The sequence below is a fragment of the Streptomyces naganishii JCM 4654 genome (genome assembly GCF_014650575.1).
In the GTDB taxonomy this organism is placed as follows: Bacteria; Actinomycetota; Actinomycetes; order Streptomycetales; family Streptomycetaceae; genus Streptomyces; species Streptomyces naganishii.
On record NZ_BMVF01000014.1, the window covers coordinates 114,411 to 171,462 of the forward strand.

General features: G+C 73.4%; 47 protein-coding genes and 4 pseudogenes (2 of these 51 only partly in view). 29 read left to right on the forward strand and 22 right to left on the reverse strand.

The genetic code is table 11. The annotated features are described in order from the left end of the window. The 4 genes in view from IE217_RS24315 to IE217_RS24330 are tightly spaced (at most 3 nt apart) and all read left to right on the forward strand, a layout consistent with a single transcriptional unit that may run on beyond the window. On the forward strand, positions 1 to 1,138 hold the 3' portion of the coding sequence (locus IE217_RS24315) for a thiamine pyrophosphate-binding protein (protein WP_190180054.1). It extends 662 nt beyond the left edge of the window; only the last 1,138 of its 1,800 coding nucleotides appear in the window; its start codon lies beyond the left edge, outside the window; it ends in the stop codon at positions 1,136 to 1,138. Then, the gene (locus IE217_RS24320) at positions 1,107 to 1,763 is read left to right on the forward strand and encodes an SRPBCC family protein (protein WP_190180055.1); all 657 of its coding nucleotides are present in this window, start codon (positions 1,107 to 1,109) and stop codon (positions 1,761 to 1,763) included. Before IE217_RS24315 ends, IE217_RS24320 begins: the two co-directional genes overlap by 32 nt. Continuing rightward, the gene (locus tag IE217_RS24325; protein ID WP_190180056.1) at positions 1,760 to 2,779 is read left to right on the forward strand and encodes a 3-oxoacyl-ACP synthase III family protein; all 1,020 of its coding nucleotides are present in this window, start codon (positions 1,760 to 1,762) and stop codon (positions 2,777 to 2,779) included. Before IE217_RS24320 ends, IE217_RS24325 begins: the two co-directional genes overlap by 4 nt. A gap of 3 nt (positions 2,780 to 2,782) precedes the next feature. Then, positions 2,783 to 3,889 (forward strand): histidinol-phosphate transaminase, encoded by a 1,107-nt coding sequence (locus IE217_RS24330; RefSeq protein ID WP_190180057.1) that lies wholly within the window; start codon positions 2,783 to 2,785, stop codon positions 3,887 to 3,889. On the opposite strand, the gene IE217_RS24335 is transcribed toward IE217_RS24330, so the two are convergent. Continuing rightward, positions 3,877 to 6,225 carry an MFS transporter gene (locus IE217_RS24335; protein WP_190180058.1) on the reverse strand — a complete coding sequence of 783 codons (2,349 nt, stop codon included), beginning with the start codon at positions 6,223 to 6,225 and terminating at the stop codon, positions 3,877 to 3,879. The two genes, IE217_RS24330 and IE217_RS24335, sit on opposite strands and share 13 nt — an antisense overlap. Then, the gene (locus IE217_RS24340; protein WP_308432764.1) at positions 6,222 to 6,719 is read right to left on the reverse strand and encodes a MarR family winged helix-turn-helix transcriptional regulator; all 498 of its coding nucleotides are present in this window, start codon (positions 6,717 to 6,719) and stop codon (positions 6,222 to 6,224) included. Before IE217_RS24340 ends, IE217_RS24335 begins: the two co-directional genes overlap by 4 nt. Positions 6,720 to 6,829: 110 nt before the next feature. On the opposite strand from IE217_RS24340, the gene IE217_RS24345 reads away from it, so the two are divergent. Then, the gene (locus IE217_RS24345; protein WP_190180059.1) at positions 6,830 to 7,363 is read left to right on the forward strand and encodes a GNAT family N-acetyltransferase; all 534 of its coding nucleotides are present in this window, start codon (positions 6,830 to 6,832) and stop codon (positions 7,361 to 7,363) included. 83 nt (positions 7,364 to 7,446) lie between these two features. Here the strand turns inward: IE217_RS24345 and IE217_RS24350 are convergent, their stop codons facing one another. Next, entirely contained in the window at positions 7,447 to 8,595 is a 1,149-nt protein-coding gene (locus tag IE217_RS24350; protein ID WP_190180131.1) for a PP2C family protein-serine/threonine phosphatase, read from the reverse strand. Between the two features lie 185 nt (positions 8,596 to 8,780). On the opposite strand from IE217_RS24350, the gene IE217_RS24355 reads away from it, so the two are divergent. Further along, a complete protein-coding gene (locus IE217_RS24355) occupies positions 8,781 to 10,259 on the forward strand; it encodes a glutamate-cysteine ligase family protein (RefSeq protein ID WP_190180060.1) in 1,479 nt (492 codons plus the stop codon). A 6-nt stretch (positions 10,260 to 10,265) separates the two neighbouring features. On the opposite strand, the gene IE217_RS24360 is transcribed toward IE217_RS24355, so the two are convergent. The 4 genes from IE217_RS24360 to IE217_RS24375 all read right to left on the reverse strand — a co-directional run bounded on the left by IE217_RS24360 (position 10,266) and on the right by IE217_RS24375 (position 17,311). Next, entirely contained in the window at positions 10,266 to 10,958 is a 693-nt protein-coding gene (locus IE217_RS24360; RefSeq protein ID WP_190180061.1) for an adenosylcobinamide amidohydrolase, read from the reverse strand. A gap of 201 nt (positions 10,959 to 11,159) precedes the next feature. Beyond that, the gene (locus tag IE217_RS24365) at positions 11,160 to 14,333 is read right to left on the reverse strand and encodes an FAD-binding and (Fe-S)-binding domain-containing protein (protein ID WP_190180062.1); all 3,174 of its coding nucleotides are present in this window, start codon (positions 14,331 to 14,333) and stop codon (positions 11,160 to 11,162) included. Positions 14,334 to 14,360: 27 nt separating this feature from the next. Continuing rightward, entirely contained in the window at positions 14,361 to 15,515 is a 1,155-nt protein-coding gene (locus IE217_RS24370; protein WP_190180063.1) for an enolase C-terminal domain-like protein, read from the reverse strand. Continuing rightward, complete coding sequence (locus tag IE217_RS24375) at positions 15,515 to 17,311, reverse strand: thiamine pyrophosphate-requiring protein (protein ID WP_190180064.1); 1,797 nt, start codon at positions 17,309 to 17,311, stop codon at positions 15,515 to 15,517. Before IE217_RS24375 ends, IE217_RS24370 begins: the two co-directional genes overlap by 1 nt. 748 nt (positions 17,312 to 18,059) lie before the next feature. Between IE217_RS24375 and hpnR the strand changes: the two genes are divergently transcribed. The 4 genes from hpnR to IE217_RS24395 all read left to right on the forward strand — a co-directional run bounded on the left by hpnR (position 18,060) and on the right by IE217_RS24395 (position 22,293). After that, positions 18,060 to 19,583: a hopanoid C-3 methylase HpnR gene (hpnR, locus tag IE217_RS24380; RefSeq protein WP_190180065.1), complete on the forward strand. Its 1,524-nt coding sequence runs from the start codon at positions 18,060 to 18,062 to the stop codon at positions 19,581 to 19,583. A 16-nt stretch (positions 19,584 to 19,599) separates the two neighbouring features. After that, entirely contained in the window at positions 19,600 to 21,318 is a 1,719-nt protein-coding gene (gene ctaD / locus IE217_RS24385; protein ID WP_190180066.1) for an aa3-type cytochrome oxidase subunit I, read from the forward strand. Further along, positions 21,315 to 21,707, forward strand: coding sequence for an aa3-type cytochrome oxidase subunit IV (ctaF, locus tag IE217_RS24390; protein WP_190180067.1), 393 nt, complete (start codon positions 21,315 to 21,317; stop codon positions 21,705 to 21,707). Before ctaD ends, ctaF begins: the two co-directional genes overlap by 4 nt. Positions 21,708 to 21,825: 118 nt before the next feature. Then, complete coding sequence (locus tag IE217_RS24395; protein WP_190180068.1) at positions 21,826 to 22,293, forward strand: SPW repeat protein; 468 nt, start codon at positions 21,826 to 21,828, stop codon at positions 22,291 to 22,293. 229 nt (positions 22,294 to 22,522) lie between these two features. On the opposite strand, the gene qcrB is transcribed toward IE217_RS24395, so the two are convergent. Further along, positions 22,523 to 24,169, reverse strand: coding sequence for a cytochrome bc1 complex cytochrome b subunit (gene qcrB, locus IE217_RS24400; RefSeq protein WP_190180069.1), 1,647 nt, complete (start codon positions 24,167 to 24,169; stop codon positions 22,523 to 22,525). Between the two features lie 246 nt (positions 24,170 to 24,415). Here qcrB and IE217_RS24405 point away from each other — a divergent pair, with 246 nt between their 5' ends. From IE217_RS24405 to IE217_RS24425, 5 genes and pseudogenes are all read left to right on the forward strand, one after another. Continuing rightward, on the forward strand, positions 24,416 to 24,976 hold the full coding sequence (locus IE217_RS24405; RefSeq protein WP_229865572.1) for a hemerythrin domain-containing protein: 561 nt from the start codon (positions 24,416 to 24,418) through the stop codon (positions 24,974 to 24,976). Positions 24,977 to 25,164: 188 nt separating this feature from the next. After that, a pseudogene (locus IE217_RS35455) lies at positions 25,165 to 25,467 on the forward strand (sensory rhodopsin transducer); the annotation flags it as partial. Between the two features lie 244 nt (positions 25,468 to 25,711). Further along, positions 25,712 to 26,548, forward strand: coding sequence for a YhjD/YihY/BrkB family envelope integrity protein (locus IE217_RS24415; RefSeq protein WP_229865574.1), 837 nt, complete (start codon positions 25,712 to 25,714; stop codon positions 26,546 to 26,548). 90 nt (positions 26,549 to 26,638) lie between these two features. After that, entirely contained in the window at positions 26,639 to 27,322 is a 684-nt protein-coding gene (locus IE217_RS24420; protein ID WP_190180071.1) for a PepSY domain-containing protein, read from the forward strand. Positions 27,323 to 27,467: 145 nt separating this feature from the next. Beyond that, positions 27,468 to 28,394: a DMT family transporter gene (locus IE217_RS24425; protein ID WP_190180072.1), complete on the forward strand. Its 927-nt coding sequence runs from the start codon at positions 27,468 to 27,470 to the stop codon at positions 28,392 to 28,394. Positions 28,395 to 28,428: 34 nt separating this feature from the next. On the opposite strand, the pseudogene IE217_RS24430 reads toward IE217_RS24425, so the two are convergent. The 3 genes and pseudogenes from IE217_RS24430 to IE217_RS24440 all read right to left on the reverse strand — a co-directional run. Next, positions 28,429 to 28,734 (reverse strand): annotated as a pseudogene (locus tag IE217_RS24430) (TlpA family protein disulfide reductase); the annotation flags it as partial. A gap of 12 nt (positions 28,735 to 28,746) precedes the next feature. Further along, positions 28,747 to 29,832 carry a PQQ-binding-like beta-propeller repeat protein gene (locus tag IE217_RS24435; protein WP_190180073.1) on the reverse strand — a complete coding sequence of 362 codons (1,086 nt, stop codon included), beginning with the start codon at positions 29,830 to 29,832 and terminating at the stop codon, positions 28,747 to 28,749. A gap of 85 nt (positions 29,833 to 29,917) precedes the next feature. Next, on the reverse strand, positions 29,918 to 30,328 hold the full coding sequence (locus IE217_RS24440; RefSeq protein WP_190180074.1) for a hypothetical protein: 411 nt from the start codon (positions 30,326 to 30,328) through the stop codon (positions 29,918 to 29,920). Between the two features lie 296 nt (positions 30,329 to 30,624). Here IE217_RS24440 and IE217_RS24445 point away from each other — a divergent pair, with 296 nt between their 5' ends. After that, positions 30,625 to 31,533, forward strand: a complete 909-nt coding sequence (locus IE217_RS24445; RefSeq protein WP_190180075.1) for a LysR substrate-binding domain-containing protein — start codon at positions 30,625 to 30,627, stop codon at positions 31,531 to 31,533. A gap of 65 nt (positions 31,534 to 31,598) precedes the next feature. Here the strand turns inward: IE217_RS24445 and IE217_RS24450 are convergent. From IE217_RS24450 to IE217_RS24460, 3 genes and pseudogenes are all read right to left on the reverse strand, one after another. Further along, a pseudogene (locus IE217_RS24450) lies at positions 31,599 to 32,788 on the reverse strand (acyl-CoA dehydrogenase family protein). 41 nt (positions 32,789 to 32,829) lie between these two features. After that, positions 32,830 to 34,050: a CaiB/BaiF CoA transferase family protein gene (locus IE217_RS24455; protein ID WP_190180076.1), complete on the reverse strand. Its 1,221-nt coding sequence runs from the start codon at positions 34,048 to 34,050 to the stop codon at positions 32,830 to 32,832. Between the two features lie 125 nt (positions 34,051 to 34,175). Continuing rightward, positions 34,176 to 34,988, reverse strand: coding sequence for a helix-turn-helix transcriptional regulator (locus IE217_RS24460; RefSeq protein WP_190180077.1), 813 nt, complete (start codon positions 34,986 to 34,988; stop codon positions 34,176 to 34,178). Positions 34,989 to 35,729: 741 nt separating this feature from the next. Here IE217_RS24460 and IE217_RS24465 point away from each other — a divergent pair. Both IE217_RS24465 and IE217_RS24470 read left to right on the forward strand, forming a co-directional pair. After that, positions 35,730 to 37,076 (forward strand): magnesium transporter MgtE N-terminal domain-containing protein, encoded by a 1,347-nt coding sequence (locus tag IE217_RS24465; RefSeq protein WP_190180078.1) that lies wholly within the window; start codon positions 35,730 to 35,732, stop codon positions 37,074 to 37,076. Next, a complete protein-coding gene (locus IE217_RS24470) occupies positions 37,073 to 38,404 on the forward strand; it encodes an NRAMP family divalent metal transporter (RefSeq protein ID WP_229865575.1) in 1,332 nt (443 codons plus the stop codon). Before IE217_RS24465 ends, IE217_RS24470 begins: the two co-directional genes overlap by 4 nt. Before the next feature lie 113 nt (positions 38,405 to 38,517). Here the strand turns inward: IE217_RS24470 and IE217_RS24475 are convergent, their stop codons facing one another. After that, positions 38,518 to 40,356, reverse strand: a complete 1,839-nt coding sequence (locus tag IE217_RS24475; protein WP_190180079.1) for a bifunctional metallophosphatase/5'-nucleotidase — start codon at positions 40,354 to 40,356, stop codon at positions 38,518 to 38,520. 290 nt (positions 40,357 to 40,646) lie between these two features. Continuing rightward, complete coding sequence (locus IE217_RS24480; protein ID WP_190180080.1) at positions 40,647 to 41,036, reverse strand: hypothetical protein; 390 nt, start codon at positions 41,034 to 41,036, stop codon at positions 40,647 to 40,649. Between the two features lie 231 nt (positions 41,037 to 41,267). Here IE217_RS24480 and IE217_RS24485 point away from each other — a divergent pair, with 231 nt between their 5' ends. After that, positions 41,268 to 41,624, forward strand: coding sequence for a PRC-barrel domain-containing protein (locus IE217_RS24485; RefSeq protein WP_190180081.1), 357 nt, complete (start codon positions 41,268 to 41,270; stop codon positions 41,622 to 41,624). A gap of 174 nt (positions 41,625 to 41,798) precedes the next feature. On the opposite strand, the gene IE217_RS24490 is transcribed toward IE217_RS24485, so the two are convergent. Further along, on the reverse strand, positions 41,799 to 41,960 hold the full coding sequence (locus IE217_RS24490; RefSeq protein WP_190180082.1) for a hypothetical protein: 162 nt from the start codon (positions 41,958 to 41,960) through the stop codon (positions 41,799 to 41,801). A gap of 372 nt (positions 41,961 to 42,332) precedes the next feature. On the opposite strand from IE217_RS24490, the gene IE217_RS24495 reads away from it, so the two are divergent. From IE217_RS24495 to IE217_RS35460, 3 genes and pseudogenes are all read left to right on the forward strand, one after another. Further along, positions 42,333 to 43,220 carry a serine hydrolase gene (locus IE217_RS24495; protein WP_190180135.1) on the forward strand — a complete coding sequence of 296 codons (888 nt, stop codon included), beginning with the start codon at positions 42,333 to 42,335 and terminating at the stop codon, positions 43,218 to 43,220. A 117-nt stretch (positions 43,221 to 43,337) separates the two neighbouring features. Continuing rightward, positions 43,338 to 44,201 carry an FG-GAP-like repeat-containing protein gene (locus tag IE217_RS24500; protein ID WP_190180083.1) on the forward strand — a complete coding sequence of 288 codons (864 nt, stop codon included), beginning with the start codon at positions 43,338 to 43,340 and terminating at the stop codon, positions 44,199 to 44,201. 105 nt (positions 44,202 to 44,306) lie between these two features. Next, positions 44,307 to 44,444, forward strand: a pseudogene (locus IE217_RS35460) (FG-GAP-like repeat-containing protein); the annotation flags it as partial. Between the two features lie 180 nt (positions 44,445 to 44,624). Here IE217_RS35460 and snpA read toward each other — a convergent pair. Next, positions 44,625 to 45,323 (reverse strand): snapalysin, encoded by a 699-nt coding sequence (gene snpA, locus IE217_RS24505; RefSeq protein WP_190180084.1) that lies wholly within the window; start codon positions 45,321 to 45,323, stop codon positions 44,625 to 44,627. 186 nt (positions 45,324 to 45,509) lie between these two features. Between snpA and IE217_RS24510 the strand changes: the two genes are divergently transcribed. From IE217_RS24510 to IE217_RS24535, 6 genes are all read left to right on the forward strand, one after another. Continuing rightward, positions 45,510 to 46,487: a LysR family transcriptional regulator gene (locus tag IE217_RS24510; protein WP_190180085.1), complete on the forward strand. Its 978-nt coding sequence runs from the start codon at positions 45,510 to 45,512 to the stop codon at positions 46,485 to 46,487. A gap of 126 nt (positions 46,488 to 46,613) precedes the next feature. Continuing rightward, positions 46,614 to 47,435 (forward strand): maleylpyruvate isomerase family mycothiol-dependent enzyme, encoded by an 822-nt coding sequence (locus tag IE217_RS24515; protein ID WP_190180086.1) that lies wholly within the window; start codon positions 46,614 to 46,616, stop codon positions 47,433 to 47,435. Between the two features lie 92 nt (positions 47,436 to 47,527). Next, positions 47,528 to 47,743 (forward strand): hypothetical protein, encoded by a 216-nt coding sequence (locus IE217_RS24520; RefSeq protein WP_190180087.1) that lies wholly within the window; start codon positions 47,528 to 47,530, stop codon positions 47,741 to 47,743. Positions 47,744 to 47,912: 169 nt separating this feature from the next. Continuing rightward, positions 47,913 to 49,340, forward strand: a complete 1,428-nt coding sequence (locus tag IE217_RS24525) for an amino acid permease (protein ID WP_190180088.1) — start codon at positions 47,913 to 47,915, stop codon at positions 49,338 to 49,340. A gap of 128 nt (positions 49,341 to 49,468) precedes the next feature. Further along, on the forward strand, positions 49,469 to 51,700 hold the full coding sequence (locus tag IE217_RS24530; protein ID WP_190180089.1) for an ArnT family glycosyltransferase: 2,232 nt from the start codon (positions 49,469 to 49,471) through the stop codon (positions 51,698 to 51,700). Positions 51,701 to 51,851: 151 nt separating this feature from the next. After that, entirely contained in the window at positions 51,852 to 52,781 is a 930-nt protein-coding gene (locus IE217_RS24535) for an SGNH/GDSL hydrolase family protein (RefSeq protein WP_190180090.1), read from the forward strand. Between the two features lie 74 nt (positions 52,782 to 52,855). Here IE217_RS24535 and IE217_RS24540 read toward each other — a convergent pair whose 3' ends face one another. Genes IE217_RS24540 through IE217_RS24555 form a run of 4 tightly spaced genes read right to left on the reverse strand, consistent with a single transcriptional unit; the run spans position 52,856 to position 56,615 of the window. Further along, entirely contained in the window at positions 52,856 to 53,524 is a 669-nt protein-coding gene (locus IE217_RS24540; RefSeq protein WP_190180091.1) for a response regulator, read from the reverse strand. Further along, the gene (locus IE217_RS24545) at positions 53,521 to 54,822 is read right to left on the reverse strand and encodes a sensor histidine kinase (RefSeq protein WP_190180092.1); all 1,302 of its coding nucleotides are present in this window, start codon (positions 54,820 to 54,822) and stop codon (positions 53,521 to 53,523) included. Before IE217_RS24545 ends, IE217_RS24540 begins: the two co-directional genes overlap by 4 nt. Before the next feature lie 18 nt (positions 54,823 to 54,840). Next, a complete protein-coding gene (locus IE217_RS24550) occupies positions 54,841 to 55,683 on the reverse strand; it encodes an ABC transporter permease (RefSeq protein ID WP_190180093.1) in 843 nt (280 codons plus the stop codon). After that, on the reverse strand, positions 55,680 to 56,615 hold the full coding sequence (locus IE217_RS24555) for an ABC transporter ATP-binding protein (protein WP_190180094.1): 936 nt from the start codon (positions 56,613 to 56,615) through the stop codon (positions 55,680 to 55,682). Before IE217_RS24555 ends, IE217_RS24550 begins: the two co-directional genes overlap by 4 nt. Before the next feature lie 227 nt (positions 56,616 to 56,842). On the opposite strand from IE217_RS24555, the gene IE217_RS24560 reads away from it, so the two are divergent. Beyond that, positions 56,843 to 57,052, forward strand: the 5' end (the start) of a protein-coding gene (locus IE217_RS24560; RefSeq protein WP_229865576.1) for an alpha/beta fold hydrolase. 495 nt of this gene lie beyond the right edge of the window; 210 of the gene's 705 nt are visible here — the first part of the coding sequence; its start codon is at positions 56,843 to 56,845; its stop codon lies beyond the right edge, outside the window.

A 57,052-nucleotide genomic window follows, 5' to 3' on the forward strand; every position in this document is an offset into this window, starting at 1 on the left:
GCTCGACGGTGCCGCGCTCCGCGCCGTGCTGGACGTGCTGCGCCGGAGCTCCGGGCGCGTGCTGGTGATCGCCGGCGCGGAGGTCGCCGCCGCGGACGCCCGCGCCGAACTGGCCGAGCTGGCAGGGCGGCTGGGCGCCTGGGTGGCCGTGACCCCGGACGCCAAGGACGTGTTCGACAACCACGATCCCAGGTTCGCGGGCGTGGCCGGGGTGATGGGCCACGCCAACGTCGAGGACTGCCTGCGGCGGGCCGAGGTGTGCCTGCTCGCCGGCACCCGGCTGCCGACGCTGGCGAGTGGCGGTCTCGACGAGGCGCTGGCCGGCACGGACGTCGTCTGCCTCGGACCCGAACCGCCGTTCGTCGCGGCCACCACGCTGCTGGGCGGCCTGAAGCAGGCACTGCGGGCGGTCACCGGCCTCCTCCCGGCCGGCCCGCGCCCCTGCCCGCCGCACACCGGCCCGCTCCCCACTCCCCCGGCGGACCCCGCGCCGCGGGTCCGGGGACGTACGATCCCGTACGCCGAGGCGGTCGCCGCCGTCGAGGCGGCGCTGCCCGACGACGCGCACGTCTTCGTGGACGCCGGCAACGCGGGCGCCAGCGCGATCCACCTCCTGCCGGCCCCCCGCCGCGGCCGTTTCGTCGTGGCGGTCGGCATGGGCGGCATGGGCTACACCTTCGGCGCCGGCATCGGCGCCGCCCTCGCCACCGGACGGCGCACCTACGTCCTCGCCGGCGACGGCTCCTTCTTCATGCACGGGATGGAAGTGCACACCGCCGTGGAGCACTGCGCTCCCGTGACGTTCGTCGTCTTCAACAACAACGCCCACGCCATGTGCTCCCTGCGCGAGGAGCTCTTCCAGGGCGCCGGGCGCGGCGACGACCTGTTCGCCCGCACCGACCTCGCCGCCGGGGTGGCCGCCGCGTTCCCCTCCCTGCGCGCCACGGGCGCCGCGGACGCGGGCGAGCTGCGCGAGGCGCTGCTGCGCGGCGACGCGGGCGGCGGTCCGGCGTTCGTCGCGCTGGACTGCGACCCGTACGAGACACCCCCGTTCCTTCCCTTCCGCCCCTTGGCGACCCGTCCGTCCGAGAGCAAGGAGAGTTCGTATGAGCGAGCAGCCGTCGTCCGCACTGGCTGACATCCCCGGTCTGCTGAGGATCGAGGACCCCGGCAGGGAGGCGCTGACCGCCCACTGCGTGGAGCTGACCCACGCCGTCTACCCGCACGACCAGGTCTACGGGCGGTACTGCACGATCCACGAGCACATCGACTGCCCGCCGGAACAGGTCTACGACTACCTGCGCCAGGGCCACCACCTGGAGGAGTGGACGTGCAGCCTGCGGGACTTCGCGCCGTCCGGCACCCCGGGGCTGTGGGTGGGACGCGACCGGCTCGAGGACGACACCGAGATCTACTGCCGGGTGAGCGCCAACCCCGAGGCCATGACCGTGGACTACCACTGCTCCTGGGACCAGGGCGAGAAGCTGTGGATGATCTACCTGATGCGGGTCGTGCCCGCGTCCCTCGTCCTCGACCGGCCCGGCTCCGTCGTCACCTGGACCAACTGCCGTCACCCGTACTACGACGACAACCCGCACCCCGGCCTCGCGCCGCGCCCCGACCGGCCCTGGGTCGGCGACTACTGGGACCTGTTCTACGCCGGCCACACGGTGGAGATGAACAACCTCAAGGCGATCCTGGAACACCGGCACCGCAACGGCCTGCCCATCGGCGTCCCGCCGGCTCGGGCGGTGACGCGGTGACCACGGTCAGCCTCACCGACGTCGCGAGCTACCTCCCCGGCGAGCCCGTCCCCGCCGAGTTCTACACCGGCTACCCGGGCGCCGAGGACAAACTGCGCGACAGCCCCATGTTCAAGGTGCCGCCCGCGCGCCATCACGTGGCGCCCGACGAGAGCAACGCGGACATGATCGAACGGGCGGTGCAGCCGCTCGTCGAGCGGCACGGCCGGGACGCCGTCCGGGGCGTGGACGTGCTGCTGGTGCACAGTCAGCTGCCGGACCTGCCGTTCGTCGGCGCCGGCACCGAGGTGGCCCGCCGGCTCGGCGCGAACCCGGAGTGGCTGGTCGACGTGGCCAACGCCGGCTGCGCCTCCTTCGTGTACATGCTGAAGCTGGCCCGGCAGATCCTCACCACCACCGACGCGCGGACGGCGCTGATCTGCAACGCGCAGAGCGCCGCCGGCCAGTGGTTCACCCAGTCCGAGGTGCGCCGGCTCGCGCAGGCGGCGATCCCCGGCGACGGCTGCGGTGTGGGGTACGTGACCACCTCGGCAAAGTCACCGGTCCTGGACCTGGAGACCCGGCACCTCGGCCAGTACGCCGGTGACATGACCGTGGCGGTCGACGACGGCCGCAAGTACTGGGAGCCGGGCACCTCCCAGCTGCGCATCGGGTTCACCGACGCCAGCGTGGCCAAGGTGCTGGCCCGCGGGAACCGGCTGGTCCCCGAGGTGGTCTCGGCGGTGTGCGAACGGCTCGGCGTGCCACCCGGCGACATCGGCGCGCTCGTCACCAACCAGCCCAACCGCACGTTCCTGCGCAACTGGCGCGAGGCTCTGCAACTGCCCGCCGAGCGCCACCCGGACACCTTCGACCGGTGCGGGAACCTGTTCGGCGCGGCCATCCCCGTCACCCTGGACCACGCTGTCCGCTCGGGGCAGGTGGCGGACGGGGACCTGGTGGTGCTGGCGGGGTTCGCGCACGCGGGCGACTTCGCCGGCGCGGCCGCCGTCCGCTGGCACGGCGGGCGGGGATGAGCGATGGAGACACCCGCACGGCCCGTGGACACGCCCGTACCGCCGGTGGAGACACCCGTGCTGCACCGGCTGGCGCTGAACGAGAGTCCGTACCCGCCGCTGCGGTCGGTGCGCGGGGCGATGCGCCGCGCCGCCGCCCGGGCCCACCGCTACCCGCAGTTCTACCCGGACGACCTCACCGAGGCGGTCGCCGCCTGGTGCGGGGTGGGCCCGGAGCAGGTCGCAGTGGGCAGCGGTTCGGTGGGCGTGGCCCTGCAGTTGCTGCGGGCGGCCGCCGGGCCCGGCGACACGGTGGTCCACGCCTGGCGCACCTTCGACGCCTATCCCCTGCTGGCCCGCATGACCGGCGCCCGCTCCGTGCCCGTACCCCTGACGGCGGACGGGCACCAGGACCTCGACGGCCTGCTCGCGGCGATCGACCAGCGCACGCGCGTGGTGGTGCTGTGCAGCCCGCACAACCCCACCGGGAGCCTGGTCCCGCCCGGCGCGCTGCGGGAGTTCCTGCACCGGGTCCCCCGGCACGTCATCGTGGTGCTCGACGAGGCCTACGTCGAGTTCGCGCGCGGCGTGCGACTGCCCGACGTGATCGCCCTGTCGGCCGCCCATCCCAACCTGCTGGTGCTGCGGACCTTCTCCAAGGCGTACGGCCTGGCCGCCCTGCGCGTGGGCTACGGGCTCGGCGGCGCGGAACTGGTGGCGCGGATCCGCGAGCAGCAACTGCCCTTCGGGGTCAACGCGGTGGCGACGGCGGCGGTCCGGGCCTCGCTGCGGGCCGGTGACGAACTGCGGGCGCGCGTGGAAAGGATCGTCGCCGAGCGCGACCGGCTGCGGGACGAACTCGCCGGGCTGGGCTGGCGGGTGGGCGCGGGACACGCCAACTCCGTATGGCTGGCGGCGCCCGATCCCGTCGACCGGGCCGCCGCCGCGCTGGCCGCGGCCGGAGTGCAGGCACGGCACTACCCCGGTGAGGGCGTACGGCTGACGGTGGGCGGCCGGGCGGCGAACGACGCCGTGCTCGCCGCCCTGTCACACGGCGCCGCCCTGTCACACGCCGGTGACCGTGGGCACGCCGGTGACCGTGGGCACGCCGGTGACCGTCAGCTCGTGTGACCGAGGTCCAGGTCCGCCCGGTGCGCCGCTCCGTCGCCGAGGGTCACGTCGGTGGTCACCGGCGGGTGGCCCGCGGCCACGACCGTGTAGGCGCCCGGCGCCAGGTCCCGGACGGTGTAGACGCCGTCCGGGCCGGTCCGGGCGCGGGCGACCACGTCACCGCGGTCGTCCAGCAGCGTGACGTGGACGCCGGGGAGGGGGCGGCCGGTGCGCTCGTGACGTACGGTGCCGCGCACCGCCCCGTTCGCGGCCGGGCCCGTACCGTTCCCACCCGCCAGGGTGATGTCCGGGAGGACCGGTCCGGGGCCCGTGGTGAAGCGCACGGCCTGGGGCGCGTGTCCCTGCGCCGACACGACCAGGGTGTACGTGCCGGGTCCCGGCCCGGGCCCGGTGAGCGCGTAGCCGCCGTCCTCGTCCGACCGGGCGAGGGCGCGCTGGTGGCCGTGACCGTCGACGAGGGTGAGGACGGCGTGCGCGACCGGCCGCCCGGCCCCGTCGACCACGCGGCCGCGCACCCCGTCGGGCGGCGCCGCGGAAGGCTCTGCCGGAGGCGGTGCGGGAGTGGTGCCGGGCGGTGCGCCGGGTGACGCCGTCGCGGCCGGCACACCGGTGCGTCCGCGGATCAGTGAGGCCGCGGCAGCGGCGAGGGACATCGCGATGGCCAGGGAGAACACCACGACGAGCCCGTGGTGGAACGGCTGCGAGATCAGGTGCGGGAAGAACTCGCGGCCGGTCAGATGGGCGGCGGCGCCCGGCGAGAGGTGGTGGAGGATGGCCGGGCCGAGCAGGTGCTGGATCGGGTTGTACCCGAGGAAGGCGGCGAACAGGACGCCGACCGGCGGCAGCCCGGCGACGGTGCGGGCGGCGTCCGCGGGCACGCCCTGGGCGGTCAGTCCGGAGCTGAGCGTGTGCGGGAGGCTGCCGGAGAGCCCGGCCACCATGAGCGAGAAGAAGACGCCCATGGACAGCACCATGCCGGCGTTCTGGAACGTGGCCCGCATGCCGGAGGCCGCGCCCCGGGCGTCGGCGGGCACGCTGGACATGATGATCGAGGTGTTCGGCGCCGCGAACAGGCCGCCGCCGAGGCCGTTGAGGAAGATCAGGGCGGCGAACGTCCAGTAGTCGAAGTCGCTGGACAGCACGAGCAGTCCGGCGAAGGACGCGGCCATCACGACGAAGCCGGAGGCGGCGAACAGCCGCGCCCCGAACTTGTCGGACAGCGCCCCGGATATGGGTCCGGCGAGCAGGAACCCGGTGGTCAGCGGGAGCATGTAGATACCGGCCCACAGCGGGGTGTCCGCGTAGTCGTAGCCGTGCAGCGGGAGCCAGATGCCCTGGAGCCAGATGATGAGCATGAACTGCAGCCCGCCGCGCGCCACCGCGCCCAGGAGCGTGGCCGCGTTGCCGCCGGCGAAGGCGGCGTTGCGGAACAGGCGCAGCGGGAACATCGGCTCGGGGACCTTCATCTCCACCACGCAGAAGGCGGCCAGCAGCGCCACACCGCCGGCGAGCCCCGCGATCACCCACGGGTTGGTCCAGCCCATGGTGTGGCCGCCGTAGGGCTGGATGCCGTAGGTGATGGCGGCGAGCAGCGCGGTCAGTCCGGCGGCGAAGGTGACGTTGCCCCACCAGTCCATCCGCCCGGGCCTGCGCACCCCCGTCTCGTGCAGCGACTTGTACGCCCACAGGGTGCCGACGAGGCCGATGGGCACGTTGACCCAGAACACGGAGCGCCAGTTCCAGGTGACGAGCACTCCGCCCAGCACCAGGCCGAGGAAGGAACCGGCGATGCCCGCCACCATGTTGACGCCGAGTGCCATGCCGCGCTGCCGGGCGGGGAAGGCGTCGGTGAGGATGGCGGCCGAGTTGGCCATGAGCATCGATCCGCCGACGGCCTGCACGATGCGCCAGCCGATCAGCCACAGGGCCCCGCTCGCGCCGTGGAAGGGGTCGAGGGACAGCACGACCGAGGTGAGCGTGAAGATGAGGAAGCCGGCGTTGTAGATCCGGACCCGGCCCTTCATGTCGCCGAGCCGGCCGAGCGCCACCACCAGAACCGCGGTGACGAGCATGTAGCCCATCAGCATCCACAGCAGGTAGCTGACGTTGGCGGGCCGGAGCGGGTCGAGGCGGATGCCGGTGAAGATGCCCGGCAGCGAGATCAGGACGATGGAGCTGTTGATGGTGGCGAGCAGCATGCCCACCGTGGTGTTGGTCAGCGCCACCCACTTGTAGCGGGGGTGGTCGACGCCCATCCACGACCGGTGCCCGGAGGCGTCCGGTCCGTTGCCGGCGGTCGCGGCGGGGCCCGTGCGGCCGGTCTGCCCGGTGGTCATCGCCTGCTCCCGGTGTGGTGCTGTGCGGGCAGCGGGCGCGGCCGTACGCCGTCGTCCTCGAGCATGCGCCGTACGAGCGGCAGCGCGGTGCGCGCCGCCGCGCCGAGGGTCCGCTGCTCCTCGTCGGACAGGGTGGCCAGCAGGCCGGCGAGGCGGACGTCGCGTGCCCTGCGGCGCTCGGCGAGCACGTCCCGGCCGGCGTCGGTGATGGCGACCAGGGTGACCCGGCCGTCGGCGGGGTCCCCGATCCTCTCGGCCAGGCCCTGGGCCTCCAGTCGCTGCACCAGCTGGGTCATCGACGGCTGGGCGACGCCCTCGGCGGTGGCGAGCGCGGTGAGGCGGGCGGGGCCCTCGCGTTCGAGACGGGCCAGGGTGGCGGCGGTCGTGAAGCTCATCCCGCGCCGGTCCGTCAGGGCCCTGACCACGGCGGAGGCCACTTCGGCCAGTGCGTGGGCGGTGCCCTGCGCGCCGTCGGCGCTGTTCGACTGATCCACCTTTCCTTCGTATCACGCGCCTATATAGGTCGCCTATCAAATCCGGGTAAGGACGCTCGCGGACCGCGAACGCCTTGACTATGACAGTGGTCATGACGGAGGCTCGGCCTATGACAGCTGTCATGAAGGGGCCACGGGTGATGCCCGTCACCGGCACGGACACCGGACAGGCCCCGGCCACGGTGCGGCCGGCCGGACCAGGCGATCTGGGCGAGCTGGGCCGCATGGTCGGGCGCTGCTCCGCCGCCGCCGTCCGGGACCGTACGCACGGCGGCACCCGGCACGCCGACCTGCTGGACGGGATCCGCTCCACCCTGCTCGGCGGCTCGGGCACGGTCCTCCTCGCCGCCGAGGGCCGCCGGGCGGTGGGCTGCCTGGAACTGCTGCGCCCCTCCCCGGGCGCACCCGTGGCCGAGATGGCGCTGCTCGTGGAGGACGCCCGGCAGGGCACGGGCATCGGCACGCGGCTGGTCGCGGCCGTGCCCGCCTGGGCCCGTGCCGCGGGGGTCCGGGACGTCCACTTCTCCGTGGAGGCCGGCAACGGCCGGGCCCGGCGGCTCCTGCGGCGCCTGGACGCCGGACGGCTACGGGCCCGATGGGAGCAGGGCGTCGTGGAGGGCACCTGGCACGTCGGCGGCCTGTGAGACGGCGGGGCCTTACCGTCCCACCGCCGGGTCGCATCGGGCGCGCCCCCTCACCGCGAGGCGCCCCTCACCGAGGCGCCCCCTCAACGCTGGGCGCCTCCCGGCCCGTGGACCAGGCGCCCGGTGTGCAGCCCGCGCCGGTGCCGGTGCTGATGGGGCTCCGGCGCACGGGAGAGGGCGATGAGCGCGGCGTCGTCGTTGAGTCGCCCTCCGACATGGGCGAGCAGGTCGCGGCGGATGTGGTGCAGGAGTTCCTCGGGGCTCGACCCGGCCCACTGGGCGGCGCGCTCCGCGAAGGGGAAGAACCCCCCGCCCGCGTCGCGCGCCTCGATGACGCCGTCGGTGTAGAGCAGCAGGGTGTCTCCGGGCTCGAAGGAGAACACGTCGAGGGTGTAGTCGGCGGGCTGCGGCCCCTGGATGCCGAGCGGGGCGGCCGGGTGCACGGGGATGGTGACCGCGCTGGAGGGGCGCAGCAGCAGGGGCGGGGGGTGGCCGCAGCTGAGGATCCGCGTGATGTTGTCGTCGTCCGGGATCTCCACGAGGAGCACGGTGGCGAACCGCTCCCCGGGGTCGTCGGGCGACTCCAGGTGCGGGAGGTTGCGGGCGACGCTCTCTTCGAGGGAGACGGCCAGTTCCGGCAGGGTGGCGTGCCGGTGGGCGGCCTCTCGGAAGGCCCCGATGATCAGCGCGGCCTCGCCGATGGCCGCGAGTCCCTTGCCGCGCACGTCCCCGATCATGACGCGTACGCCGGTGCCGGTGGCGGTCGCGGCGTACAGGTCGCCGCCGATCTGCGCCTCGTCCTCCGCCGCCAGGTACAGGCAGGCGATGGTCAGGGGGCCGATCTGCTCCGGCAGCGGCCACAGCAGCACGTGCTGCGCGGCCTCGGCGACGGCGCGCACCTGGTCCAGCTGGCGCCGGCGCCGCTCACGCACCACGCAGTAGAAGACAGCCAGCGCCGACAGCACCGCCAGGGCGAGCACCTGCACCACCACGTTGCGGGAGAGCAGCACGCCGAAGTGCCATCCGATGTACGCCTGCGCGCCCACGGCCAGCAGGCCGACCAGCCCGGTCAGCCAGGGCCCGGCGAACGAGACGGTGATCGCGGGCGCCACGACCAGCAGCGGACCGAGGTGGATGTCGGCCGGGACCAGCTGGTCCACCACCGTGATCACCACGATCAAGGCCACCGGGATGGCCAGCAGCGCGTGACTCGACTGCCACGGCTGGCGCATCCCGGCCAGGCTGCTTCTGACCTCCACGCCTTCCACTCTGCCCCCTGCCCACGCGACGTGCCAGAAACAGGGCCGGGTGGCGTACGCCCCCGCCTCGGCGCCGCGCCGTCCCGCCTGGTCGGGGTGGGCCGGTGGTGCGACGCTTGAGTGGTCAGGTGTGCCGAGGAGGGGAACCGGGAGGGCCGATGGGACGGGACGTCCCGGCGCTGGTCTTCACCCGTGAGGACCGCCGCCGGTACCGCATCAAGATGCAGGAGTGCCTGGACGCGTTGGCGCAGATGCTGCGCGAGTCGCGGTTCGAGTCGGAGCGGCCCCAGGTGGGGCTGGAGATCGAGCTGAACCTGGTCGACGACGACGCCGAGCCGGTCATGCGCAACGTCGACGTACTGGATGCGATCGCGGACCCGGCCTGGTCGACCGAACTGGGCCGGTTCAACCTGGAGATCAACATTCCGCCCCGGCGGCTGACCGCGGGCGGCCCCGACGCCTGGGAGTCGGAGATCCGCGATGCGCTGAACCACGCCGAGCAGCGCGCCGGCTCGGTCGGCGCGCACATGGTCGTCGTCGGCATCCTGCCCACGCTGCGGCAGGAGGACGTGCACGGGGGCACCCTGTCGGAGAACCCTCGCTACCGCCTGCTCAACGACCAGGTGTTCGCGGCCCGCGGCGAGGACCTGCACATCGAGGTGGACGGCGTGGACCGGCTGCGGACCTACGCGGACACCATCACGCCGGAGGCGGCGTGCACCAGCACCCAGTTCCACCTCCAGGTCTCGCCCGAGGAGTTCGCCGGGTACTGGAACGCGGCGCGAGCGATCGCCGGGATCCAGGTCGCCCTGGCGGCCAACTCGCCGTTCCTGTTCGGCAAGGAGCTGTGGCACGAGACGCGCATCCCGCTGTTCGAGCAGGCCACCGACACCCGCCCGCAGGAGATCAAGGTGCAGGGGGTGCGGCCCCGGGTGTGGTTCGGGGAGCGGTGGATCAACAGCGTCTTCGACCTCTTCGAGGAGAACCTGCGCTACTTCCCTGCCCTGCTCCCGCTGTGCGACGAGCAGGACCCGGGCGAGACGCTGGACCGCGGGGACGTGCCCGAGCTGGGCGAGCTGACCCTGCACAACGGCACCATCTACCGCTGGAACCGCCCGGTCTACGCCATCGCGCACGACAAGCCGCACCTGCGGGTGGAGAACCGCGTGCTGCCCGCCGGTCCCACCGTCGCCGACACGCTCGCCAACGGCGCCTTCTACTACGGGCTCACCCGGGCGCTGGTGGAGGAGGACCGGCCGGTGTGGTCGCGGATGTCCTTCTCGGCCGCCGAGGAGAACCTGCACACGGCGGCACGGCAGGGCATCGAGGCACGCCTGTACTGGCCCGGCATGGGCGAGGTCCCGGTGACCGAACTGGTGCTGCGGCGGCTGCTGCCGCTGGCGCACCGGGGCCTGGAGCACTCCGGCATGGACGACGCCTGGCGGGAGCCGCTGCTCGGCGTCATCGAGCAGCGGTGCGTCACCGCGCGCAACGGAGCCGTGTGGCAGAAGGAGATGTTCCACCACATCGACTCGGCCACCCACAGCGGGCGGCACGAGGCGCTGCGGCGCATGACGCGGCAGTACATGGACTACATGCACCTCAACGCGCCGGTGCACACCTGGCCCGTCGACTGAGCGGCCTCACGCCGGGCCGGCGCACCGGGCCGCGGCGCGGTGCACGGCGCTGTGGACCGCGCGGGCGAGCCGGGCGCCCCACAGGGACCTGGGCCCGGCGAAGGCGTGCACCTCCTCGCCCGCGCGCGGGGTGCGGGCGGCGACGCACACGGCGTCGGTGGGGGTGCCGGAGCAGTCGTAGCCGGCGTCCAGCAGCGCCTGCACCTTGGCCTCGGTGGCGGTGGTCACGGCGTTCACCAGGGCCGCGTCCGTCAGCGCCACGGGCAGCGCGGCGACGATGTTGATCGTGCCGGGCGCGGGCGGCCGGTCGCCGCCCTCCCCGGGCACGGCGGCCCAGCCGCGGACCCCGAGGCCGGCCGTGGCCACGGCCTCCGCGCCGCCGTCGCCGGCGTGCGCGTACCCGTCCACGTCGGCCGCGGTCATCAGCCCCACGCCGGCTCCCCGTACGCCCGCCTCGCGGGCCAGTGCGGCCAGGTGCGCGTCGGGGTCGGTGCGCCGGTAGCCGTGCGAGACCTGGGCGTTGAGGACCCAGGACCGCTCGCCGACGCCGCCGCCGAGGACGGCGCTGCTGATCATCCGCCACCCTGGTCCGGCCGGCCACAGCAGGGCGTGCAGCCGCTCGCCGTCCTCGGTGCGGGTCAGGCGCCGCACCGTCAGGACACGGGTGGCGGTGCGGGGCGGCGGGACGACGGAGGTCACCGGTGGGGCTCCTTGCGTGGCGGGCGTACCGGCCGATCGTAGAACCAGCCGTACGCCCGCCCGCCGCCCGGGACCCGCCGCCCCGTTCACCCACCGCCCGGAAAACCGCCACCCGGGACCGCCGTCCCGCTCGCCCGCCGTCCAGGTCCGCGCCCGCCGTCCGGACCGCCCCGGCCGCCGGGGCGCGCTCGTCGCCCCCGCTCAGCGGCAGTGGTCCGTCGTGCGGCGCACCGCCCGGTAGCCGAGCGCGGTCAGGGACGCGGCCACGGCGGCGGCCGCCGAGGCCCGCAGGGCGCGTTCGCGCAGGGGCGGGCGCGGCCGGGGCGTCGCGGCGCGCTCGGGGAGGTCGGCGGTGCTGCGCACGCCCTGTTCCCGGGCGAGTTTCATCAGTTCGGCCGCGTGCAGGGCCCTGCGTCCGGTGCCGGCGTGCTCGATCTGCGTCTTGCAGGAGAACCCGTCGGCGACCACCGCGCGGTCCGGGCCGGCCTCGCGGACGGCGGGCAGCAGGGCCTGTTCGCCGCAGTCCATGGAGATGCCGTACTTGCCCGACTCGAAGCCCCAGGATCCGGCGAGGCCGCAGCAGCCGCCCTTGAGGTTGTCCACTTCCAGGCCCATGTTCTCCAGCAGTCGCTGATCGGGGTCCATGCCGCCGGTGGCGCGCTGGTGGCAGTGGCCCCACAGCAGGGCCTTGCCCTCGAGCCGGGGCGGCTGGATGCCGAAGGTCTGGAAGAACTCCGCGAAGTGGTAGGCGTTGCGGGTCAGCCGCCTGGCGTCGTCGTCGTGGGGCAGCAGCTTCGGCAGTTCGTCCTTGAAGACGGCCAGGCAGCTGGGTTCCATGCCGACGATCGGGGTGCCCGAGCGGATGTGGGGGCGCAGGGTGTCCAGCACGTGGTGCAGATAGCGTTCGGCGGTGTCCAGGAAGCCGTAGTCGTACAGGGGGCGGCCGCAGCAGATGTGCCCCCCGGGCATGACGACCTGCCAGCCGGCCGCCTCGATCGCCTCGACGCAGGCGACGCCGACGCCGGTGTGGAAGTGGTTGTTGAAGGTGTCGGGGAACAGTACGACGGGCCGGCCGCCGGGGTTGGCGGTGCCGCCGCGCCGGGCGAACCACTCCTGGAGCGTCATCGGCGCGAACCGGGGCAGCGGGCGGCGGCGGTCGATGCCGGCCGCCCACTTGGCCAGGTGGGACAGGCCCGGCGTCTGGGTGGCGAGGTTGACCAGGCCGGGCATGCGTGAGGCGATGCGGGCGGCCTGGTCGATGAAGCCGAAGGCGTAGGCGTGGCGAGGGCGCCTGCGGCTGGGCGACTTGTAGTGGTGGTAGAGGAACTCCGCCTTGTAGGTGGGCATGTCGACGCTGACCGGGCAGTCGCTGGTGCAGCCCTTGCAGGCCAGGCAGAGGTCGAGGGCGTCCTTGACCTCCTCGGACTGCCAGCCGTCGGTGATGACGTCGCCCTTGAGCATCTCGTACAGCAGCCGCGCCCGGCCCCGGGTGGAGTGCTTCTCCTCCCGGGTCACCTGGTAGCTGGGGCACATGGTGTTGTCGGCGCGCGGGACACGGCACTTGCCGACGCCCACGCAGCGCACGGTGGCGTGCGCGAAGTCGCCGCCGTCCTCCTGGTAGGCGAACTTCACCGGGGGGCGGGGCGGGTTGTAGTCGGTGCCGAGCTTGAGGTTCTCGTCCATCCGGTAGGCGTCGACGACCTTGCCCGGGTTCATCTTCCACTGGGGGTCCCAGATGGCCTTGAACTCGCGCATGGCCTGGAGCAGTTCGGGCCCGTACTGCTTCACCAGGAGCTCCGCGCGCTGCTGCCCGTCGCCGTGCTCGCCGGAGATCGAGCCGCCCATCGAGGCGACCAGGTCGCCGGCGTCCTCCATGAACGCCCGATAGGTGGCGATGCCTTCGGCGGTGCGCAGGTCGAAGCTGAGCCGGCAGTGGATGCAGCCCTGGCCGAAGTGGCCGTACATGGCGCCGGTGATGCCGTGCCGTGCCATGACGTCGCGCAGCTTGCGCACGTACTCGCCGATCCGGTCGGGCGGGACGGCGGAGTCCTCCCAGCCGGGCCAGTGGTCCTGGCCGTCGGGCGGGAACGCGGTCGAGCCGAGGCCGCTCTCGCGGATGGCCCACAGGTGCTCGCTGGTGCCGCCCTCCTGCTCGCTCTTGGCCATCCGGATGCGGTCGGGGGCGTAGCCCTTCTCGCCGGTCAGCCACGCGCGGAAGCGGTCGGCCTGGGCGACGGACTCCTCGGCGCTGTCGGCTCCGAACTGGACGACGAGCCAGCCGCCGCCCTGGGGGTGCGGCAGCTCCTTGATGTCCTCGACGTTCATGTTCTTGAGCTGCTGGTCCTGGATGAGCTGGTGGTCCAGGCCCTCCAGGCCGATGGGCCGGAACTTCTCGATGATCTCCGTGCAGTGCTCGGCGGCCGCGGCCAGGTCCTCGTACTCCACGACCACGGTGGTGCGCTCGAGCAGGGCCGGGGTGAGCATGAGGACGGCCCGCAGGGCGGTGGCGCAGGTGCTCTCGGTGCCGACCAGGGCGCGGGCGACGTTGAAGCCGCGCTCGGGCAGGAGTTCGTCGAGGTTGTAGCCGGAGACCCGGCGTGGCACCTCCTCCACCGAGTGGAAGCCGGCCCGGATGGCGTCGGCGTACTTGTCGCGCAGGTCGCGCAGTGCGGCGTAGATCTCGCCCTTGCGGCCGCCCGCGGCGATGATGTCGTCGAGCCGCTCCTCCTCGTTCACGCCGACCCAGAAGCGGGCGCCGTCGTAGGTGACGACCTCCAGGGCGTGCACGTTGTCGCTGGTGCGCGGGCCGGGGCCGTACAGCTGGGACTGCACGGAGTGGATGCCGCAGGAGTTGTTGCCGATGTTGCCGCCGATGACGCACCGGGAGTGGGAGGACGGGTCCGGCCCGAACACCAGGCCGTATGGGCCGGTGTGGCGGTTGAGTTCCTCGTTGATGACGCCCGGCTCGCAGGTGACCAGGCGGCGTTCGGTGTCGATCTCCCCGATGGCGGTGAGGTACTTGGAGTGGTCGATGACCACCGCCTCGTTGACCGTCTCGCCGGACAGGCTGGTGCCGCCGCCGCGGTTGAGCACGGGCGCGCCGAAGTCGTGGCAGACGCGGTGGACGGCGACGACGTCGTCGAGGGTGCGCGGTACGACGACGCCGATCGGGACCTGCCGGAAGTTGGAGGCGTCCTGGGCGTACAGGCCGAGCGAGCCGGCGTCGAAGCGGACCTCGCCGTCGACCGCCTTGCGCAGGGCCCGCTCCAGCCTGCCCACGTCGACGGTCTGCCGGGCGCGCGGCGCACCGGGGATCTCCAGGTGCGTCTTGGCCGGTACCTCGCGCGTCGCCGTCCGGTGTGTTGCCTTCGCCATCGGTTATCAGGTCTCCTTCGCGGCGGGTCAGTCCGGTCGCGTGCCGTGGACGCGGTGGGGTTCGGCGTCGGCCCACTTGACCTCCAGGCCGAGCCCGGGCCGGGAGGTGTCCGGCCGCAGGGCGCCGCCGTCGGGCGGGAGGGTGCCGTCGAACACCAGGTGCTCCACCCGTACGTGGTCGTGGAAGTACTCCAGGTGCCGCAGCCGCCGCACCGCGCAGAAGGCGTGGGCGGAGACGGCGGGGGCGCAGTGCGCGGAGAGGTCCAGGTGCTGGGCGGCGGCGAGGCCGGCGACCTCCAGGACGCCGGTGATGCCGCCGCAGCGGGTGACGTCCGCCTGGAGGCAGTCGACCGCGAAGCCGTCGACGAGGTTGACGAAGTCGCGTGTGGTGTAGGCGTATTCACCGGCGGCGATCTCGAGGCGGGGCGGTCCGCTCTGCCGCAGCATGCGCAGGCCCTCGATGTCGGCGGAGCTGACGGGTTCCTCGAACCAGCGCACGTCCCACTCGTCGTGGAAGCGGTGCGCCCAGTACAGGGCCTGCTTGCGGCCGAGCGCGCCGTTGGCGTCGGCGAAGAGTTCCACGTCGTCGCCGACCGCCTTGCGGACCGCGGTCAGCCGGCGGGGGTCGTGCTCCGGCTCGCGCGAGGTCTTCAGTTTCACGCGGGGGATGCCCTGTTCGCTCCAGCCGGCGAGCTGGTCGGCGAGGCGGTCCAGGGGGTAGTTGGTGAAGCCTCCGCTGCCGTAGACCGGTACGCGGTCGTGGTGGGCGGGCAGCAGGTGCACCAGGGGCAGGTCCAGCAGCCGGGCCTTGAGGTCCCACAGGGCGATGTCCACGGCGGACACCGCCATGGCGCCCACGCCGGGCCGGCCCGCGTTGCGGATCTGACGGCCCATCAACTCCCAGAGCGCGGGCGGCGAGGAGGGGTCCTTGCCGGTCAGCAGCGGGGCGAGTTTGCCGGACACGAACGCGGCGGCGGAGACGTCGCCGTAGGTGTACCCGATGCCGGTGCGCCCGCCCGCGTGCACCCGGACGAGGATCATGGTGGTGGAGTCCCAGGCGAGGGTGCCGTCCTGCTCCTGGCCGTCGGGCCCGTCGGTGGGCACCTCGAAGGCGTGCACGTCGACGGCGTCGATGCGCAGAGCGGCGAGACCTCGCCCGCCGCTCGTGGCCGTGTCCGTCATCAGTGGCGTCCCGGGAGGTGCTCGGCGAACTCGGTGAGCTTCTGCCGCATGCCCTTGGCGGCGATGCCCAGGCCCTCGGGGTCGCGCACGGCGGCCTTGGCGGCCTTCTCGCCCTGCTCCTTCATGATGTGCGGCGGGATGGGCGCGATCTCGTCGTCGACCTTGAACTCCAGCACCACCGGCCGGCCGGCGGACAGCGCCTCGTCCCAGGCCGAGCCGACCTTCTTGGGCTTGTCGCAGTAGATGCCCTTCAGGCCGAGGAGTTCGGCGTACTGGGCGTAGGGCACGTCGGGGATGTACTGCGAGCCGGGGAACTTGGGGTCGCCGGCCATGGCGCGCTGCTCCCAGGTGACCTGGTTGAGGTCCTGGTTGTTGAAGACGCAGAAGATGAACGGGGCGGGGCCGGAGAGCCGGTCCATGTACCGCTTGATGGTGATCATCTCGTTCATGCCGTTCATCTGGAACGCGCCGTCACCGACGAAGGCGATCACCGGCCGGTCGGGGTGGGCGAACCGCGCGGCGATCGCGTACGGCGTGCCCGGGCCCATCGTGGCGAGCGTGCCCGACAGCGAGGCCTGCATGCCCTTGCGCAGTTTGAGGTGGCGTGCCCACCAGTTGGTGCCCGAGCCGGAGTCGGCGGTCAGGATGCAGTTGTCCGGCAGCCGGGGCGACAGCTCGCTCGCCACCGACTCGGGGTTGATGCGGCCGCCGAAGCTCTGGCTCGCCCGGTCGTCGCACAGGGCGTTCCACTCCCGTACGTCCTTCTCGATCTGCTTGCGCCACTTGCGGTCCTTCTTGCGCTCCAGCAGCGGCAGCAGGGCCTTGAGCGTCTCCTTGGAGTCGCCCACGAGGTGGGCGTCCATGGGGTAGCGGATGCCGATCATGCGGCCGTCGATGTCGATCTCGACGCCCCGGGCCTGGCCCTCGTCGGGCAGCCATTCGGAGTACGGGAAGCTGCTGCCGACCATGAACAGGGTGTCGCAGTTCTTGATCATGTTGTCGCTGGCCTTGGTGCCCAGCAGGCCGATGGGGCCGGTGACGAAGGGCAGGTCGTCCGGGAGCACCTCACGGCCGAGCAGGGCCTTGGCGACGCCGGCCCCGAGCAGCTCGGCGACCTCCACGACCTCGCTCTCCGCCTCCGCCGCGCCCTGGCCGATGAGCATGGCGACCTTGCTGCCCTCGTTGAGGATGTCCGCGGCCTTGCGCAGCTCGCCCGGGTCGGGCAGGACACGGGGCCTGCTCCAGCCGACGCTGGAGAACACCGAGCCGTGCATCTTCGGCGGCGACGGCATCGCGTCCGACTCCTGCACGTCCTCGGGGATGATGACGGTGGCGACGCCCCGCGTGGTCAGGGCTGTCTTGAAGGCCCGGTCGATGACGTGCCGGGCCTGGCCGGGGTGCATGACGACCTGGCAGTACTCCGAGACGTCCGCGAACAGCCGGTCCAGGTGGATCTCCTGCTGGTAGTGGGCGCCCAGGCTCAGCCGCTTCTGCTGGCCGATCACCGCCACGACGGGCTGGTGGTCGAGCTTGGCGTCGTAGAGCCCGTTGAGCAGGTGGACCGCGCCGGGACCTGAGGTCGCGGTGCAGCAGCCCACCTCGCCGGTGAACTTGGCGTGCGCGCAGGCCATGAACGCGGCCATCTCCTCGTGCCGGACCTGGATGAACTCCGGGTCCCCCTTAGCCCGGTCGAAGGCGCCGAGCAGGCCGTTGATCCCGTCCCCTGGATATCCGTAGACGCGTCCCACGCCCCACTCGCTCAGGCGTTGCAGTACGAAATCGGCCACCAAGGTCATGACGCTCTCCTTCGAGGACACCTCTGCCGTCACCTGTGGGTGACCCATGAGGGGGCGGGTAAACGACCGACCCGCTTCCGTCACCCTCACCCCGCCGCGACGCCTCCGCACGCGGACCGCACCCGGTCCGGTGCCCAGGCGGCCGCGGGCGCGACACGCCGCACGGTCGTCCAGGAGGGGGAAGCCGCACGGCAGGCGGCGCAACCCCCGCATGACACGGAGGCGGAGCGGGGACCGGTCGCATGCCCTGTGCGCACGGCACGGCCGTCGTGGAGCCGGGGCGCAGCCGTCCACCGATCGGGAAGCCTCCCTTGCAGACCTCGTCCAGCGACCCCGGCCGCCGCGCCCGCCGCGACCCGCCGGCCTGCCTCGCGTGCACGGGCGCCAGGGGGTACCGGTCACGCGCGTGGACAGGGCGGCCCCCGTCCCGCGTCCCGGCTCCAGCCGCCACGGCCCGGAAGGCGCCCCGCCGGCCGCGGGCGGCCGCGCTCGCCTCCCGGCCCCTCACCGCCGCCCGCGCCCCACGCGACGCGCACAGCTCCCGGGGTACGGCCCCCGGCCGGACGGCGGTGGTCGCGCGCGGCCGTGCACGGGGGCCCGTGTGCGCGGCGGGGCCGTGAGGCGGCCGCCGGCGTCGTCGCGGCGGGCCGGTGGCCGCGCGGGGCGCCGGACCGGCAGCCCGGCGCACGTTCTCGGCGCCGGCCGCCGGTTGCTCCCCCGCGTCCCGCCGCGCACTTCGAGGTGATCCATGCGTGTACTGCTCGTCCATCCCAGCCCGCTGATGTATTCGGAGATCTTCCTCAGGCTGGAGCCGCTCGGTCTGGAGCGGGTGGCCGCCGCGACCCGCGAGGCGGGGCACGAGGTCCGGGTCGTCGACCTCCAGGTGCTCCGGCGCAAGGACCTGCGCGCGGCCGTCCACTCCTTCCGCCCCGAGGTCGTCGGCTTCTCGCTGAACTACCTGGCCAACATCCCCGAGGCGATCGACCTCTCGCGCGCGATCAAGCGGGCCCTGCCGGACTGCTTCGTCTTCTTCGGCGGGCACAGCGTCTCCTTCGTCGCCGGTGACGTGCTGCGCCAGGCCGAGGGCTGCGTCGACGCGGTCGTACGGGGCGAGGGCGAGCCGGCCATGGCCCCGCTGCTCGAGGCGGTGCGCGACGGCGGCCTGAAGGAGGTGCCGGGGATCGTCACCACCGACGGGTGGGGTCCCGCGCCGAAGATGCTGCACAGCATCGACAGCCCGATGCCCGCGCGGGACCTCATGCGCCATCGCCGCCGCTACTTCATCGGCGAGCTCGACCCGTGCGCCTCCATCGAGTTCACCCGCGGCTGCCCCTGGGACTGCTCCTTCTGCTCCGCGTGGACCTTCTACGGCCGCAGCTACCGCAAGGCGAGCCCGCGGGCCGCCGCCGAGGAGCTCGCCTCCATCCGGGAGCCCAACGTCTTCATCGTCGACGACGTGGCCTTCATCCGACCCGAGCACGGCGACGCCATCGCCGCCGAACTGGAGCAGCGGCGCATCCGCAAGCAGTACTACCTGGAGACCCGCGCGGACGTGCTGCTGCGCAACACCGAGGTGTTCGAGCGCTGGACGCGGCTGGGCCTGCGGTACATGTTCCTGGGCATGGAGGCCCTCGACGCCGAGGGCCTGGACCTGTTCCGCAAGCGGGTCAACCCCGACGACAACTTCCGCGCGCTGGAGACCGCGCGGCGCCTCGGCATCAACGTGGCCATCAACCTGATCGTGGACCCGGCCTGGGACGAGGAACGCTTCCGCCTGGTGCGGGAGTTCGCGCTGTCCGTGCCGGAGATCGTCCACCTGACCGTGATGACGCCGTACCCCGGCACCGAGATCTGGCACACCGAGTCCCGGCGGCTGACCACGCGCGACTACCGGCTGTTCGACATCCAGCACGCCGTCGTGCCCACCACCCTGCCGCTCGACCGCTTCTACGCCGAGCTGGTGCGCACCCAGTCCGTCATCAACCGCAAGCACCTGGGACTGCGCACCGCGTTCGGCGCCGCCCGCATCCTCGGCGACCGGCTCGCCCACGGCCAGACCAACTTCGCCCGCATGCTCTGGAAGTTCAACCGCGTCTACAACCCGAACCGCCAGCTGGCCGACCACCGCAGGCCCGTGCGCTACGAACTCCCGCTGCCCCCGGGCGCCCCCGTCGGCAACCGCCGGGAGCTCTACATCCACACCAAGCAGTCCCCCCGTACCGGTCCGTCCCCGCGCCCGCTCGGCGGCCCCGCCGCGGACCAGGCGCAGTGAACTCCCGAGGGCGCTCATGTCACAGACACATCCCCGGCTCGACCAGCCGCGGGCGACCACGCATCCGCCGCGCGGCCGCACCGGGGAGCGGATCCGGGACTACCTGACCACCACCGACCACAAGAAGATCGGCCACCTCTACCTGGCCACCGCGTTCGGCTTCTTCCTGGTGGCCGGGCTGATGGCGATGACGATGCGGGCCGAACTGGCCCGCCCGGGGCTCCAGATCGTCACCAAGGACGCCTACAACCAGCTGTTCACCATCCACGGCACGATCATGATGCTGCTGTTCGCCACGCCGACCTTCGCCGGGTTCGCGAACGCCGTCATGCCGCTGCAGATCGGCGCGCCCGACGTCGCCTTCCCCCGCCTGAACGCCCTCACCTACTGGCTGTTCCTGTTCGGCGGGCTGACCGTGCTGTCCGGCTTCGCGACCCAGTCGGGGGCGGCGCCGTTCGGCTGGTTCGCCTACGCGCCGCTCAACGACCAGGTGCACACGCCCGGCCACGGGGGCGACCTGTGGACCATGGGGCTGGTGGTGGCGGGCCTGAGCACGACGCTGGGCTCGGTCAACTTCATCGCGACCATCATCAGTCTGCGCGCACCGGGCATGACCATGTTCCGGATGCCGATCTTCACCTGGAACATCCTGTTCACCTCGATCCTGGCACTGCTGGCCTTCCCGGTGCTGACCGCGGCGCTGCTGGCGCTGGAGGCGGACCGGAAGTTCGGCGCGCACGTCTACGACTCCGCCAACGGCGGCGCCCTGCTGTGGCAGCACCTGTTCTGGTTCTTCGGCCATCCGGAGGTCTACATCGTGGCGCTGCCGTTCTTCGGCGTGGTCACGGAGATCATCCCGGTCTTCAGCCGCAAGCCGGTCTTCGGCTACGCCGGCATGGTGGGCGCGACGATCGCCATCACCATGCTGTCGGCCACCGTGTGGGCCCACCACATGTTCGCCACCGGCGGGGTGCTGCTGCCGTTCTTCTCGCTGATGTCCTTCCTGATCGCGGTGCCGACCGGGGTGAAGTTCTTCAACTGGATCGGCACGATGTGGCGGGGCAGCCTGTCCTTCGAGACGCCGATGCTGTGGTCGGCCGGATTCCTGGTGACGTTCCTGCTGGGCGGGCTCAGCGGTGTCCTGGTCGCCTCCCCGGCGCTGGACTTCCACCTGACGGACAGCTACTTCGTCGTCGCGCACCTGCACTACGTGCTGTTCGGCACGATCGTGTTCGCCATGTTCGGCGGGTTCTACTTCTGGTGGCCGAAGATGACGGGCAAGCTGCTCGACGAACGGCTGGGCAAGATCCACTTCTGGACGCTGTTCGTGGGCTTCCAGACCACCTTCCTCGTCCAGCACTGGCTCGGCGAGCAGGGGATGCCCCGCCGCTACGCCGACTACCTGGCGGCCGACGGCTTCACCGCGCTCAACACGGTCTCCTCCATCGGCGCCTTCCTGCTCGGCCTGTCCACGCTGCCCTTCCTCTACAACGTGTGGAGGACCGGCCGCCACGGGCCGAAGGTGGAGGTGGACGACCCCTGGGGCTTCGGCAGGTCCCTGGAGTGGGCGACCTCCTGTCCCCCGCCCCGGCACAACTTCACCGAACTGCCGCGCGTGCGGTCCGACTCCCCCGCCTTCGACCTGCACCATCCCCAGGTGATGCAGGAGGAGCCGCCGGGCGCCCACGGAACCGTGGAGCCGACCCCCGACACCCTAGGGACGCAGAGCGAATGAAGTCCGAGGCGTATCTCTTCGGCGGAGTGGCCGTCTTCTTCCTCCTCACGGACGCGGCCTACATCTACTACGCCCGCGAGCCCGCGGGCATCGCCGCGCTGACCGTCTCCTGCTTCATGGCGTCGGTGATCTCCTTCTTCTGCACGATCAACTACCGCCGCAAGGGGCTGCGCCCCGAGGACCGCCCCACCGCGGAGATCCACGAGCGGGCCGGCCGGATCGACTTCTTCCCTCCCGAGAGCGGCTACCCGGCCGTCACCGCGGGCGGTGTCACCGTCATCGCCGTCGGCCTCGTCTACGGCGCCTGGCTGTTCGCGATCGGCTTCGGGATCTTCGCGATCGGGCTGGTGGGCATGGTGTTCGAGTTCGCGGGACGCGACAGCGACTGACGCCGCCACCCGGTCTCGAAAATGCCGGAACAAATCCGAATAAAAAGTGCATAAGTCACCCGCATGGGGGAACCTTGCACAAGGCAAAGGAAACCTCTGTGGAGAGGAGACGACAGCAATGTCGTATCCACATCGCTCCAGTGACGTGGGGACCCATCCGGAGATGATGGGCACGCATCCGGAAATGGCCGAGATGCGTGAGCGGCTCGAACGCACCGCGTCGACCGGACCGGCGATGGCGATCGAAGGGCTGATCGTCCTGGCCGGCCTCTACACCGCCATCTCGCCCTGGGTCGTGCACTTCGCGATCCTGCCCGCGATCACGGTCAACAACCTGCTCGTCGGCATCACCATCGGCCTGATCGGACTCGGTCTGGCACTGGCCCCGGAACGCATGTTCCGCCTGTCCTGGACCCTGGTGCCGCTCGGTATCTGGCTGTTCATCTCGCCGTGGGTGGTCACGCTCACGCACAGCGCGCGAGCGGGCATCATCTGGAACAACTGCTGGACAGGCGCGCTGGTCACCGTCCTCGGACTGGCCGCGATGGGCCTGACCATCGGCCGCGCACACCGGGGCCGCCGGTGACGCACAGGAGCGTGCCGCGCCCGTGGGGGCGGGCACGACACGCTTGCCGGATCCCAGCGGGCCCGGCTCCGGCCGGGCCCCCGCCCTGCCCGCTCAAGACCTGCCCGTTCAGGACGTGCCCGCTCAAGACGTGCCCGCTCAGGACGTGCCCGCCCGGGCCGCGCTCCCGGCGGGTTCCGGACGGCGGTCACGACTGTGAGCCCGAACGGCACTCACTCCTGAAGGACATTCACTCCTGTGAGCCCGAACCGACTCCGCCCGCCACCGGGTCGGCCGTGCGGCCGGTGATCTGGAGCTGCTCCTCCGTGGTCGCGGGAGCGTCGACGCGCTCGCCGTAGTACCACCTGCTCAGCGAGGCCCGCAGACGGGCGCGCGCGGGCGCGCCGGGCCCCGGCCGCTCCAGCGGCCGCGGCAGGTCGCGGACCAGCAGCTTGTAGCGGCGCTCGCGGTCCAGGGGCTCGTGGCTCTCCGACATGCCGCCGGGCAGGTCCTGGTACACCTCGCCCGTCTCCTCGCCCTCCTCCATCATCTGCCGCTCGTGCATCTGCAGCGCCAGGCACACCCTCCTGGTGACCAGGAACGCCAGCACCGGCCCCACGAAGAACAGCACCCGGAAGGTCCAGGTCAGGCCGTTGACGGAGGTGTGGAACGTGGCGGCGATGACGTCGTTCCCGCCGGCCAGGAGCAGGACGGCGTACCAGACGACGGCGCCGACGCCGAGCCCTGTGCGCACCGGGCGGTCGCGCGGCCGGTCGCACAGATGGTGCTCGACCAGGTCCCCGGTCACCCACCGCTCGAAGAACGGGTAGGCGTACAGCACGAGGAACAGCAGCGCCGGCAGCACCACCGCGGGAAGCAGCACGTTCCACATGAAGGTGTGCCCGGCGACGTTCCACTCCACCCCGGGCATCAGCCGCAGGGCGCCCTCCAGGAAACCGACGTACCAGTCCGGCTGTGCGTCGGTGGAGACCTGGTCGGGGACGTAGGGGCCGAAGTCCCAGATGGGGTTGATCTGGGCGACGGCCCCCATCGCGGCGAGGACGCCGAACACCGTGAGCGACAGACCGGTCGACTTGCCGACGAACGAGGGGAACATCGGCTGGCCCACCACGTTGCGATTGGTCTTGCCCGGCTCGGACCACTGCGTGTGCTTCAGGTACACCACCATGAACAGGTGCACCGCGATCAGCGCGATCAGCAGGCCGGGCACGAACAGCACGTGCACGATGTAGAGCCGCCGGATGATCGCCGTGCCCGGGAACGGGCCGTCCCACACGAAGAAGGCCAGGTACGTCCCGACCACGGGGATCGACTGAAGGATGGTGTTGGCGGTGCGCAGCCCGGTGCCGGACAGCAGGTCGTCGGGCAGGGAGTAGCCGCAGAAGCCCTCCAGCAGCGACAGCAGGAACAGCGTCACCCCGATGAGCCAGTTCACCTCCCGCGGCCTGCGAAACGCGCCCGTGAAGAAGATCCTGAGCATGTGCACACCGATCGCGGCCACGAAGACCAGCGCCGCCCAGTGGTGCATCTGGCGCATCAGCAGACCGCCGCGCACGTCGAAGCTGAGGTGGAGCGCCGTCTCGTAGGCCTTGGAGACCAGCAGGCCGCGCAGCGGGGCGTAGGAGCCGGTGTACGGCGCCTCGGCCAGGCTCGGGTCGAAGAACAGCGTGAGGAAGGTGCCCGTGAGCACCAGCACGGCGAAGCTGTAGAGGGCGATCTCGCCGAGCAGGAAGGACCAGTGGTCCGGGAACGCCTTGCGCAGCAGCTGGCCTGCGAGCTCGGACAGGGGTGCGCGCCGGTCCGCGCCGACGTACGCCTGGAACGCCGCCTGCCGGACCCTCGCCTCGGCTCTCGCCTTGCGCCGCCGCATCAGCACGCCCGCACCACGCTCCTTCGTGTCGTCTCCGGCGTACGTCCCGCCCCGACGGCGCGGCGGGGCCGGGGTTGCCCGCCTGCCGGGTGTTTCAATCTTGGGTGGGAGGGCCTCACGCGTGGCGCAGGCGTGCCCGAGGGCACCCCCATTGCCGCAGTGACGGCCCCACGGTCCGCACGGCTCGCCGACGTCCCGGGCGGCCGCATGATCCGTCCGCCCGTCCGGGCGGCGCCTCACCAGGGAGCACGAGTGGACAGTCAGAGCGGCATCGTCCAGGAGCTGACGGCGGACCACGCCCGGGTGCGGGGGCTCTTCGACCGCATCCGGTCCTCGGCGCCGGGCAGCACCCAGCGCGCGGACCTCGTGGAGCAGGCCGGCATCGAGCTGGTGCGGCACTCGGTGGCGGAGAAGGAGTACCTGTATCCGGCCGTGCGCCGGCATCTGCCGGACGGCGACGGCTGGGCCGACCGGGAGCTGGCGCAGCACCAGGAGGTCGAGGAGCTGATCGCCGCGCTGGAGGACGCCGAGCCGCACGGCGAGGAGTACGGGCGGCTGCTGCTGGCGCTGGTCACCCGGGTGACCGAACACCTCGTCGAGGAGGAGCAGTTGCTGTTCCCCCGGCTCCAGGCGCTGTGCCCGGCGGACGAGCTGCGCGAACTCGGCGGGAAGGTGCGGGCCGCCGAGGTGTCCGCGCCCACCCGGCCACGCCCGCTCGCCCCGGACTCGGCCGCGCTGGTCAAGGTCGGCGCCCAGGTGTGGGGGCCGCTGGACCGGCTCCGGGACTTCGCGGGGCGGCGCGGGCGGCGGTGAGGGCGCCGTCGCCGGGGGCCTCTTCCCGGGCAGCGTCCGCCAGGTGCGTTCCGGGCCAGGGCGGGAACCCGGTGCCCGTGGCCGCGGCGGGAGCCGCGCGGCGCGTCCCCCGTGCCCCGGCCGCGCGGAGGCCGGGCCCCGTCCGCGTCCCCTCAGGAGGCAGAACCGTGGAACACATCGGTCAGCGTGTGTGGGCGATCCCCGAGGGATGCATCCCCGGGGCCGGCACCGGCCCGGAGTCGATGGCGAGCCACGAGACGGCGTGCCTGCTGAACACCGGTGACCAGGACGCCCACGTGGAGATCCCGCTCTTCTTCCCGGACCGGGAACCGGCCGGCCCCTACCGGGTCACCGTCCCCGCGCGCCGCACCCTGCACCAGCGGTTCAACGAGCTGGAGGGGGACGGCTCCGTGCCGGTCGGTTCCGACTACGCCTCGGTGCTGGTCAGCCACGTGGCGATCGTCGTGCAGCACACCCGTCTGGACAGCCGGCAGCCGGCGAAACGCGCTGCTGTCGACCGTCGCCTACGCCGCCCGCTGACACCGGCGGCACCGGGGAGGCCAGGGTGCTGGACCGCGCAGAGCCCCCGGCGTTCGGCCACCCGGGTCCCACCGTGGGGCCCGAGTCCGTGTCCCTGGTGTGTCAGGTGTCCCCGGAAGCCGCCCGAGCACGGACCCTGGTGGCCGTGCGCACCTACCCACCGACCACCCGCCCACGGACCCGGGACGCGGCGGGATGAGCGGCACCGGCCCGCAGTGGAGGTCCCGCCTGGCGCACGCCGTACGGCCGGTGCGGGAGCCGCTGCTGCGCACCTGGCACTGGCTGGGCGCGTACGCGCTGATCCGGCGCGGCCGCGACCTGGAGCTGATGCACAGGTCGATGGGGTTCGCCACGCTGTCCCTGGTCACCCTGGCTCCCCTGCTGATCGTGGTGGCCGCGGCCGACCCGCTGGGCAGGGGCGGCTTCGCGGCGTGGCTGGTGGACGGCATGGGTCTGTCCGGGCGGTCCGCGCGGGTCCTCACGGACATCATCACCCCGCCAGTGAAGGTCATCGGCACCACCAGCGTCTGGGGCGGGATCCTGCTGGCCGTGTTCGGCGTGTCCTTCGCGGGCAGCGTCCAGAACGGCTACGAGCGGATCTGGGGCCTGCCGCCCGGCCCCTGGCACCGGGTGTGGCGGCAGGCCACCTGGCTGGCCGTGATGACCGCGTACCTCTACCAGGAGGTGCAGAACCGGTACCAGTTCCAGGGCATCGAGCGCATCGTGGTGTCCGCGGCCAGCGGGGCGCTGTTCTTCTGGTGGGGGCAGCACTTCCTGCTGGGCGGCCAGATCCACTGGCGCAGCCTGCTGCCGGGCGCGCTCGCCACCATGGTGGGCCTGGGGGGCCTGCGGGTCTTCTCGTACCTGGCCTTCACCCCGCTCATCGTCGACAACGCGGTCAGTTACGGCACGGTCGGCATCGTGCTCGTCGTGGAGTCGTGGCTCACCGGGGTGGGCTTCGTCGTCTACGGCGGCGCCATGTTCGGCCGCTGGTTCTGCGAGCACCACTGGTGGCCCCGTGCGCGGTCGTAAGGCCCCGGTTTCGGACACTGCGCGCCGGCGCACTGGAAGGCGTGGAGTACGTGGCGGAGCCGCACGGCTCCGGGAAGGCGAGGCAGGTCCATGGCCCGTTCACTGCCGAGAGGCGTCCGGCCGTACCGCCGGTGGGCGCCGGCCGTGCCGGTGCTCGCCGTCGTGGGCGCGCTGCTCACGGCGTGCAGCGGTCCGCCCCCGGCCCGCGCGCCGGAGGTGCTCCCCCGCGTCGAGGCCCCGTACGACCGGGCCGTGCGCAAGGCCCTCGACGAGGTGCCCGGCAGCCGGCTGGTGTCGGTCGGCCTGACCGGCGTCTCGGCGCCGAGGCCGGTGTGGAAGACCGACGTGGCCACCGCGGACGGCACCGTGCACGAGGTCAGGCTCGACGCGGTGCGCGCGCAGCTGATCAACACCAGTGTCCCGGCCGGTCAGTCGGCCGCCGGGAAGGCCCGCACGGCCGCGCTGGTCGGCTCCGCGCCGCTGCTGCCCGAGGAGGCGGTGAAGAAGGTGAAGGCGCCCGACTTCGGCAAGGTCAACGACGTACGGCTGGAGAAGGGGCCGGACGGCAGGACGGTGTGGTCCGTGACCGTCACGACCATCGAGCGGGGGCACACGCGCACCTACGAGATCGACGCGGCCGGCGGCAAGGTGGTCGAGAGCAGCACGGCCGCGCCGAGCGCATCGGCGGCTTCGGCCGCCTCGGGTCCTTCGGGTGTCCCGGGTGTCCCGGGTACTTCGGGTGTCCCGGGGGCTGCCGTCCGGGTGGCCGTGTGACGGCGAGGCGGGCGGTTGCCCGGTGTGCCGGGGCGTGTTTCGCGGCGCGGTGGCCCGGACACCCCGTCACGGCCCAGTCCGTCCGGACCCGGGCCGGCCGCGGCCGCGCGGCCACCCGGAGTTCGCCGTCGCAGCCGAGGTGCCCGTGAGCGCCCTCACCGTCGTACTCGCGCTGCTCGCGGCGCTCTCCAACGCCTCGGCCTCCGTGCTCCAGCGGCGGGCCGCCACGGACGAGTCCGGGGGCGGCTCGGGAGCGCGCCAGGCCCTGCGCTGGCTCGCGCGGGTGCTGCGGCGCCCGCACTGGCTGGCCGGGGCCGGGCTGCTCGGCCTGTCGACCGGGCTCCAGGCGGCGGCGCTCGCCGTGGGCAGCCTGTCCCTCGTGCAGCCACTGATGGCCAGCGAGTTGCTGTTCACGCTCGCCGTCGGCAGCGTCGTGTTCCACAGCCGTCCCGACCGGCGCACTTGGCTGGCGTTCGCCGCCCTCGCCTTCGGCCTGGCCCTCTTCCTGGGCGCGGCGGCGCCCTCCGCCGGCAACGAGACCGCCACGCCGGGGCTGTGGCTCCCGGTGGGAGGGACGCTGGCGGGCGTGGTGGTCGTCGTCGTCATCGTGGCCCGCACGGCGCGCGGGGCGCCGCGGGCGGCACTGCTGGGACTCGCGTCCGCGGTGTCCTTCGCCGCCACGGCCGCGCTGATGAAGGAGGTCATGGGACGGCTGGGCCAGGGACTGGGCGCCGTAGCGACGCAATGGCCCCTCTACGTCACCCTGGCGGTCGGCGTGGTGAGCTTCCTGCTGCTGCAGAGCGCCTTCAGGGCCGGCAGCCTGACCGCCTCGCAGCCCGCGCTCACCCTCGGTGACGCGGTGACCAGCGTGGTCCTCGGGTGGGTGCTGTTCCAGGAGGAGATCGGCCTCGGCGTACGGGTGCTGCCGGAGGTGCTCGGCGTCGCGCTGATCGGGGCGGGCAGCATCGGCCTCGCGAGCGCGCCGACCGTCAGCGGGGCGTGGGACACCGCCCCCGACGAGCGCGACGGGCCCGGCCCCGACGAGAGGGAGCCGGCCCCGCAGCGGCCGTGACCCGGGAGGCCTTCCGGGACGGCCGCGGTGCGGCTCAGCCGCCGTCGCCGTCGAGGAGTTCCGCGACCGCCGCGTCCAGTTCGTCGGGGGTCGTTCCGCCCACCACCCGCACAATGCCGTGTTCGTCGACGAGCACGTTGGTCGGCACCCCGCGGATGCCCAGCAGGGCGGCGTACTCGCCGGTGCCGTCGAGGAGCACGGTGGCGCCGATGTCCCACACGGCGACGAAGTTGGCGGCCTCGTCCCGCGGGTCGGTGTTCTCCCACACGTTGATCATGATCACGTCCAGCCCGGACCGGGCCGTACGGCGGCGCAGTTCCTCCAGGACCGGCGCCTCCGCGTTGCAGGGGCCTCACCAGCTGGCGAAGAAGTTGATCACGTACTTCTTCTCCGCCCACTCGCGGGAGGTGCGGATCCTGCCGTCGCTGAGGTCGGGCAGCGCGAAGCCGGGCAGCCTGCGGCCCACCAGGGGGTGGCTCGTGGGCGGCGGCGGCCCGGGCAGCCAGGGGCGGTGCACGAAGGTGACGGTGCCGCTGCCCGCGTTGGACACCAGCAGGGTGTCCGAGACGGGGTCCAGGGCGCAGTCGCCGGGCGCGTTGCCCACCATGATGCGGTGGGTCTCGCGGCCGGTCGCGGTGTCCAGGACGCTGACGGTGCCGGCGCCCCGGTTGCACACGTAGAGCAGCCCGCGCACGTCGTCCACGCACATGCCGACCGGCGCCCGCTCCACCGGCAGTTCCCCGAGCAGGGCGCCGGTGTCCAGGCGGATGCGGCTGACCGTGCCGTGCAGCGAGCTGGCCACGTACAGGTCTCCGCGCGCGGGGTCCACGACCGCCTTGCAGGGGCCCTCGCGTACGGCCGTGCGCCCGAGGGGCCGCAGCGAGGCGGCGTCGAAGGAGGTCACCGAGCCGGTCATGAAGTTGGCGCACCAGCCGCGGTCGCGCCGGGTGTCCACGGCGATGCTGCCCGCGCCGAGCTCGGCGGGCACCGTGCCGACCACCTCCAGCCGGTCGGCGTCCACGGCGGTGATCGTGCCGTCGGCGGTGTTGCCGGAGAACACCCGGCGCAGCCCCGGATGGTGGCCGAGCCCCGCGGGATAGCAGCCGACCGGGATCTGGGCGAGCCGGGTGCCGGTGGCGGAGTCGAGCACGGTCACCGTGTCGGAGCGGGCGTCGGCCGAGAAGAGGCGGCCGGTCGGCCGGTCCAGGACCAGGGGGATCGGTTCGCGTCCCACGTCCGCCCGCCACACCGGGCGGGCCGTGTCCAGGTCCAGCGCCACCACGGCGTCGCTGCGGGAGCAGGCCACGAAGGCCCGCCGCCGCGGCGCGTCGACGACGACGGCCTCGGGTCCCTTGCCCACGGGGCAGTGGGCCCGCACACGGTGGGCGAGGCCGGCCGAGCAGGCCGGCCCCTGCGCCGCGGGATCACGGTGGTCCATGCCATAGGAGGTGCGCGGTTGGCGGTGGTCCTAAACGGCAGGTTCGCTCCACATGCCGCCTTTCGCCTCAATGGCACATCTTCGTTCAGGCCTGGCGCAGGACGACGAGCACCACCAGCAGCACGGTGGCGCCGGCGCTCGTGCCGTGGGCGACCACGGCGGTCAGCGGGAAGTGCCGCTCGGCGGTACCCCCCGCCTGGGAGTGCCGTCCCGAGCTGGGCAGCCAGCGCAGCAGCATCATGAACCCGAACGCGGCGACCACCAGCACGACCGCGCACGCCGCCCAGGCCGAGCTCCTGAGTCCGCCCAGGAGGTACGCCGTCCAGGACAGCAGTCCGGCCACCGCGAGGGCGACATGCCCGAGCACCAGCCACAGCGGTAGCCGCGTGACACCGGGTGTGTGCTGCCGCAGCCCGCCGTGGCGGATCCACACGGTGCCGAGGTAGCCGCCCAGCGCCGCCGTCAGCAGCCACGCGCACAGAACGAAGACACGCATGGGCCCCGCTCCCCCCTCCGTCGGTGTCCGTCACGTCCGGTCCGTCAGGGCGTTCGGGTCCCAGAACACCGCATGGGCCGGCAAGCGGCTGGACATCCATTCCCGGATTCACCCATAGGCGTGAACCCTGGGCGAAGTCCGGGCGCTGTGGCCCATTCCCCACCCCGGGGCACGCGGGCCGGGCACGGGATGATTTCCTGCACCCGATCCCTGACCGACCCGGCCCGGCCCGATCCGACTCGGCACGCCCCGAATCGGTATGCCCCGGGCCGGCCCGCCCGACGACGGAGGACCCGGTGGAACTGCGCTGGCTGGAGTCGTACGTCACGGTGGCGGAGGAACTGCACTTCGCGCGGGCGGCGGACCGTCTGCACCTCGCGCCCTCCGCGCTCAGCGCCCAGATCAGGGCGCTGGAGTCGCATCTGGGCGTACGCCTGATCGACCGCGGACGGCGCACCCGCCCGGCGCTGACGAACGCCGGGCGGCTGTTCCTGGAGGAGGCCCGGCTCACCCTGGCGCAGGCCGCCCGCGCCCAGGCCGTGGGCCGGCGGGCGGGCCGCGGGGAGCTGGGGCACGCCGAGATCGCGTACGTGGCCTCGGCGGCCTTCTCGGGCGTGCTGACCGACGTGCTCAGCCGGTGCACCGCCGATCCGGACAGCGGCCTCACGGTCCAGGTGCGCGAGCTGGAGACCCCGGCCCAGCTGGAGGCGCTGGCCTGCGGGGACATCGACGTGGGCTTCCTGCGCTCACGGCCGCGCTACCCGGCGGGCGTCACGGCCACCACGTTGCTCACGGAGGACGTGGTGCTGGCGGTGCCGGACCGCTCGCCGCTGGCGGCCCTGGAGGCGGTGCCCGCGGCCGAGCTGCGGCACGAGCGGTTCGCCGCGCCGCACTTCGACGAGGAGTACGGCTGCCGCGAGCACATCGAGGAGGTGGCCGCGCGGGGCGGCTTCAGCCCGCGGTGCGCTCCGCCCGTGCGGGACTTCATCGCGGCGCTCACGCTGGTGGGCGGGGGTCTCGCGGTGGCCCTGGTGCCGAAGTCGCTGCGGCGCGCGGGGATACCGGGAGTGACCTTCCGTACGCTCGCCGACGTACGGCCCACCACCCGGCTGGTGGGCGCCTACCGGCGGGACGAGACCTCCCCGGCCGTGCGCGGGGTGATCCGCCGCCTGCGCCGGGCGGCGGAACCGGCCGGCTCCGGCTGAACCGGCCGGTCGCGTCCGAAGGCGCCGTGCGGCCGGGGGCCTTCACCTCGGCGGCGGGGCCGGCGTCAGCCGAAGGCGCGGTGGCCGGTCAGGGCCTGCCCTATCACCAGCGTGTGCACCTCGTCGGTGCCCTCGTAGGTGCGCACGGACTCCAGGTTGGCCATGTGCCGCATCACCGGGAAGTCGCTGGTGACGCCGTCGCCGCCGAGCACGGTCCGTACGGTCCTGGCGATCTCCAGCGACTCGCGCACGTTGTTGAGCTTGCCCACGCTATCTGCGCGGGCGTGAGACCGCCGGCGTCCTTCAGGCGCCCGATGTGCAGGGCCAGCAGCAGGCCCTTCTGGTACTCCACCGCCATGTCCGCGATCTTCTGCTGGGTGAGCTGGAAGGCGGCCAGCGGCCTGCCGAAGACACGCCGCGTTGTGGAGCGTTCGACGGCTGCGCGCAGGCACTCGCGGGCGGGCCCGAGAACGCCCCAGACGATGCCGTACCGCGCCTCGTTCAGGCAGCTGAGGGGCCCGCGCACTCCGGTGACCAGGGGCAGGACGGCGTCGGCGGGCACGCGGCAGTCGTCGAGGAGGACATCGCACTGGACGGAGGCGCGCAGGGACAGCTTGTTGGTGATGTCGCGGGCCGTGAAGCCGGGCGTGCCGGTGGGGACCAGGAAGCCGCGTACGCCCTCCTCGGTGGCGGCCCACACCACGGCCACGTCGGCCACGCTGCCCAGCCCGATCCAGCGCTTGGCGCCGTTGATGACCCAGTCGCCGCCGTCGCGCCGCGCGAAGGTCCGCATGGCCGCCGGGTCGCTGCCGCCGTCGGGTTCGGTCAGGGCGAAGCAGCCCACCGTCCGCCCGGCCGCCATGCCGGGCAGCCACCGCTCCTTCTGCTCCCGCGAGCCCCACTTGGCGATCGCCGACATGGCCAGCGATCCCTGGACGGAGACGAACGTGCGCCAGGCGGTGTCCCCCGCCTCCAGTTCCATGCAGGCCAGGCCGTAGCTCACCGCGCCGGCGCCGGCACAGCCGTACCCCTCGATGTGCATGCCGAGGACGCCCAACTCACCCAGTTCCCGGACCAGTTCGCGGCGGAAGTGCCGGTCCTCGAAGTCGGCGTCGGCGACGGGGGTGATGTGCTGTGCGGTGAACTCCCGTACGCGGTCGCGCCAGTTCAGTTCCTCGGCGGTGAACAGGTGCCCGGCGTCCAGGTCTAGGGCGGGAGCCTTCGTGGGAGCGGAGGCGGAGGGTGGTGCGGACATGGGGTCCCTTTCTGTGCGTACGGCCGGAACCGCGTTGTTGTTCAGGGGGCTTGGCTGCCCTGGGCGCCGGGGTCCGGGCGGCCGAGGATCTCCTCCGTGTGCTCGCCGAGGGCGGGCGGCGGCAGCCGGTAGGTCGGGGGTGACGCGCTCAGCGCGATGGGGTTCGCGACCTGGCGCGAGGACTCGGCCCCGGCTCCGGGGACGGTGACGATGCCCGGGAGCCCGAGCCGGTGCGCGAAGGCGAAAGCCTCGTCGAGCGTGTTGACCGGTCCCGCCGGCACACCGGCCGCGAGCAGTACGGCACTCCAGTGGTCGGCGCCCGCGGTGCGCAGCCGCTCGCCGAGCAGCCCCGCCAGCTCCGCGCGGTGGGCGACCCGGCCCGGGTTGGTGCAAAAGCGGTCGTCGGCGGCGAGGTGCGGCACTCCGAGCGCCTCGGCGAGGGCCGCGAACTGCGTGTCGTTGCCCACCGCGAGGGCGAGCGGCCGGTCGGCGGTGGGGAAGGTCTCGTACGGGGCGATGCTCGGGTGGGCGTTGCCCATCCGTCCGGGCACGACGCCCGCGACCGCGTATCCGGAGGCCTGGTTGACCATGGCCGAGAGCAGCGAGCCGAGCAGGCTCACCTCGACGCGCTGCCCCTCGCCGGTGGCGTCCCGGTGGCGCAGGGCCGCCATGATGCCCAGCGCGGCGTGCAGGCCGGTGATCACGTCGACGAGGGCCACCCCGGTCTTGGTCGGCTCACCGCCCGGCTCCCCGGTCACGCTCATCAGCCCGCCGACGGCCTGTACCAGCAGGTCGTACCCGGGCAGCGCGGCTCCGCCGCCGGTGCCGAAACCGCTGATCGAGCAGTAGACGAGACGCGGGTGGCGGCCCCGCAGTTCGGCGTGGCCCAGGCCGAGGCGTTCCATGGTGCCGGGCCGGAAGTTCTCCACCAGCACGTCGGACCCGGCGATCAGGGCCCGCGCCCGCTCCCGGCCCGCCTCGGTCGCGAGGTCGACGGCCACCGAGCGCTTGTTGCGGTTGACCCCCAGGAAGTAGGTGGAGGTTCCCCGCTCGTCGGCCGGTGGCCGCCACTGCCGGGTCTCGTCGCCGGTCCCGGGCCGCTCGACCTTGATCACTTCGGCGCCGAGGTCGGCGAGCAGCATGGTGGCGTACGGGCCCGCCAGGACGCGGGAGAAGTCCGCGATCCGCAGGCCGCTCAGCGCGCCGCCGCCGGCCGGCCCGGCGCCGGTGCGTTCCTCCGGTCCGCCGCCGTCACTGCCCACGTCCGCCTCCCGGTGCTCACGCCGGCTGCCGGGACCGCCCCGGAGCGTGATCAGCGTGGCCCGGCGCGAGGAGGCCGGTCAACGACGTACCGGCGCACGTTTGTGCGCGGAAAACGTTCCGCCTCTCAGGACTCGCCGGGCTCCGGGCGGTCCGGCTCGGTGGCCTCCGGGCGGTCGGGCTCGGTGGCCTGCGGCCCGGGCGGCTCCGTGCCCTGCGGGCGGTCCGGCTCCGTGCCGTCCGGGGTGAAGCGGACGCAGCACTCGCCGGGACTGGGGGCGAGGACCGCCTGGATGCCGGTGACGCGGAGGCCTTCGAGGACCCCGGCCAGGTAGGCGCGGTTCATGCCGCAGACCAGTCCGGGGGCCCTGGCGGCCAGCGGGTGGAAGGGGCAGTTGCGCAGCCGGAGCCGGGTGGGTGACTCCCGTACGGGTTCGTAGCCCTGCTCGTCGAGCACGCGCTCGCACACGGTCAGCCCGCGTTCGGGGCCCAGGCGCCCCGGACGCGACCGGGCCCGCTCCGCCTCGCCCGTCTCGCGGCCGTGCCGCCCCGCGACACGCACCGCCGCCTGCGCGGCGTTCTCGTCGGCCTCTTCGGTGAGGACCGCGTCCAGGAGCAGACCGGCCAGGAGTTCGTGGCGCCGGTCGGGGATGGAGAGGGTGATCTGGGCGTCGGTGGGCTCGTAGACCTTCGGGCGGCGCCCGACCCTGCGGGTGCCGCCGGGGGCCTCGTAGTGGCTGCGCAGCAGGCCGGCGTCGACGAGCTTGTCGAGGTGGAAGGCGGCGAGCTTGCGCGAGATGCCGACGCTGGCGGCCACCTCGTCCCGGGTGACGGGCCGGCCGGCCCGGCGGACGTAGGCGAACATCCGCCGCCGGGACTCCTCGCCCAGCACGCTGACCGAGTCGATCACGGCGTCGCCGACGGGCGGGGACTGGTTCATGTCAGGGGCCACTCCTCCACGATAACGCGCATACAAGTGGGTTATCTCAGCGCAGGTGTCGCGGGTACCGGCATGCATCAGGCGACTTGACCCGCGAGCAGAATAAAGCCAGGCCTTGTTGGTGAAAACGTCGATGCCGGGTGGGTGCTCCCGCCGACCGCCCCGGCGCGGCCGCCCCGGGCCACCAGCCCGCGAGAACCCCCAGCCCCGGTGTTGCCCGCGCCCGCGCTGGGGGTCGTGGGCCCGCCGCGCCGAGGGCGGCCGGGCGCGCGGCACTGGGGACGGGCGGGCGAACAGCGCGTCTTCAGGTGGTCAAGGGCTGGTCATGGAATGGGAGAGCCGTCCGGCGGCAACGTATTCTGTGAGCGTTTGAGCGCACAGACAGTCGCGGTACGGCGGTGTTCGCCGGCAGCGGCCGGAACCGGGAGGAGGCGGGAATGGACAGTAGTCCGGGCCACAGTCGCCCCTCCTCCAAGTTGTCCGCGCCGTCCTTCCGCGGCCCGGGGCAGCAGCTCCTTCCCTCCTGACCCACCCGGCCCGGGGCCTTGAGCCATCCTGCCGGGAGCGTCCCCGTGTGCGCGTCCGCGCACCGGTGCCGTTCGCGTGCGCCACCCCGCGTTGCCGCGCGGGCCGCGCGACGCGCTGTCCGGCGTCAGGGAGGCGGAGCGCCGCCGTGGGCCGCCCGGTGCCCCGTCACCTCGGGGCAAGGGGGTGTTCACCGTGGCTGCCCACACTCTGCTCATGTCCACCACGGCCCGTCTGCGCGACCGCCGGGTCCATCTGGAGCGCCGCGCCACCGCTTCCAGGGCGGTGCGTGCCTCGCTCGTCTCGCTGGCCGGACTGGTCGGCGGACCGGTCACCAACCAGGCCGGCGAGGAGGTCGGCCGCGTCGCCGACGTCGTCGCCCGGCTGTACGGGCAGGATCCGTACCCCCCTGTCACCGGGCTGATCCTGCGGATCGGCCGGCGGCGGACCTTCCTCGCCGCCGACGCGATCGGCAAGGTGCGGGCCGGGCACGTGCGGCTGCGCACCGCCCGCGTCGACCTGCGCGACTTCGCCCGCCGGCCCGGCGAGGTGCTGCTGGCCAAGGACGTCCTCGACCACCAACTCGTCGACGTGGACGGGGTCCAGGTCACCCGGGCCGCGGACCTGTACCTGGCGCCGCTGGTCGACCGGGTGGTGCTGGTCGGCGTGGACGTGTCGCTGCCCACGCTGCTGCGCCGGCTCGGCCCGCGCCGCTGGCAGGCCCGGCCCACCCCCGAGCGCGTGCTGGACTGGCAGGCGATCGCCCCCTTCGCCGAGCAGGCCACCGAGGGGCCGCCCGAGGTACGGCTGCGCGCCTCCCGGGCGGCGCTGCACCGGCTGCGCCCGGCCGACCTGGCCGACATCCTCGAGGACCTCGGCCGCGCCGAGCGCCAGCAGCTGCTGGGCTGGCTCGAGCCGGAGCAGGCCGCCGACGCCCTGGAGGAGATGGAGCCGGCCGAGCTGGAGAACCTGCTGCGCGAGGCACAGCCGGAGCACGCGGCCCGCCTGGTCGACGCGATGGAGCCGGACGAGGCCACCGACGCGCTGCGCGACCTCACCGCGGAGGAGCGCGAGGCCCTGCTGACCCGTATGCCAGCCGGTGAGGCCGCGGAGCTGCGGCGGCTGCTCGCGCACCCGGAGGGCACCGCGGGCGGCGCCATGACCACCCTGCTGGTCACCGCCCGCCAGGACGAGACGGTCGCCGAGGTACGCGGCCGGCTCGCCGAACAGCCCGGCCACCGCACGGAGATCGACGCGGTCGCCGTGGTGGACGAGGACGGCAGGCTGCTGTGCGACATGGCCCTGTTCGACCTGGCGGTGGCCGAGGACTCGTCGACGGTGGCCGATCTCGTGGGCTGGCTGGCCCAGTTCGGGCCGCCCGTCACCGTGCACGCCGGCACCGCGCTGGCCGAGGCCGCCGACCGGCTCGTCGCCGCCCGCGCCTCCTCGGTGCTCGTGGTCGACGACTCCGACCGCCCCATCGGCCGCATCCTGGCCGACGACCTGCTCGACGCCCTGCTGCCCGAGCGCGGGCGCCTGCACTTCCGGAGGTTCCTGCAGTGACCCACGACCTCGACTCCGCCGGGGCCGGCACGGCACAAAACTCCGGAAGCCCGGGGCCCGCACTCGCGCCCGGGGCCAACCCGCCCGCCCAGCGCCGGGGTTGGCGGCGCATCACCATGGTCGCCGCGATCGCCGGCCCCGGCCTCGTCGCCGCGAACGCCGGCAACGACGCGGCCGGCATCGCCACCTACGCCTCGGCCGGCTCGCAATTCACCTACGGCACCCTGTTCTTCATGGTGCTGGTCACCGTCGCCCTGGTGATGGTGCAGGAGATGGCGGTACGGCTCGGCGCCCACACCGGCAAAGGGCTCGGCGCGCTGATCCGCGAGCAGTTCAGCCTGCGCCTGACCGCGCTCGCCGTCTTCTGCCTGCTGCTCGCCAACACCGGCCTGGTGGTCAGCGAGTTCGCCGGCATCGGCGCGGCCTTCGAGCTCCTCGGCGTGCCCAAGTGGGCGGTCATCCCGCCGGCGGCGGCGCTGCTGTGGGCGCTGGTGCTGTTCGGCTCGTACCACTGGGCCGAGCGCATCTTCCTGATCATGTCGCTGGCGTTCTTCGCCTACCCGGTCGCGATGATCCTCGGCCACCCCGACTGGGCTTCCGTCGGCCACCACCTGGTCGTGCCGCACATGGAGCCCGGCAAGGACTTCATACTGCTGGCGGTCGCGCTGATCGGCACCACGGTAAGCCCGTACATGCAGTTCTACGCCGCGGCGGGCGTCGTCGACCGCGGCGCGCGGCCCGCCGACTACCCGCTCATCCGCGCGGACGCCGTCCTCGGCGCCGTGTTCGCCTGCGTCATCAGCCTGACCATCATCATCGCCACCGCCTCCGCCATCGGCGGCACCGGCCCGCTCGACTCGGCCGCGCAGGCCGCGCAGGCCCTCGAACCGGTCGCGGGCAAGGAGGCCGAGCTGCTGTTCGCCCTCGGTCTGCTCGGCGCCTCCGCCCTGGCCGGCGCCGTCGTACCGCTGTCGGCGAGCTACGCGGTGGGCGAGGCCGCCGGCGTGGAGCGCTCCGTCTCCCGCAGGTTCCGCGACGCGCCGCTCTTCCTGGGCCTGTTCACCGCGCAGATCGTGCTGGGGGCGGCGGTGGCGATGACGCCGGTCGACGTCATCCAGCTGCTGATCGGCACCCAGGTGCTGCAGGGGCTGATCAGCCCGGTGGTGCTGGTCTACCTGCTGGTCCTCACCAACCGCCGTTCCCTGCTCGGCGACGCGGCCAACGGGCCGCGCCAGCGGGTGGCGGCCACGGTCGTGGTCGTCGGCGTGGCCGCCATGTCCACCATCCTGCTCGTGCAGACCCTTCTGGGCTGGTTCGGCCTCGGCTGACCCGCTCAAGTCTCTTGCTCGACCGATCGCATGACGGCTCGTCAGGTCCAAGAGAGGGCGAGAGGGCGGCCCCGCCCGGGACCGCCCTCTCGCCGGAGTGCTCCGTACCGCCGCTAGCGCACCACGGTGATGCGGTCCGCCGCCGTCGGCGCGTACGGCGCGGAGGCGGAGGAGTGGGCCGTGAGGTAGGCGACCAGGGCCGCCAGGTCGTCGCCGCCGACGAGCTGGTCCGTGCCGTTGGCCAGTTCGCCGAAGCCGTCACCGCCGCCCGCCAGGAAGGAGTTCATGGCGACGCGGTAGGTGGCCGCCGGGTCGACCGGCTTGCCGTCGATCCTGATGGAGTCGGCGACCACGCGGTCGGCGCCCGTCTTCGTCAGGTCGAGGGTGTAGGTGAGGCCCGAGGAGATCTGGAGGATCTTCGGCACGGCGGCGTTCGCCCCGCTCACCTGCTGCTTCAGCACGGTGATCAGCTGTGCCCCGGTGAGGGTCTTGAGGTTGACCGTGTTGCTGAAGGGCTGCACCGCGAAGCCCTCCCCGTAGGTGACCACGCCGTCGCCCTCGCTGCCGGAGGCGGCGTGGACGAGGTCGGCTCGGATGCCGCCGGGGTTCATGAGGGCGAGGTCGGTGCCGCTGTCGAGCGTCTTGCCGTAGGCCAGCTGCGCGTCGGCCACGAGGTCGCCGAGCGGTGATTCGGGGGTGTCCCCGGTGCCGCGCGTGATGTCCCGCGCGATGTAGCCGATCGGCTTGTCGGCGACCGGGGCCGCGAGGGCCTTCCAGTGGTCGATGAGCCGCGTCAGGTCCGGCGCCTGCGGCTGGGTGCGGTCCACGACGTGGTTGGAGCCCTTGACCGAGGCCCGGACGATGTCGTGGGTGCGCCAGTCGTACCGCATGTCCAGCTCGGTGAACAGCCGCCCGTAGGAGGCGGCGCTGGTCACCAGGCGCGGACGCCCCGCGGGGTCGGGGATGGTGCAGACGTAGGCGTTGTGGGTGTGCGCGGTGACGAGGGTGTCGACCTCCGGCGAGACCTTCTTGGCGATGTCCACGATCGGGCCGCTCAGGCCCGAGCCGCTGCCGCCGGCGTCGCAGTCGTAGTTGTAGGCGGAGGAGGCCGGGTAGCCGCCCTCGTGGATCAGCGCCACGATCGCGTGCACGCCCTGGCGCTGGAGCACCTTGGTGTACGTGTTGATCGTGTCGGCCTCGTCGAGGAACTTCAGCCCCTTCACGCCGTCCGCGGAGACGATGTCGGGGGTGCCCTTGAGGGTGACGCCGATGAAGCCGACCCGGACGCCCTTGACGTTCTTGACCACGTACGGCTTCAGCAGCGGCCGGCCCGTGGACTCGTCGACGACGTTGGCCGAGAGGATCGGGTAGCGCGCTCCCTCGAAGGTGCGCCCGGGCTCGTAGCAGCCGTCGACCGGGTGGCAGCCGCCGTTCTGGAGGCGCAGCAGCTCCTTCTTGCCCTCGTCGAACTCGTGGTTGCCGACGCCGGTGACGTCCAGGCCGAGCTTGTTCATCGCCTCGACGGTCGGCTCGTCGTGGAAGAGGCCGGAGAGCAGCGGGCTGGCGCCGACGATGTCGCCGGCCGCGACGGTCAGGGAGCGGGCGTGGCCCTCGCGGGCGGTGCGCAGGCTGTTCGCCAGGTAGGCGGCCCCGCCCGCGTCCACGTTCTTCGTGGTGCCGTCCGGCTGGAGCTCGGTGACGCGCCCGGAGGAGCCGGCGGGCGGTTCGAGGTTGCCGTGGAAGTCGTTGAGGGCGAGGAGCTGGAGGTCGGTGGTGCGGCCGTGGCTGTGGCTCGAGTGGCCGGGGCGGCTCGAGTCACCGCCGCCGGGACCGGCCGCCTGGGCCGGCGCGGCGGCGGTGAGCGCCCCCAGGGTGGCGAGAGCGGCGGCCGTGGCGAGAGCGGTGGACAGGGCTCTTCGCGGAGCCGGGCGACGTGGGCGTGTCGGTGACATGGGCCCCCCTCTGACGTGATCGGTTCAAGAACGGGCGAACGGCCGCAGCCTAGGGTCAACGCGCGTAGTTGTCAGGAGCTTTGCGATGACGGCCCGGTTTCCGTTGGCTGTTCGTCCGGGCGTTCGACGTCCGGGGGCGCGCCCGTTGTCGGCCCGCCCGGGCCCGGTCTCGACTTCGCTCCCGGGCCCGTTGCCGACTCGTTCCCGGCCGCCCTCCCCCGGCCCTTTCTCGACTCGCTCCAGGCCCGTTCCCGGCTCGTTCCAGGCCCATTCCGACTCGGCGTGGCGGCTCAGAACCGCGGTTCGCACTCGGCGTGATCCGGCGCGGCGAGGGCCGCGAGGGCGAGGGCGGCCCAGCTCAGGGCGGTGACGACCGTGCCGGCGCGGCGCACCCGGCTGGGCAGGGTGGTGCCGAGCAGCACGGCGTCGCCCACGTCGGAGGCGATGCGCACGGCGGTGGCGGTGACCAGGGCAGGACCGGCCGGGGCGAGCAGCATGGCGAGGCCGCTCGCGGCGTCCCGCCAGGCCAGCGGCCGCAGCACCATGGCGGTGTGCGGGCCGGTGTTCCCCTCGGGGCCCACCAGGCCCGTGGGCCGCGCCAGCCAGTCGGGGCGGCAGGCGACCGCGATCCCGTAGGCGGCCGTCGCCGCGCCGATCGTCCGCAGCAGTTCTGTCCGCACCCTACGCACCTCCACCTTCACGGGCCGACGGACCGGCGGCCCGACGGGCGGAGCGGACGCACCGGCGGCCCCGCCCGGCCATGCCTACCCGCCGTGCCCCGCGTGTCACGGGCCGACCGGCCGACCGGACCAGTGACGTGCCCCTCGCCCCGTGACATCCGGGGCACGGCGGGTAAGTGATTGTGCAGACCAGTGGAACGCAGGGATGGCGCGGCACAGTGGAGGAACGCCATGTTCGAGGCCCAGGACGTCCGCCAGTGGCGTGGACACGCGGTGCACGGCACGGACGGCAGCAAGATCGGTGAGCTGGAGGCGATCTACGTCGACACGATCACCGACCAGCCGTACTTCGCGACGGTGAAGACCGGCATGCTGGGGCGTCAGCGACTGGTGTTCGTGCCCCTCACCGGGGCCACCGTCAGCCCCGGCCACCTCAACGTCGCCTACGACAAGAAGCTCGTGAAGGACGCTCCCGCCATCGACACCGACGGCGAGCTGCCGGTGGAGGAGGAGCCCGCGATCTTCCGGCACTACGAGCTGAACTACCAGCCCGGATCCGCCGGGGAACGGCGCCTGGCCCGCCGGTAGACCGGCCACGCGCCGGCCGCGCCGGTCCGCCGGCCGCGCCGGCCGCGCCGGACCGGCGGACGGTCGCGTGGACGGCTGAGTGGTGCGGCCGCGTGACCGGCCGCGTGGACCGCTCCCGTTCCTGGCCGGGCGTCATGGACGGGAGCGGTCGTGGTGCGGGCGGCAACCGCCTGGTCACTCCTTGGCCGACTGCTCGGGGATGGACTTCTCGGGCGGAGGCGGAGGCGGAGGCGGGGGCGGCGGGCGCGGGGGGCGGAAGATGATGTCCTCGTACGCCTCCATGACGAGGATGAGCAGCAGCATGCCCACGGGGACGAGCAGGGGCAGCAGAATCACGAGGCCTCCCGGAACGCGGTGATCAGGCCTGTGAGCCGCACCTGACCGGCGGACGGGTGCGGTGGGCGGGGCGGGTCCCTGGCTGACCTGCGGGCGGGTGCGGTGGGCGGGGCGGTCCCTGCCAGCGTGCGCTCCGGGGCGCCGTCCCGCAGTCGCGGTTGCTCTGTTCGGGTGCTTGCCGCGGGCCCGTGCCCTGCGCGGGCGGCCGGGCCCGGGCCGTGTCCTGCCTCTCCTTGCCTTGCCTGTGCCTCTTCTCACATTCGCGGTCGAAAAGGGCATTCCGTGACGACGGCCACTTCGTCTCGCGCCCGCTTTGTTTACGTTCGCTCTTCAGTGCCCCCTGTCCGCATCCCCGCCGAGGCCTGCCTGATCATGCCCCACGCCTTCTCCCCGTCGTGTCCCAAGTCCGCGCCGGCCGCCCGCCGCCGGCGGCGTGCCCTCGCCTGCGCCGGCGCCCTGCTGGCCTCGGTGACCACGCTCGTCTCCGTCGGCACCGCGCACGCGGCACCGGCGGCCGCGGCACCGGGCACCGCCTCCCCGGCCAAGCCCTGGGTGACCGCCGCGGTGCTCGGCCTCGACGACGGGAGCCGTGAGCCCACGCTGTACGGCGAGGACGCGCCCTACGACACGGCCAGCATCATCAAGGTCGACATACTCGCCGCGCTGCTGCTCCAGGCGCAGGACGCCGGACGGCACCTCACCGCGCAGGAGCGCGCGCACGCCGAGCCGATGATCAGGAGCAGCGACAACGCGGCCGCCAACGCCCTGTGGCGGCAGATCGGTCGGGCGACCGGCCTGGAGTCGGCCAACAAGCGCCTGGGCCTGACCGACACGAAGGGCGGCCCCGGCCCCCGCTGGGGACTGACCCGCACCACGGCGAGCGACCAGATCCGCCTGCTCCGCGCGGTGTTCGACGCCCCGGCGAAGGCCCCGGCATCCAAGACGGCTTCCAAGGCGGCGTCCAGCGCGCTGACCGAGGAGTCCAAGGCCTACATCCGTACGCTGATGACCCGGATCCAGAACGATCAGGCCTGGGGCGTGTCCGCGGCCTCGGGTGCCCAATGGGCGCTGAAGAACGGGTGGTTGCAGCGCGACCCGTCCGGCCTGTGGGACGTCAACAGCGTCGGCCGGATCACGGTGGGCGGACACCACTACCTGGTCGCCGTACTCTCGGACGGCAACCGGTCGATGAACGAGGGCGTCACCCTGGTGGAGCGGGCGGCACGCCAGGCGATCACCTCGGCCACCGCCGGCACCTGACACCTGCCCACGAGGCGGTTCGCCGTCCTCCCCCAGCGGCCGGCACGGGTCAGGCCAGGCAGTACGGCCGCGCGGGCCGGTACCGGTCCGGGCCGTGGTGATCTTGGCTGATATAGGGTGCCGCTCGGTTGGAGCACCGTACAGCCGCTGACCGCCTACGCCGAGCCCGGCTCGGTGGCCACCGCGCAGGTCCCGGGCGGTTCCGTCGTGGTGACGTACACGCAGAAGCGGTTCGTCTCCAGCCGTACGGTGCGCCGCGACTTCGTCGCGCAGACCCTCGCCGTCGGCAGCGTGTCGAAGCCGCGCACCCTCAACTCGCAACGCGACGGCACGACCAGCGCGGGCCGGGTCGCCACCGACGGCAAGGGCCGCCCGGTCGCGGTGTGGACGCAGTCGGCGGACGACGGCTCGTCGCGGTCCTCGTACACCGCGACCACCGCCACCCGCTCCCGCCCGAAGTGGCACGACTACGCCGACGACACCCGCGCGGACCTCGTGGGCGCCGCGCGCAGCGACGCGATGAACCTCTACACGGGCGACGCCGCCAACCCGCTGACCACCTTCCAGGTGCGCCCCTGGCCGGCCGGGACGCGGGTCGTGCCGTTCGGCGACTTCGACGGCGACCGCTGCAACGACCTGATCGTCCGCATGCCCGGCGGGGAGGGCCGCCTCTACACGCCGGTCTGCGGCGGACTGCCCACGCCGGACTCCCCCTGCACCCGGCTGTCCAAGGACTGGAGCGGCTACGACACCCTGCTCGCCGCCGGCGACCAGACCGGCGACGGCCGCCCCGACCTGCTGGCCCGCGACGCGGCCACCGGCAACCTCTACCTCTACGCCCACGACGGCACGGGCGGCTTTCGCCCCCGGGTCAGGATCCGCTCGGCGTGGACCGGTTACCGGCGCGTCATCGGCGCGGGAGACCTCGACGGGGACGGCACCGGCGACGTCCTCGCCCTGGACAAGTCCGGCGAACTGTGACGCTACAACGGCACGTCCGCCGGCAGGCTCAAGGACCGCGTCCTCGTCCTCAAGGACTGGGGCGGCAGTTACAAGGACGTCGTCGGGGCGGGCGACGTCGACGGCGACGGACGCGCCGACCTCGTCTCGCGCGACACCTCGAACGTGCTGTGGCTCAACGCCGGCACGGGCAAGGGCACCTTCAAGAACCGCGTCCGGCTCGGCGAGGCGAACTACTGGAAGAGCTGGGCGTCGCTGGCCTGACGGCCGCCGCGCCCGCGCGCACGTGGTACCGGTCCTCCCCGGCCGCCTGCGGCTCGGGCCGCGCCCGGTCGGGCCGGCCCGCGCGGGTGGGGGGTGACGGCCGGGGAGGACCGGAGATCAGCGGTGCGTCCGGTGCGGGCCGCCGGCTCGGCACGGCCCGCACCGGTGCGAACGGCGCGGTCAGCGTGCCGTGTTGAGCTGGGCGAGCGCCTTGGCCAGGCCGTTGGCCCACAACTGGTCGACCCGGGCGCGCTCGTTGGCGTTCGGGTAGCGGTTGGTGCAGGACGGGCCGGGGCCGCCGCCCGACATCAACTCGCTGCAGGGGCCGCTGTAGTGGTCGGGCAGGCCGAGCACGTGACCGGTCTCGTGGGCCGTGACGCGGACCGAGTCGTACTGCTGGTTCTGGGAGTAGTCGAGGAAGATGTAGCCGCCGCCGTGGCCGTCGGTGGAGGCGTAGGACCCCTGCGGGTCGCTGCCCTCGTAGTAGGTGAAGTCGGCGTTGCCCGTCGTCGCGCGGAGCTTGACGTTGGAGACCGAGCTGTTCCAGATCGAGGCGGCGCTCGATATCTGGGAGCGGAAGCTCGGCGCCTGGGAGGCGTCGTAGTAGACGGTGACCGACTGCAGGTCCGGGTGCGCGGCCTGCTTCCTGGCCACCGACTTCACCACGGCGTCGAAGAACGCGTGGTTGCCGGCCGCGTTCTCGGCCGTGCCGGAGTACCGGGCGTACGCGGCGCCGGTGGTGTGGGACGGGGCGGCCGTGCCGGCGCTCGCCGGGGCGGCGGTGCCGAGCGCGGCCGAGGCCAGGCCCAGGCCGAGCGCGAGGGCCAGGAGTCTCCTGGAGGCGCGGGCGGGCTTCTGGGCCGTCTGTGACGACTTCATGTGGGGGGCTCCTACTCGTTCCTGTGGGGGGTGAACGATGGGTTGCACAGGAGTGTCGGGCAGCGCGGCGGCCGCGCGGATGATGGCAACTGGGGATAGCCCCGGGGCTATCGGGGCCGACTCGTGCGGATCCGTTGGGATTTGAACATCTGGTGCGGCGCCCGGCCCCCGCCCTACGCTCCCCCCATGGAGCTCGAGGTGAGGCACTTACGCGTGCTCTGCGCCATCGCCGACGCCGGCAGCCTGCACCAGGCCGCCCGCCGGCTCGGCATGGCGCAGCCCTCGTTGAGCACCCAGTTGCGTCGCATCGAACACGCCCTCGGCGGGCCGCTGTTCACCCGCGACCGGACCGGCTGCCGCCCCACCCCGCTCGGTCACGCGGTGCTGAGCCGGGCCAGGCCCCTGGTCGCCGAGCTCGCCGCGCTCGTCACCGAGACGCGGGCCGCGGCCGCCCGCGCCTCCGGCGGCGTCCACTTACGCATCGGCGCCACCGCGAGCCGGGCCATACCGGGCTGGCTGCGCCGGCTGCGCGCCCGCGGGCCGGGCACCGAACCCACGCTCCAGATGGACGTGTCCGCGAACGCGCTGCTGCGCATGGTCGCCGCCGGCCGGCTCGACATGGCGTTCGTGCACGAGGTGGAGGGCAGCCCGCTGCGCGTCCCGCCGGGGCTGCGCCTGCGCGTCCTGGTCGAGCGCGAACCGCAGTTCGTCACCCTCGCCGTGGATCACCCGGCGGCCGCGCGGCACGAGATACCGCTCGCCGACCTCGCCGGGGAGCGCTGGATGGTCGACTCCACGGTCGACGGCGAGTGGGACGCCCTGTGCCGGGTGCTGCGCGAGGCGGGGCTCGAGCCGGAGCTGCTGCACGGCGACTACCTCACCGCGTACTCCCTGGCGGCCACCGGTGAGGTCGTCACGGTCAGCCAGCCCACCGCGCACCCCCGCTCCGACCTCGCCATGCGGCCCCTGCGCGGCGACCCGATCGGCGTACGGCTGCTGCTCGCGGCCCGCACCGAGGACGAACTGGACTTCGGTTACGACGAGTTGGAAGAGGCGTACTGGGACGCGGCCCGCCAGGCGCCGGCCTACCGCGACTGGCTGGAACGCCGGGGCATCCCCTGCGCGCCGCACCCCTTGGCGACGACGGCCGACGCGAGGGCGTGAGCCTGGAGCGCCGCGTGAAGCCGGGGCCCCGCGTGAGCCGGCGCGCCGGATTTGCCTTGGAGTGAACTCCAGCGTTCACACTGTCCGCGGCCGAAAACCTTCCCGCGGACAGAGAGGCGGCAGCGGATGGACTCCGAGACCACGCGCCGTGCCCGGCACCCCTTGCCCTACGACAGCTACCGGCAGGCCGTCGAGCGGGAGACCCTGCGCTTCGCCGAGGTGGCCGGGGGCGCGGCGCCCTCCACCGCCGTGCCGTCCTGCCCCGGCTGGACTCTGGCCGACCTCACCCGGCACGTCGGCTCCCTCCAGCGCTGGTTCTGCGCGCTGCTGACCCGGCGGGTGCAGGAACCGCCGCGCGACCGCGACGTGGACCTCGGGCTGCCGGAGCGGGCGGACGAGTGGCCCGCGTGGGTGGCGGCGGGCGTACCGGCGGTGGCGAAGGTGCTGCGGGACACGGACCCCGACGCGCCGATGTGGGCCTGGGGCGAGGACCGGCACGCGCGGTTCTGGGCGCGGCGGATGCTGTGCGAGACCCTGGTGCACCGGGTGGACGCCGAGCGGGCCCTCGGTCTGGAGCCGGACATCGACCCGGTGACGGCGGCGGACGCGGTGGACGAGTTCCTCGTCAACCTGCCGTACGCCCATCTCTTCGCGCCCGCCGTGGCCGAGCTGCGCGGCGCGGGCGAGATCCTCGCCTTCCGGTGCGCCGAGCCGGACGGCGGCCCGGGCGAGGAGTGGCGCGTACGGCTCGACGCCGGCGGATTGCACCCGCTGCCGTCCACCGGGGCGGGCGCGGCGCCCTCGGACACGCCGACGGCGACGGTGCGCGGGCGGGCCGCCGACCTGCTGCTCCTGCTCTACGGGCGGAGCTCGTACCGGGACCCCGCCTTCGAGGTGTCCGGAGGGACCGAGGTCCTCGACCGCTGGTTCGCCCACACCGCGTTCTAGACCCGTTCACGGGGCAACCCGGTCGGTGCGGTCCCGGCCGCGCCGGCCCGCACCGCACTCCGTGATCGTGATTCGTGATCGAGGAGAAGAAGATGGCCATCGACACCGTCGAACGATTCCTCACCGCTCTCGACCCGCACCACAGGGAGCAGGTCCAGCGGTTGTCGCACGAGGAGCAGGTGAAGCTCGCCGACGCCTGGGAGGCGGAGCTGCGGCAGGACACCGACCTCGACACGCTCAGCGAGCTGTCCCCGCCCGCGGCGGAGAGCGAGGCGGCGGCCCGGGTGGCGGGCAAGCTCCTCGAATAGGGGCACCGCAGGATTCGCGGTCCCCAAGGTGCGGGGACGCACCTTTTGCGGTACCGCACGGGCCCGTACAGGACAAAAACGTGCGATTTGGCGTCACATCGGACCATGCCCGACCATGGGTCCCGCCCGGCGATCCCGGGCACCAGTTCGAAGAGAGGCGCACCACCCCATGCACGTCACCGGAACCGTCCCCCCACCGGCTCCGGCCCCGCAGGAGACCCCCGCGGCCCCCGTCCCCACCGAGAACCCCACCGCGAGCTCCACCGAAAGCCCCGCCGGTGACACCGGCAGGCACGCCCGCCGCTTCGGGCTGCCGGTGGCGACCGCGCTGGTCATGGGCAACATCATCGGCGGCGGCATCTTCCTGCTCCCGGCCTCCGTCGCGCCGTACGGCACGGTCAGCCTGATCGCCTTCGGCGTCCTGACCGTGGGCGCCATCGCCCTGGCGCTGGTCTTCGGCAGGCTCGCCGAGCGCGACCCGCGCACCGGCGGCCCCTACGTCTACGCCCGTGAGGCCTTCGGCGACTTCGCCGGGTTCCTCGCCGCCTGGGCGTACTGGATCACCACCTGGGTGTCGAACGCGGCGCTCGCCGTGGCCGCCGTGGGCTACCTCGACGTGCTGATCCCGGTCAACGGCCACCGCTGGACCGCGTGTCTGGCCGCCCTCGCCCTGCAGTGGCTGCCCGCGCTCGCCAACTTCGCCGGCACCCGCTACGTGGGCGCCGTCCAGCTCGTCTCCACCGTGCTGAAGTTCGTGCCCCTGCTGCTGGTCGCGGTCGGCGGGCTGTTCTTCTTCGACCCGCGCAACCTCGGCCCCTTCCACGCGGGCGGCGGCAGCACCCTCGGCGCGGTGTCCGCCTCCGCCGCCATGCTGCTCTTCTCCTACCTCGGCGTGGAGTCCGCGGCGGTCAGCGCGGGCGAGGTCAGGAACGCCCGGCGCAACGTGGGCCGCGCGACCGTGATCGGCACCGCCGGGGCCGCGCTCGTCTACCTGCTCGGCACGCTGTCCGTCTTCGGCACGGTCGCCCACGACCGCCTGGTGACCTCCACCGCGCCGTTCACCGACGCCGTGAACGCCATGTTCGGCGGAGCCTGGGGCGGCTGGGCCGTGGCGCTGGCGGCCCTGGTGTCGATGACCGGCTGTCTCAACGGCTGGACGCTGCTGAGCGCCCAGACCCCGTACGCCGCCGCCCGCGACGGCCTCTTCCCGGCCGCCTTCGCCCGCCGGCGGCGCGGCGTGCCCACCGTGGGCGTCGGCGTCACCGTCGTCCTCGCCTCGCTGCTCACCGTCTACAACTACGCCTCCGGCTCGGGCAAGGTCTTCCAGACGCTGGTCCTGGTCACCACGTTCACCGCGACCGTGCCCTACCTGCTGGCCACCGCCGCCCAGCTGTTCCACCTGGTCTCCGGCCGGGGCGAGCGGGTCGACCGGGCGCGGCTCGTGCGGGACGGCGTGATCGCGGCGGTGGCGACCGCCTTCTCGCTGTGGCTGGTCGCGGGCGCCGGGTACGCGGCGGTGTACCAGGGCGTGCTGTTCCTCTTCGCGGGCGTCGTCGTGTACGCGGTGCTGGCGGCCCGGCGGCAGCGCACCGCCTGACCCTGTGGAATTCCTGTCCGCGCGCTGTCCGCACCCCGGTTAAAGAAAAGTACTGAGTCTGATCAGAATTCACTACAACCGGCCTGATTCGGCACTCGGGGGCCCGTGCGGCGGTGAAACTGCTGCGCATGGCTACGACAGTCCTCGAACCGAACGCCCCCGCCGGCACGGGCCGCCGCGCACCGTGGAAATCACCGGCGGACCAGCCGGCGTACGCACGTCCGGCGCTGCTCGCCGTCACCGTGCTCGCCGCCGTGCTCTACGCGTGGGGAATCGGTCACAGCCAGTACCACCCCTTCTACGCCGACGCCGTGCGCAGCATGACGGAGAACTGGAAGGCGTTTTTCTACGGCTCTTTCGACCCCGGGAATTCCATCACGCTGGACAAACTCCCGGGATTCCTCTGGCCGCAGGCGATCTCCGCCCGGCTCCTCGGTTTCCACCCCTGGGCGCTGACCCTGCCCCAGGTGCTCGAAGGGGTGGCGAGCCTGCTCGTGCTGCACCGCCTGGTGCGGCGCTGGGCCGGTGTCCCGGCGGCGCTGATCGCCTGCACGGCGTTCGCGCTGACCCCGGTGGCCGTGGGGCTGTTCCGTACGACGGTCGAGGACCCCGCCTTCACGCTGTGCCTGCTGCTGGCGGCCGAGGCCACCCAGCGCGCCGCGCGGGACGGCCGGCTCCGCCCGCTGCTGCTCGCCGGCGTGTGGGTGGGGCTCGGCTTCCAGGCCAAGATGCTGGAGGCGTGGGCGGTGCTCCCGGCGCTCGCGCTGGTGTACCTGGTGTCCGCCCCGCTCACGGCGCGCAGGCGGCTGGCGCACCTCGCGCTCGCGGCCCTCGTCACGACCGCCGTGTCGGCGTCCTGGATCCTGGCCGTCACCCTCACCCCGGCGCGTGAGCGGCCGTATGTGGACGGCACCACCAACAACTCCGCGTTCAGCATGGTGGTCGGCTACAACTTCCTGAACCGCTTCTCCTCGCTCGGCGTCAGCGCGGCCTCCACCGGCAGTGTGAGCGCGACACAGGGCGGCGGGGGCAAGAACGGCGGCGGTTCGCGGGCATCGCGGGAATCGCTGACCGAGAGGCCCGCGGGTGCGCAGGCGCGCCGTGCCGGGGCGGCGGCCGGGGCCGGCGGCGTGACAGCCGGGGGGGCCGGCGGCCGGGGCGGGGACGGGCAGGAGGGATGGGGGAAGATGTTCGGCACCTCGCTGGCCCCGCAGACCGGCTGGCTGTACCCGTTCGCCGCGGTCGCCGTCGTGTGCGGCCTGCTGTGGCGGCGCGGGCGGCCGCGCACCGACCGGCTCCGCTCCGGTCTCCTCCTGTGGGGCACCTGGCTGGTGACGTACTTCCTGGTCTTCAGCGCGGGCAGCGTCGGCCCCCACATCTACTACATGGGCGTGATCGCGGTGCCGCTGGCCGCGCTCACCGGGGGCGGCACCGTGCTGATGTGGCGGGCCTGCCGGGCGGGTGGCCCCCGCGCCTGGGCGCTGCCGGTCGCGGTGGCCGCGACGGCGGCGTGGAGCGCGTACCTCGTGAGCCTGTTCCCGGAGTTCCTGCCCTGGCTCGCGCCCGCCGTGGGCCTGCTCGGGCTCGGCGCGGCCGTACTGCTGCTCCTGGCCCGGCCCGGGTCCGCCGCGTCCCGCGGCCGGCTCGCGCTCGCGGCTCCGGCGGCGGCCCTCGCGGCGGTGCTGATCGCGCCGAGCGCGTGGGCGGCGCAGGTCTTCAATCCGGCGTACGGCAATTCCGGCATGGGCTCGGTCGGCCCGACGGGCATGAGCCGTTCCCACGGCCGCGTCGTGCCGGCGGCCGCGCGCACGGGATGGCCCGCCTGGGGCCGCACCGCCGGGCGCGGCGGGAGCCGCGGCCTCGGCCGCCCGGGCGCCCCCGCCGGCTCCGGCGGTCCCGGCCGCACCGGCGGCTTCCGCATGGGCGGCAGCGGCACGGGCGGCGGACTCACGGCCGGCCAGCGGGAGTTGCTCGCCTACACCACCGCACACCAGGGCTCGGCCCGGTATGTGTTCGCCACCCCCGGCTGGAGCAGCGCGTCCCCCTACATCCTCGCCGCCGGCGCCCATGTGCTGCCGCTCGGCGGCTTCACCGGCAAGGTGCCGTTCCCGACCCCGGCCGGCTTCCGGCACCTGGTGGACTCCGGCGAGCTGCGGTACGTACTGCTCGGCGGCGGGCGCGGGACGGGCGGTCCGTCCGCCGGCTTCGGTGGTTCCGGTGGTTCCGGTGGTACGACCTCGGCCGCGCGGATCACGGACTGGGTCCGCTCCTCCTGCGCCCCCGTCCCGGCCTCGGCGTACGGAGCCACCGACGGGCCGGTGACGGGCGAGACCCTGTACCGGTGCGGCCCGGGGCGCTGAACCGGACCCGCGCGGGCCAGTTGCCGACCACTTGTTTCCAGCCTCTGGCCAGAGGGACATACCGAGCGGTATACAAGCCCGGTCGAACGTGCGGCGGCGCCGCGAGCCGGTGTCCGCCGCACGTCAAATCCGGTGCAGGGGGAGGGCGTTCATGGCGCAGGACACACACCCGGGTGGCGCGGGGCGACGGCGCGGCCGGCCGGTGGCGGTGGGGGCGGCGCTCGGGGCCTGTGCCCTCTTCGCCGTCTCGGCGACACCCGCGGCGGCGCACGGCACGGGCGGGGACGGGGACGGGGGCCGCGGCACGGACTACGTGGCGCTGGGCGACTCCTACACCTCGGGCCCGGGCATCCCCCGGCAGGTCGACGCGGGCTGCGCCCGCTCGGACCACGACTACCCCTCACTGGTGGCCGCGGCGCGCGGGGTGAGCACCTTCAAGGACGTCAGCTGCGCCGGGGCGACCACCGACGACATGTGGAAGCCGCAGGGCGCGAACGACGCCCAGCTCAACGCGGTGGGACGGGACACGGACCTGGTGACGGTCCAGATAGGCGGCAACGACGTCGGCTTCGGCTCCATCATCGCCACCTGCGCCCGGCTCGGCTCGCAGCAGCCGGCCGGGGACCCGTGCCGGCGGTACTACGCCTCCTCGGGCGTCGACGAGCTGGCGCTGAACGTGCTGCGCACCGCGCCGAAGGTGGACCGGGTGCTGCGGGCCGTGCACGTCAGGGCGCCGCACGCCCGGGTGGTCGTCGTCGGCTACCCGGACCTGCTGCCCGACGACGGCAGCGGCTGCTTCCCGTCGGTGCCGTTCGCCTCGGGGGACTTCCCCTATCTGCGGGACACCGAGAAGCGGCTGAACCTGATGCTGCGTCTGGTGGCCGCGTGGAACCACGCGGAGTACGCCGACACCTACCGGCCCACGCGCGGCCACGACATGTGCGAGGCCCCCGCGGACCGCTGGATCGAACCCCTTCAGCCCGCCTCGCCGGCCGCCCCCGCGCACCCCAACGCCAAGGGCGAGCAGGCCATGGCGGACACCGTGCTGGGCCTCCTGGCCAGGGGCCACGGACACCGCTGAAAACCGTCGGCACACCGTCAACGGTCCGGCCGGAGCGCACCGGCCGGACCGCCGGGCCACACCGGCCGGCCCGCTCAGCCCGCGTTGGGGCGGGCGAGCCCGACGTCGTAGGCGAAGATCACCGCCTGGACCCGGTCGCGCGCCCCCAGCTTGGCCAGCACGCGGCCGACGTGGGTCTTCACCGTCGACTCCGACAGCACGAAGCGGGCGGCGATCTCGCCGTTGGTCCAGCCCTTGCCGATGGCCACGAGGATCTCGCGCTCCCGCTCGGTGAGGGAGTCCAGGCGCCGGTCGGCGGCGGCGCCGGCCGGGTGGGGCGGGACGTACTGGGCGAACTCGTCCAGCAGGCGACGGGTGAGCGCGGGCGCGATGACCGCGTCCCCGACCGCCACGGCCCGGATCCCGGCGAGGAGTTCCTCGGGCCGCGCGTCCTTCAGGAGGAACCCGCTGGCGCCCGCCCGCAGGGCCGCGTGGACGTACTCGTCGAGGTCGAAGGTGGTCAGCACCAGGACGCGCGAGCGCTCCCCGGCGGCGACGATGCGCCGGGTGGCCTCGATGCCGTCCATCCCCGGCATCCGTACGTCCATGAGGACGACGTCGGGCCGCATTTCGGCGGCCATGCGCACCGCCTGGGCGCCGTGCGCGGCCTCGCCGACCACCTCCGTCTCCGGTACGGAGTCGAGCAGCAGCCGGAACCCGAAGCGCTGGAGCGGCTGGTCGTCCACGACCAGCACGGTGGTCACCGGGCACCGCCCGTGGGCGAGAGGTCGAGGGTGGCGTCCACGCTCCATCCCCCGCCCGTCACCGGTCCCGCCTGGACGCTGCCGCCGTAGAGCGCGGCTCGCTCGCGCATGCCCACCAGCCCCTGTCCTTCCTCGTTCACGGGTCCGATCCGGGCCCGTCCGGCCGCGCCGGTGTCCTGGACGCGGATGCGCAGCCGGGTGTCCTCCACCATGATCGCCAGTCCGACCCGGCTGTCGGACCCGGCGTGCTTCAGCGTGTTGGTGAGCGCCTCCTGCACGATGCGGTAGACGGTCAGCTGCACCCCGCCGTCCAGGGCGTCGACGTCCCCCGCGGTGCGGTACACGACGTCCAGTCCGGCGGCCCGCACCCCGGCGCACAGCGCGTCGATGTCGCCGATGCCGGGCTGGGGGCGCAGTTCCGGGCCGTCCGGCGGGCGCCCGTCCCCTGCCTCGCGCAGCACGCCGAGTACGCGCCGCAGCTCGTCCAGGGCCTGGCGGCCGGTGTCGCCGATGAGCGTCAGGGCCTGCTTGCCGCGTTCGGGCGCGGTGTCGGTGGCGTACGCGCCGGCGTCGGCGAGGGTGATGATGACGGAGAGGTTGTGGCCGACGATGTCGTGCATCTCCCGGGCCACGCGGGCGCGTTCGGTGGCGGCGGCGAGCCTGCTGCGCTGGTCGCGTTCGATCTCCAGGCGGGCCGCCCGCTCCCGCAGCCCGGCGAGCTGGGCGCGGCGGATGCGTACCACCAGGCCGAGGGCTAGGGCCGCGGTGGCGGTGCTGAGCAGGAAGAACAGCGCGTCCCAGACGGACACCACCCGCGCCGCGCGCAGCGCCACCAGCAGCAGTCCGGCCGCCATGACGGCGCAGGCCCAGGGCAGCTGCCGCAGCCGCCCGTGCAGGGCCAGGCTGTAGAGGGCGATGAACAGGGCCACGTCCGCGCGCAGCGCGGCGCCCAGCGACCACTGGAGCACGAACACGGCGGCGATCGCGCCGAAGGCGACCACCGGCCGGCGCCGCCGCCACAGCAGCGGCAGCACGAGGCCGGCCTGGAGGGCGAGCAGGGCCGGCGTCGGCAGCCGGGCGAACGCCAGCCGGAACCGGCGCGGGCCGTCGCCGTCCGCGCCGCCCGCGTGCAGCAGGTCCGGCAGGCAGAACAGCAGGAAGGCGGCCAGCACGACCGCGGTGTCCAGCACCCAGGGCCGGGCCCGGTCGGCGAGCCGCAGCCGCCGGCCGGCCCGGCCGAGCCGGGCCGCCAGCGGCGCCAGCCCGCCGATGTCCTCACCAGTGCTCACGTACGTCACCCGGTCATGGTGCAGTGCTCACACGTCACTGCGCACCAGCCGGTACGCCGCGCCCGCGAGCGCCAGCACCGTCCAGCCGAGGAAGACCAGCAGTCCGGAGGTGGGCGACAGGGTGCCCGAGTCCTGGGTGAGGGCGAACATCGCCTTGCCAGCATTGCTCGGCAGGTAGGGGCTGAAGTCGCTCTGCCAGGAGCTGGGCAGCAGGGTGACCAGGCCCGGGATCAGCATGAGGGTGGCGACCAGGACGGAGATGCCGCCCGCGACCGACCTCAGCAGGGCGCCCAGGGCGATCCCGATCACCGCGACCAGCCCGAGGTAGAGGCCGGCGCCCAGCAGGCTGCGTACGACACCGGAGTGGGACAGGCCGAGGGCGGCGGGCGTGCCGGAGACGATGCGGCTGCCGAACACGAAGGCGACGAACGCGCCGGACGTGCCCAGCACCAGCGCGACCACCCCGAACACCGCCGCCTTGGACCACAGCACGGGCAGCCGGCGCGGCACCGCCGCCATGGTGGAGCGGATGACGCCGGTCGAGTACTCCCCCGCCGTCACCAGCACGCCGAGGACGCCGAGGGCCAGCTGGGCGAAGTTCGTACCGAAGAGGGAGAGACTGACGGCCGTCGACCGGGCGAAGTCGCGGTCCATGCGGCCGGAGCCGATGCCCGACCGGTAGCGGGTGGCGGCGATCAGCCCGAAGGCCACCAGGAACAGCAGGCCGAGGCCCAGGGTGATCCAGGTGGAGCGCAGCGACCAGAGCTTGGCCCACTCGGCGCGCAGGACGCGCCGTCCGGTGACGCGGTAGGCGGGGCGTGCGGGGACGGCCTCGCGCTGCCCGGCGGTCGTGGTGAGGGTGGTGCTCATGCCGGCCTCCCGAGGGACTCGACGCCCGTGGTGCCGTGGTACTCCACGGCGTCCCGGGTCAGCTCCATGAAGGCGTCCTCCAGGGACACCGTGCGCGCGCTCAGTTCGAACAGGGCGATGCCGTGTTCGGCGGCCTTGAGTCCGATCTCGCGCGCGGTCAGCCCGGTGACCTGGAGCTCCTCGGAGCCGACCCGGCCGGTGACGACGACGTCGGGGCCGGCGAGGACGTCCCGCAGCCGCGCCGGGTCCGCGGTGGCGACCTTCACGGTGTCGCCGCCGGTCTCCCGGATCAGGTCGCGCACGGTGGTGTCGGCCAGCAGCCGGCCGCGGCCCACGACGATCAGGTGGTCGGCGACCAGCGCCATCTCGCTCATCAGGTGGGAGGAGACGAACACCGTCCGGCCCTCCGAGGCGAGCTGGGTCAGCAGGTTGCGGATCCACAGCACGCCCTCCGGGTCGAGCCCGTTGACCGGCTCGTCCAGCATCACCGTCTGCGGGTCGCCGAGCAGCGCGGCGGCGATGCCGAGGCGCTGGCCCATGCCGAGCGAGAAGGCGCCGGCGCGTTTCCTGGCCACGCTGCCGAGACCGGCGAGCTCGATCACCTCGTCCACGCGGCGGCCGGGGATGCCGTGGGTCAGGGCCAGCGCCTTGAGGTGGTTGTGGGCCGAGCGGCCCGGGTGGACCGACTTCGCCTCAAGCAGCGCGCCGACCTCCTGGAGCGGGGCCCGGTGCTGGGCGTAGCGGCGGCCGTTGACGGTCACCGAGCCGCTCGTCGGGGCGTCCAGGCCGACGATCATGCGCATGGTGGTGGACTTGCCCGCGCCGTTGGGTCCGAGGAACCCGGTCACGGTTCCCGGCCGCACGGTGAAGTCCAGACCGTCCACGGCCGTCTTCTCCCCGTATCTCTTGGTCAGCTGCTGTGCCTCGATCATCGGCGCTCCTTTCCTCGGCGTACGGCGCGCCCGGCTCCTTCGCGCCTCACCCGCAACGCTAAGAGCCGCGCGGGCCGGGGCCGTGGTACCAGGGGGCCGAACGGCGGCAGGGAGTGGTACCGGGGTACCACTCGTGCGAACGGGCCCGCGGGACCGATCCGCCGGGCGCGCGGCCACGGATTCGGCGCGGGGGGTTTCGCCGGGGGACGTCCGAGGAGAATGGCGTGATGCCGATGTCGCGGAGTGACGAGGAGCAGCGGGCCGCTTCCGCGCTGGTGGTGCGGCACCTGCCCGAGCGGCCGCGGGCGGCCGTGCTGACCCTGCACGGGGGCCGGCCGGAGAGTCTGGAGGCGGCGCGGCCCTGGCATCTGGCCGCGCTCAGGATGCGCCCGGTGCTGCGGGCGGCCGCGCTGGCCCTGTCCCTGGACGAGGTGGTC

Coding starts and splice junctions, on each gene's coding strand:
- IE217_RS24320 (WP_190180055.1), top strand. CDS start 1,107: ATGAGCGAGCAGCCGTCGTCCGCACTGGCTGACATCCCCGGTCTGCTG.
- IE217_RS24330 (WP_190180057.1), top strand. CDS start 2,783: ATGGAGACACCCGCACGGCCCGTGGACACGCCCGTACCGCCGGTGGAG.
- IE217_RS24335 (WP_190180058.1), bottom strand. CDS start 6,225: ATGACCACCGGGCAGACCGGCCGCACGGGCCCCGCCGCGACCGCCGGC.
- IE217_RS24345 (WP_190180059.1), top strand. CDS start 6,830: ATGACAGCTGTCATGAAGGGGCCACGGGTGATGCCCGTCACCGGCACG.
- IE217_RS24350 (WP_190180131.1), bottom strand. CDS start 8,595: ATGCGCCAGCCGTGGCAGTCGAGTCACGCGCTGCTGGCCATCCCGGTG.
- IE217_RS24355 (WP_190180060.1), top strand. CDS start 8,781: ATGGGACGGGACGTCCCGGCGCTGGTCTTCACCCGTGAGGACCGCCGC.
- IE217_RS24365 (WP_190180062.1), bottom strand. CDS start 14,333: ATGGCGAAGGCAACACACCGGACGGCGACGCGCGAGGTACCGGCCAAG.
- IE217_RS24370 (WP_190180063.1), bottom strand. CDS start 15,515: ATGACGGACACGGCCACGAGCGGCGGGCGAGGTCTCGCCGCTCTGCGC.
- IE217_RS24375 (WP_190180064.1), bottom strand. CDS start 17,311: ATGACCTTGGTGGCCGATTTCGTACTGCAACGCCTGAGCGAGTGGGGC.
- hpnR (WP_190180065.1), top strand. CDS start 18,060: ATGCGTGTACTGCTCGTCCATCCCAGCCCGCTGATGTATTCGGAGATC.
- ctaD (WP_190180066.1), top strand. CDS start 19,600: ATGTCACAGACACATCCCCGGCTCGACCAGCCGCGGGCGACCACGCAT.
- ctaF (WP_190180067.1), top strand. CDS start 21,315: ATGAAGTCCGAGGCGTATCTCTTCGGCGGAGTGGCCGTCTTCTTCCTC.
- IE217_RS24395 (WP_190180068.1), top strand. CDS start 21,826: ATGTCGTATCCACATCGCTCCAGTGACGTGGGGACCCATCCGGAGATG.
- IE217_RS24415 (WP_229865574.1), top strand. CDS start 25,712: ATGAGCGGCACCGGCCCGCAGTGGAGGTCCCGCCTGGCGCACGCCGTA.
- IE217_RS24420 (WP_190180071.1), top strand. CDS start 26,639: ATGGCCCGTTCACTGCCGAGAGGCGTCCGGCCGTACCGCCGGTGGGCG.
- IE217_RS24435 (WP_190180073.1), bottom strand. CDS start 29,832: ATGGACCACCGTGATCCCGCGGCGCAGGGGCCGGCCTGCTCGGCCGGC.
- IE217_RS24440 (WP_190180074.1), bottom strand. CDS start 30,328: ATGCGTGTCTTCGTTCTGTGCGCGTGGCTGCTGACGGCGGCGCTGGGC.
- IE217_RS24460 (WP_190180077.1), bottom strand. CDS start 34,988: ATGAACCAGTCCCCGCCCGTCGGCGACGCCGTGATCGACTCGGTCAGC.
- IE217_RS24465 (WP_190180078.1), top strand. CDS start 35,730: ATGTCCACCACGGCCCGTCTGCGCGACCGCCGGGTCCATCTGGAGCGC.
- IE217_RS24475 (WP_190180079.1), bottom strand. CDS start 40,356: ATGTCACCGACACGCCCACGTCGCCCGGCTCCGCGAAGAGCCCTGTCC.
- IE217_RS24485 (WP_190180081.1), top strand. CDS start 41,268: ATGTTCGAGGCCCAGGACGTCCGCCAGTGGCGTGGACACGCGGTGCAC.
- IE217_RS24495 (WP_190180135.1), top strand. CDS start 42,333: ATGCCCCACGCCTTCTCCCCGTCGTGTCCCAAGTCCGCGCCGGCCGCC.
- snpA (WP_190180084.1), bottom strand. CDS start 45,323: ATGAAGTCGTCACAGACGGCCCAGAAGCCCGCCCGCGCCTCCAGGAGA.
- IE217_RS24510 (WP_190180085.1), top strand. CDS start 45,510: ATGGAGCTCGAGGTGAGGCACTTACGCGTGCTCTGCGCCATCGCCGAC.
- IE217_RS24515 (WP_190180086.1), top strand. CDS start 46,614: ATGGACTCCGAGACCACGCGCCGTGCCCGGCACCCCTTGCCCTACGAC.
- IE217_RS24520 (WP_190180087.1), top strand. CDS start 47,528: ATGGCCATCGACACCGTCGAACGATTCCTCACCGCTCTCGACCCGCAC.
- IE217_RS24525 (WP_190180088.1), top strand. CDS start 47,913: ATGCACGTCACCGGAACCGTCCCCCCACCGGCTCCGGCCCCGCAGGAG.
- IE217_RS24530 (WP_190180089.1), top strand. CDS start 49,469: ATGGCTACGACAGTCCTCGAACCGAACGCCCCCGCCGGCACGGGCCGC.
- IE217_RS24535 (WP_190180090.1), top strand. CDS start 51,852: ATGGCGCAGGACACACACCCGGGTGGCGCGGGGCGACGGCGCGGCCGG.
- IE217_RS24550 (WP_190180093.1), bottom strand. CDS start 55,683: ATGAGCACCACCCTCACCACGACCGCCGGGCAGCGCGAGGCCGTCCCC.
- IE217_RS24555 (WP_190180094.1), bottom strand. CDS start 56,615: ATGATCGAGGCACAGCAGCTGACCAAGAGATACGGGGAGAAGACGGCC.